At 62.4% G+C, this 57,671-nt stretch carries 50 protein-coding genes (1 of these 50 only partly in view); 23 read left to right on the top strand and 27 right to left on the bottom strand.

Translation table 11 applies throughout. The annotated features are described in order from the left end of the window. From ligD (SSPSH_RS09075) to SSPSH_RS09085, 3 genes are all read left to right on the top strand, one after another. On the top strand, positions 1-335 hold the 3' end of the coding sequence (ligD, locus tag SSPSH_RS09075; protein ID WP_021031625.1) for a DNA ligase D. Its footprint begins 2,206 nt before the window's first position; 335 of the gene's 2,541 nt are visible here — the last part of the coding sequence; its start codon lies beyond the left edge, outside the window; it ends in the stop codon at positions 333-335. Positions 336-636: 301 nt separating this feature from the next. Continuing rightward, positions 637-882, top strand: coding sequence for a type II toxin-antitoxin system Phd/YefM family antitoxin (locus SSPSH_RS09080; protein WP_006912673.1), 246 nt, complete (start codon positions 637-639; stop codon positions 880-882). After that, the gene (locus tag SSPSH_RS09085) at positions 879-1,265 is read left to right on the top strand and encodes a type II toxin-antitoxin system VapC family toxin (protein WP_006912674.1); all 387 of its coding nucleotides are present in this window, start codon (positions 879-881) and stop codon (positions 1,263-1,265) included. Before SSPSH_RS09080 ends, SSPSH_RS09085 begins: the two co-directional genes overlap by 4 nt. A gap of 75 nt (positions 1,266-1,340) precedes the next feature. On the opposite strand, the gene SSPSH_RS09090 is transcribed toward SSPSH_RS09085, so the two are convergent. Further along, positions 1,341-2,018 (bottom strand): hypothetical protein, encoded by a 678-nt coding sequence (locus SSPSH_RS09090; RefSeq protein WP_152522776.1) that lies wholly within the window; start codon positions 2,016-2,018, stop codon positions 1,341-1,343. A 328-nt stretch (positions 2,019-2,346) separates the two neighbouring features. Between SSPSH_RS09090 and ku (SSPSH_RS09095) the strand changes: the two genes are divergently transcribed. From ku (SSPSH_RS09095) to SSPSH_RS09105, 3 genes are all read left to right on the top strand, one after another. Then, complete coding sequence (gene ku, locus SSPSH_RS09095) at positions 2,347-3,123, top strand: non-homologous end joining protein Ku (protein ID WP_021031626.1); 777 nt, start codon at positions 2,347-2,349, stop codon at positions 3,121-3,123. After that, a complete protein-coding gene (ku, locus tag SSPSH_RS09100) occupies positions 3,116-4,183 on the top strand; it encodes a non-homologous end joining protein Ku (RefSeq protein ID WP_006912677.1) in 1,068 nt (355 codons plus the stop codon). The genes ku (SSPSH_RS09095) and ku (SSPSH_RS09100) overlap by 8 nt, the downstream gene beginning before the upstream one ends. A gap of 244 nt (positions 4,184-4,427) precedes the next feature. Next, the gene (locus tag SSPSH_RS09105) at positions 4,428-5,858 is read left to right on the top strand and encodes a sodium/glutamate symporter (RefSeq protein WP_006912678.1); all 1,431 of its coding nucleotides are present in this window, start codon (positions 4,428-4,430) and stop codon (positions 5,856-5,858) included. 222 nt (positions 5,859-6,080) lie between these two features. Here SSPSH_RS09105 and ligD (SSPSH_RS09110) read toward each other — a convergent pair whose 3' ends face one another. From ligD (SSPSH_RS09110) to SSPSH_RS09120, 3 genes are read right to left on the bottom strand one after another with little or no spacing between them, the layout of a single operon-like run. Beyond that, the gene (gene ligD / locus SSPSH_RS09110) at positions 6,081-6,953 is read right to left on the bottom strand and encodes a non-homologous end-joining DNA ligase (RefSeq protein ID WP_006912679.1); all 873 of its coding nucleotides are present in this window, start codon (positions 6,951-6,953) and stop codon (positions 6,081-6,083) included. Beyond that, positions 6,950-7,966, bottom strand: coding sequence for a non-homologous end-joining DNA ligase (gene ligD, locus SSPSH_RS09115; protein ID WP_006912680.1), 1,017 nt, complete (start codon positions 7,964-7,966; stop codon positions 6,950-6,952). Before ligD (SSPSH_RS09115) ends, ligD (SSPSH_RS09110) begins: the two co-directional genes overlap by 4 nt. Then, positions 7,959-8,582 carry a DNA polymerase ligase N-terminal domain-containing protein gene (locus SSPSH_RS09120; RefSeq protein WP_006912681.1) on the bottom strand — a complete coding sequence of 208 codons (624 nt, stop codon included), beginning with the start codon at positions 8,580-8,582 and terminating at the stop codon, positions 7,959-7,961. Before SSPSH_RS09120 ends, ligD (SSPSH_RS09115) begins: the two co-directional genes overlap by 8 nt. A gap of 154 nt (positions 8,583-8,736) precedes the next feature. Here SSPSH_RS09120 and SSPSH_RS09125 point away from each other — a divergent pair, with 154 nt between their 5' ends. Further along, positions 8,737-9,180 (top strand): nucleoside deaminase, encoded by a 444-nt coding sequence (locus SSPSH_RS09125; protein ID WP_006912682.1) that lies wholly within the window; start codon positions 8,737-8,739, stop codon positions 9,178-9,180. Positions 9,181-9,186: 6 nt separating this feature from the next. On the opposite strand, the gene SSPSH_RS09130 is transcribed toward SSPSH_RS09125, so the two are convergent. Further along, positions 9,187-11,301, bottom strand: coding sequence for an ATP-dependent helicase (locus SSPSH_RS09130; protein WP_202962147.1), 2,115 nt, complete (start codon positions 11,299-11,301; stop codon positions 9,187-9,189). 131 nt (positions 11,302-11,432) lie between these two features. Here SSPSH_RS09130 and SSPSH_RS09135 point away from each other — a divergent pair, with 131 nt between their 5' ends. After that, entirely contained in the window at positions 11,433-12,623 is a 1,191-nt protein-coding gene (locus tag SSPSH_RS09135; RefSeq protein ID WP_006912684.1) for an amino acid aminotransferase, read from the top strand. A 98-nt stretch (positions 12,624-12,721) separates the two neighbouring features. Next, positions 12,722-13,636 (top strand): DMT family transporter, encoded by a 915-nt coding sequence (locus SSPSH_RS09140; RefSeq protein ID WP_006912685.1) that lies wholly within the window; start codon positions 12,722-12,724, stop codon positions 13,634-13,636. A gap of 3 nt (positions 13,637-13,639) precedes the next feature. Here the strand turns inward: SSPSH_RS09140 and SSPSH_RS09145 are convergent, their stop codons facing one another. The 4 genes from SSPSH_RS09145 to SSPSH_RS09160 form a co-directional block, all read right to left on the bottom strand. After that, positions 13,640-15,130, bottom strand: coding sequence for a flavin-containing monooxygenase (locus SSPSH_RS09145; protein WP_006912686.1), 1,491 nt, complete (start codon positions 15,128-15,130; stop codon positions 13,640-13,642). A 61-nt stretch (positions 15,131-15,191) separates the two neighbouring features. Further along, on the bottom strand, positions 15,192-16,457 hold the full coding sequence (locus SSPSH_RS09150; protein ID WP_006912687.1) for a uracil-xanthine permease family protein: 1,266 nt from the start codon (positions 16,455-16,457) through the stop codon (positions 15,192-15,194). 63 nt (positions 16,458-16,520) lie between these two features. Next, positions 16,521-17,153, bottom strand: coding sequence for a uracil phosphoribosyltransferase (upp, locus tag SSPSH_RS09155; RefSeq protein ID WP_006912689.1), 633 nt, complete (start codon positions 17,151-17,153; stop codon positions 16,521-16,523). Positions 17,154-17,295: 142 nt separating this feature from the next. Continuing rightward, positions 17,296-18,231, bottom strand: a complete 936-nt coding sequence (locus tag SSPSH_RS09160; RefSeq protein WP_006912690.1) for a LysR substrate-binding domain-containing protein — start codon at positions 18,229-18,231, stop codon at positions 17,296-17,298. Between the two features lie 100 nt (positions 18,232-18,331). On the opposite strand from SSPSH_RS09160, the gene SSPSH_RS09165 reads away from it, so the two are divergent. Beyond that, positions 18,332-19,285: a DMT family transporter gene (locus tag SSPSH_RS09165; RefSeq protein ID WP_006912691.1), complete on the top strand. Its 954-nt coding sequence runs from the start codon at positions 18,332-18,334 to the stop codon at positions 19,283-19,285. A gap of 39 nt (positions 19,286-19,324) precedes the next feature. On the opposite strand, the gene SSPSH_RS09170 is transcribed toward SSPSH_RS09165, so the two are convergent. From SSPSH_RS09170 to fdhD, 6 genes are all read right to left on the bottom strand, one after another. Continuing rightward, positions 19,325-20,218, bottom strand: a complete 894-nt coding sequence (locus SSPSH_RS09170; RefSeq protein ID WP_021031627.1) for a metal-dependent hydrolase — start codon at positions 20,216-20,218, stop codon at positions 19,325-19,327. Between the two features lie 222 nt (positions 20,219-20,440). Beyond that, positions 20,441-20,641 (bottom strand): hypothetical protein, encoded by a 201-nt coding sequence (locus tag SSPSH_RS09175; RefSeq protein ID WP_006912694.1) that lies wholly within the window; start codon positions 20,639-20,641, stop codon positions 20,441-20,443. 91 nt (positions 20,642-20,732) lie between these two features. After that, complete coding sequence (locus SSPSH_RS09180) at positions 20,733-22,925, bottom strand: TRAP transporter permease (protein WP_006912695.1); 2,193 nt, start codon at positions 22,923-22,925, stop codon at positions 20,733-20,735. Beyond that, positions 22,922-23,350 carry a DUF1850 domain-containing protein gene (locus tag SSPSH_RS09185; protein ID WP_202962148.1) on the bottom strand — a complete coding sequence of 143 codons (429 nt, stop codon included), beginning with the start codon at positions 23,348-23,350 and terminating at the stop codon, positions 22,922-22,924. Before SSPSH_RS09185 ends, SSPSH_RS09180 begins: the two co-directional genes overlap by 4 nt. Before the next feature lie 108 nt (positions 23,351-23,458). Further along, positions 23,459-24,556: a TAXI family TRAP transporter solute-binding subunit gene (locus SSPSH_RS09190; protein ID WP_006912697.1), complete on the bottom strand. Its 1,098-nt coding sequence runs from the start codon at positions 24,554-24,556 to the stop codon at positions 23,459-23,461. A 137-nt stretch (positions 24,557-24,693) separates the two neighbouring features. After that, the gene (gene fdhD / locus SSPSH_RS09195) at positions 24,694-25,542 is read right to left on the bottom strand and encodes a formate dehydrogenase accessory sulfurtransferase FdhD (RefSeq protein ID WP_006912698.1); all 849 of its coding nucleotides are present in this window, start codon (positions 25,540-25,542) and stop codon (positions 24,694-24,696) included. A 162-nt stretch (positions 25,543-25,704) separates the two neighbouring features. Between fdhD and SSPSH_RS09200 the strand changes: the two genes are divergently transcribed. Further along, positions 25,705-26,661 carry an AEC family transporter gene (locus tag SSPSH_RS09200; protein WP_006912699.1) on the top strand — a complete coding sequence of 319 codons (957 nt, stop codon included), beginning with the start codon at positions 25,705-25,707 and terminating at the stop codon, positions 26,659-26,661. 9 nt (positions 26,662-26,670) lie between these two features. Here SSPSH_RS09200 and SSPSH_RS09205 read toward each other — a convergent pair whose 3' ends face one another. From SSPSH_RS09205 to mobA, 6 genes are all read right to left on the bottom strand, one after another. After that, complete coding sequence (locus tag SSPSH_RS09205) at positions 26,671-27,180, bottom strand: helical membrane plugin domain-containing protein (RefSeq protein ID WP_006912700.1); 510 nt, start codon at positions 27,178-27,180, stop codon at positions 26,671-26,673. A gap of 48 nt (positions 27,181-27,228) precedes the next feature. Continuing rightward, complete coding sequence (gene fdhF, locus SSPSH_RS09210) at positions 27,229-30,225, bottom strand: formate dehydrogenase subunit alpha (protein WP_006912701.1); 2,997 nt, start codon at positions 30,223-30,225, stop codon at positions 27,229-27,231. A 139-nt stretch (positions 30,226-30,364) separates the two neighbouring features. Continuing rightward, on the bottom strand, positions 30,365-30,502 hold the full coding sequence (locus SSPSH_RS18715; protein WP_193788460.1) for an MFS transporter small subunit: 138 nt from the start codon (positions 30,500-30,502) through the stop codon (positions 30,365-30,367). 65 nt (positions 30,503-30,567) lie between these two features. Then, on the bottom strand, positions 30,568-31,929 hold the full coding sequence (locus tag SSPSH_RS09215; protein ID WP_006912703.1) for an L-lactate MFS transporter: 1,362 nt from the start codon (positions 31,927-31,929) through the stop codon (positions 30,568-30,570). A 138-nt stretch (positions 31,930-32,067) separates the two neighbouring features. Further along, a complete protein-coding gene (gene moeA / locus SSPSH_RS09220; protein WP_021031629.1) occupies positions 32,068-33,342 on the bottom strand; it encodes a molybdopterin molybdotransferase MoeA in 1,275 nt (424 codons plus the stop codon). A gap of 36 nt (positions 33,343-33,378) precedes the next feature. Further along, on the bottom strand, positions 33,379-33,966 hold the full coding sequence (mobA, locus tag SSPSH_RS09225; protein ID WP_006912705.1) for a molybdenum cofactor guanylyltransferase MobA: 588 nt from the start codon (positions 33,964-33,966) through the stop codon (positions 33,379-33,381). A 113-nt stretch (positions 33,967-34,079) separates the two neighbouring features. Between mobA and SSPSH_RS09230 the strand changes: the two genes are divergently transcribed. Further along, positions 34,080-34,832 (top strand): DUF4197 domain-containing protein, encoded by a 753-nt coding sequence (locus SSPSH_RS09230; protein ID WP_021031630.1) that lies wholly within the window; start codon positions 34,080-34,082, stop codon positions 34,830-34,832. Positions 34,833-34,834: 2 nt separating this feature from the next. On the opposite strand, the gene SSPSH_RS09235 is transcribed toward SSPSH_RS09230, so the two are convergent. Beyond that, positions 34,835-35,410, bottom strand: coding sequence for an HNH endonuclease (locus SSPSH_RS09235; RefSeq protein WP_006912707.1), 576 nt, complete (start codon positions 35,408-35,410; stop codon positions 34,835-34,837). 223 nt (positions 35,411-35,633) lie between these two features. Here SSPSH_RS09235 and SSPSH_RS09240 point away from each other — a divergent pair, with 223 nt between their 5' ends. From SSPSH_RS09240 to SSPSH_RS09255, 4 genes are all read left to right on the top strand, one after another. After that, positions 35,634-36,827, top strand: coding sequence for an efflux RND transporter periplasmic adaptor subunit (locus tag SSPSH_RS09240; protein ID WP_021031631.1), 1,194 nt, complete (start codon positions 35,634-35,636; stop codon positions 36,825-36,827). Beyond that, complete coding sequence (locus SSPSH_RS09245) at positions 36,824-39,916, top strand: efflux RND transporter permease subunit (protein ID WP_021031632.1); 3,093 nt, start codon at positions 36,824-36,826, stop codon at positions 39,914-39,916. Before SSPSH_RS09240 ends, SSPSH_RS09245 begins: the two co-directional genes overlap by 4 nt. Further along, complete coding sequence (locus SSPSH_RS09250; RefSeq protein WP_006912711.1) at positions 39,913-41,547, top strand: TolC family protein; 1,635 nt, start codon at positions 39,913-39,915, stop codon at positions 41,545-41,547. Before SSPSH_RS09245 ends, SSPSH_RS09250 begins: the two co-directional genes overlap by 4 nt. A gap of 128 nt (positions 41,548-41,675) precedes the next feature. Then, entirely contained in the window at positions 41,676-43,382 is a 1,707-nt protein-coding gene (locus SSPSH_RS09255; protein ID WP_006912712.1) for a methyl-accepting chemotaxis protein, read from the top strand. Between the two features lie 291 nt (positions 43,383-43,673). On the opposite strand, the gene SSPSH_RS09260 is transcribed toward SSPSH_RS09255, so the two are convergent. Together SSPSH_RS09260 and acs are read right to left on the bottom strand one after the other, a co-directional pair. Further along, positions 43,674-44,855 (bottom strand): acetyl-CoA C-acetyltransferase, encoded by a 1,182-nt coding sequence (locus tag SSPSH_RS09260; RefSeq protein ID WP_006912713.1) that lies wholly within the window; start codon positions 44,853-44,855, stop codon positions 43,674-43,676. Positions 44,856-45,136: 281 nt separating this feature from the next. Then, a complete protein-coding gene (gene acs / locus SSPSH_RS09270) occupies positions 45,137-47,092 on the bottom strand; it encodes an acetate--CoA ligase (protein WP_006912715.1) in 1,956 nt (651 codons plus the stop codon). Between the two features lie 237 nt (positions 47,093-47,329). Between acs and SSPSH_RS09275 the strand changes: the two genes are divergently transcribed. The 4 genes from SSPSH_RS09275 to SSPSH_RS18860 are packed head-to-tail and all read left to right on the top strand — an operon-like array spanning position 47,330 to position 49,762. Continuing rightward, entirely contained in the window at positions 47,330-48,055 is a 726-nt protein-coding gene (locus tag SSPSH_RS09275) for a MotA/TolQ/ExbB proton channel family protein (protein WP_006912716.1), read from the top strand. A gap of 5 nt (positions 48,056-48,060) precedes the next feature. Continuing rightward, a complete protein-coding gene (locus SSPSH_RS09280) occupies positions 48,061-48,471 on the top strand; it encodes an ExbD/TolR family protein (protein ID WP_006912717.1) in 411 nt (136 codons plus the stop codon). After that, positions 48,468-48,869, top strand: a complete 402-nt coding sequence (locus tag SSPSH_RS09285) for an ExbD/TolR family protein (protein WP_006912718.1) — start codon at positions 48,468-48,470, stop codon at positions 48,867-48,869. The genes SSPSH_RS09280 and SSPSH_RS09285 overlap by 4 nt, the downstream gene beginning before the upstream one ends. After that, entirely contained in the window at positions 48,866-49,762 is an 897-nt protein-coding gene (locus tag SSPSH_RS18860) for an energy transducer TonB (RefSeq protein ID WP_006912719.1), read from the top strand. Before SSPSH_RS09285 ends, SSPSH_RS18860 begins: the two co-directional genes overlap by 4 nt. A gap of 35 nt (positions 49,763-49,797) precedes the next feature. On the opposite strand, the gene SSPSH_RS17930 is transcribed toward SSPSH_RS18860, so the two are convergent. Beyond that, positions 49,798-50,298, bottom strand: coding sequence for a CC0125/CC1285 family lipoprotein (locus SSPSH_RS17930; RefSeq protein ID WP_006912720.1), 501 nt, complete (start codon positions 50,296-50,298; stop codon positions 49,798-49,800). A 290-nt stretch (positions 50,299-50,588) separates the two neighbouring features. On the opposite strand from SSPSH_RS17930, the gene SSPSH_RS09300 reads away from it, so the two are divergent. The 3 genes from SSPSH_RS09300 to SSPSH_RS09310 all read left to right on the top strand — a co-directional run bounded on the left by SSPSH_RS09300 (position 50,589) and on the right by SSPSH_RS09310 (position 55,528). Further along, positions 50,589-53,348 carry a penicillin acylase family protein gene (locus SSPSH_RS09300; RefSeq protein ID WP_021031633.1) on the top strand — a complete coding sequence of 920 codons (2,760 nt, stop codon included), beginning with the start codon at positions 50,589-50,591 and terminating at the stop codon, positions 53,346-53,348. A 193-nt stretch (positions 53,349-53,541) separates the two neighbouring features. Next, positions 53,542-54,114: a TRAP transporter small permease subunit gene (locus SSPSH_RS09305; protein ID WP_006912722.1), complete on the top strand. Its 573-nt coding sequence runs from the start codon at positions 53,542-53,544 to the stop codon at positions 54,112-54,114. Between the two features lie 37 nt (positions 54,115-54,151). After that, positions 54,152-55,528 (top strand): TRAP transporter large permease, encoded by a 1,377-nt coding sequence (locus tag SSPSH_RS09310; RefSeq protein WP_040607881.1) that lies wholly within the window; start codon positions 54,152-54,154, stop codon positions 55,526-55,528. Positions 55,529-55,679: 151 nt separating this feature from the next. Here SSPSH_RS09310 and SSPSH_RS09315 read toward each other — a convergent pair whose 3' ends face one another. Both SSPSH_RS09315 and SSPSH_RS09320 read right to left on the bottom strand, forming a co-directional pair. Further along, positions 55,680-56,771 (bottom strand): TRAP transporter substrate-binding protein, encoded by a 1,092-nt coding sequence (locus SSPSH_RS09315; protein WP_006912724.1) that lies wholly within the window; start codon positions 56,769-56,771, stop codon positions 55,680-55,682. A gap of 204 nt (positions 56,772-56,975) precedes the next feature. After that, the gene (locus SSPSH_RS09320; protein ID WP_006912725.1) at positions 56,976-57,632 is read right to left on the bottom strand and encodes a rhomboid family intramembrane serine protease; all 657 of its coding nucleotides are present in this window, start codon (positions 57,630-57,632) and stop codon (positions 56,976-56,978) included. Between the last annotated feature and the right edge of the window lie 39 nt (positions 57,633-57,671).

Consider the following 57,671-nt stretch of genomic DNA (forward strand, 5'->3'; position numbering starts at 1 on the left):
TCGCCCGCGCCGTCTGCCAAACCTTCGCCGCCCGCGAACCCAAACGCCTGACCACGAACATGGCCAAACACAAACGCCGCGGCAAGATATTCCTCGACTACCTGCGTAACGGCCGCGGCGCGACCGCCATCGCCAGCTACTCGCCCCGCGCCCACGCCACGCCGACCATTGCCGTGCCGATTCGTTGGGACGAGCTGGCCGACCTAAACAGCCCGGATCACTACGATATTCAGCGCGTACTGCAGCGGCTGCAGAACCTGGAGAAAGATCCCTGGCTTCACCTCGGCGAGGCTAGCAAGCGGATCACCAAAGCGATGCAGGATGCGGTCAGTTAAAGAGGCTAACGACGGCTTCGGCGGCCAGTCCTTGCTGGAAATTATCCGCAAATGAACGCGAATTAACGCGAATTAACGCGAATTGGTTCCAGCGTTCGGAAGGGCTCCGTAGCAAGGTTCGAACTCTGAGGCTGTATCTGTATCGCGACGATCGGACGGTGCCAAACGCACCGTCGACGTCGAGACAGATAAATCGAGCCACCGAACACGGATGACCAGACCGTTACCGGACTTCCCAGCGCCTTGTCTACCGCACCACCCGGGATTAAACTAACTTAACTTAGTTCAACCGGAGCACGGCATGAACACCTTCAATATCCACGAAGCCAAAACCCATCTCTCACGCCTTATCGAAGACGCTGCAAACGGTGAGCCCTTCATTATTGCCAAGGCCGGCAAGCCGCTGGTGAAAGTCAGCGCCCTAACAGCCTTCGACGATAAAACGCCTTCGCGCATCGGCTTCATGGCCGGCGAGTTCGACGTGCCCGATGACTTCAACGAGCTGGGTAAGGAAGCTATCGAAGACACGTTCTACGACCAATCGTGATCTTCCTGCTGGATACACACCTGCTGCTCTGGGCCGCCGCCGGTTCTAACCGGCTACCGCCAAGAGCGGCCGACCTCATTCAGGATGAAGCAAACCAGCTGCTATTCAGCGCTGCCAGCATATGGGAAGTAGCGATCAAGGCCGGACTCAATCGGCCCGACTTCAAGGTTTCCGCTGGACGGCTCCGCCGCGCCCTGTTCGAGAACGGCTACGACGAACTGCCAATCAGCGGCCGCCATGCCGCCGCCATCGCTAATCTGCCCGATATTCACAAAGATCCGTTCGATCGAATCCTGGTGGCACAGGCGCAGGTCGAAGACCTGACGCTGTGTACCAGTGATAGTGTCTTGACGAGCTATCCGGGCAGTATCGAGCTGTTTTAGCCATACCTATTAGAGAATTGCTCAATTGCTCGAGGGAAGGGAGAAGTGTCTGTCCCCTTTAGGTCCCAAGAAAAGTCACAGGCTTGACGCTAAATCGCTAACGAGTTGACTAGCAAGCAAGATAAGACCTAGAGAACCGGGTATCACTGCGGCTATCCAAAAGCCGAATCGTGTGTTGGCGATCGCACGTGAATTGGTGAATCTTTCAAACCACCCGCTCTTCCGGGAGTCGACGAACTCTTCTACTGTCGAAAAACTCATTTTCGCATGCTTTCTCAATGCGAACGACAATGCAGTTGCACGCGCAGACTCCCATGTGATGAACGCCACCGCTGAGATAAGCATAGATAGTGCAGCAAGCGTGGCTAGTACATGATGAGCCGAGGTCGTCAAGTTCCAAAGACCAAAGAATGCGGCGTAGCCCGCAAGCTGAACACCGCGGAAATAGTGGTCTGCATTCTTGAACGTCTGTTCAACAAATTTCTTGTGTGCATCTAGGTTGCGCTGTTCTGTTTCGCGCTCCTTCGCTTGGTCGGCACGTTCACGCTCTATTGCTTTTATACGAGATTGCTCTTGAGCTGCGGCGACGAACAAGTTCGGTTTTGCTAGCGCGCCAGCGATGAAGTTGTAACTATCCTCGAGAATGTTCGAGAGTCGGCGTTTCTCGCTCGAGGTTAACTCGGCTCCATCGTTGAGGGCCTGGAGAAAAGGATAGATCGCGCGTTGTAGTTCTTCGCCGGAAAGCTCGCTCATGAACTGGCCCCAAAAAAGTTTGCCACCTATCGTAGGTGCAATCGACTCTCCAAGAGTCCGCAATATGGAGAAAATCCAAGTCTCGCATAGCATGCGACGCCATAGCTGACCCCGGTTACAAATAATACTAACGTGCAGATACAGCCCAACAAACGCGAGTTCCGCATCTCATGGGCGCCACCGCCCCCTCCCCCACAACGTCCCTTCAGCACCCCAACCTAGTCTCAAATAAATTCGCGTCCATCTGCGTTCATTTGCGGACTGTGTCTTCCCCGGTTTTCCGTCATAGTCAGTTGAAAGCCTTCCCGGCCAACAGCGAGACGAGCCCATGACCGCCCGAGCGATGTGGAAAGGTGCGATTCATTTCGGCGGCATGCGCGTGCCGGTGAAGTTCTATGCGGCGGTGGCCGACAAGAGCGTGCATTTCCGGCTGCTGCATGAGAAAGACCAGGTGCCGGTGAAGCAGGCGATGGTGAATCCGGAAACGGATGACGTGGTCGCCCAGTCCGAGGCGCAGTATGCGTATGTGACCGAGGATCATGACTGGGTGGTGCTCGACGAAGAGGACTTCGACGCGATCGAGCCGGAGGCCTCTCGCGAGATCGATATCCTGCATTTTCTGCCGGCGGGGGTGATCGACCATCGTTGGTATCTGCGCCCCTACTATCTCGGCCCGGACGGGGACGAGGCGAGCTATGGCGCGCTCATCAAAGCGCTCGAACAGACCGGCCGCGAAGGCGTGGCCCGCTGGGTGATGCGCAAGAAGACCTACGTGGGCGCACTGCGGCTGTACCACGGCTATCCGGTGATGGTGTCGTTGCGCCATGACGGCGAAGTCGTGTCCATCGACGAGTTGAAGGCGCCGAGCGGGCGCAAGCTCGATGACAAGGAACAGGACATGGCGGCGCAGCTCATCGACATGCTCGCCGAGGATTTCGACCCGGCGGACTACGAGAACAGCCACCGCGAACGCATTCTCGATCTCATCGAGACCAAACGACGCGGCGAGAGCGTCAAGCTCACGCCGATCAAGCAGCGCGAGCCGTCGGACAACGTGGCCGAGGCCCTGGAAGCCAGCCTGAAGCGCGAGCGCAAGAGTGCCTAAGCAAAAGCAGGACGACAAAGACGACAAGGACTACCACGAGGCCGAGCACCACGGCCCGCGCCCGTTCTGGTCCGGCACGATCACCTTCGGGCTGGTGAGCCTGCCGGTGAGCCTGTACGTGGCCACGCGCTCCAAGCGCGTGAAGCTGCGTATGGTTGATCACGACGGCGAGCCGCTGGCCAAGCGCTATTTCTGCCCGGCCGAGGAGATCGCGCTGGAATCCGACGAGATCGTGCGCGGCTACGAGGTCGAGAAAGACCAGTTCGTGGTGGTGGAAAACGAGGAGCTCGACGCCATTGCCCCGGAGAAATCGCAGGAGATCGACCTGCGCCGTTTCGTGCCGGTGGACCAGATCGATCCGATGTTCTTCCAGCGCGCCTACTTCCTGGCGCCGAACCAGGGCGCGATCAAGCCCTACCGGCTTCTGGCCCAGAGCATGGAAGACAGCGAGCGGGCGGGCATTGCCACCTGCGTGATCCGCGGCAAGGAATACCTGCTGGCGATTTTGTCGCACCAGGGCATTCTGCGGGCCGAGATTCTGCGGTTTGCCGAGGAGCTGCGCACCCCGGCCGATATCGGCCTGCCCGAGTCGATCGATGCCGATAACGACCTCACGAAGAAGATGGTCAAGTCGATCGAGGCGAACGGGCGCAAGACTCTGGATCGCGACGCACTCACCGATGTGCGCTCGGAACGTATTCGCGAGCGCGTGGACGACAAGCTCGAAGCCGACGAGGACGTGATCCACGAGGCCGAAGACGACGATATCGAGGATGCCGACAGCGACGAAGAGCCGGTCGATCTCATGGCCGTGCTCAAGCAGAGCCTGGAACAAAAGAGCGGCGACTCGGGCAGCGACAAGCACAAGAAAAATAACGGGAAGAAGCGCAAGAGCAAGCCGCGGAAATCGAAGAAGAAAGCGCAGAAAAAGAGCGGCGGCGACCAACCAAGCACCGATATGACGCGCGATGAGCTCTACGATCGCGCCCAGCAGCTGGATATCCCGGGACGTAGCCGTATGACTAAAGAAGAACTCGCTGCCGCGATCAACGACGCCTGAAAAAGCAAGAAGAAAACCCTTGTATTTTTATCGAGTTACGGACGCATAAAATCGGCGCCCATAGTCACCCAGTATCAATCGGCCCCATCGGCACGAAAACTGCGTTTGCCTGCGCCCTGGAACGGACTACGCTGGTAGCCAGGGGGCGCCCGCACCGACGACGGCTTGCGGGCCGAGCCGTTGGCAGGCCGGATTCCAACGCAATCAAGACAACAACAAGTACATCGATAAAACAGGGGGCTTCATGACGGCCGATCAGATTGGTTTTTCCTTACTCATGCTGGCGATTTTGCTATACGCCGGCAAATGGGTACGTATGCACTGGGGGCCGGCCCAGAAGCTGTTTCTGCCGGCCTCGATTCTGGCCGGCGCCATCGGGCTGATTCTCGGGCCCGGCGTACTCGGCGCCATCGCGGCTGCGGTAGGCGGCGAAGACGCGGCCATGGCACAGGGCGTGATTCCCGAATCAATGCTCTCGATCTGGAGTGACCTGCCGGGACTTTTGATCAACGTGGTGTTCGCCACGCTGCTGCTCGGCGTGCCGCTCCCCAACTTCAACCGGGTGTGGAGCCTGGCGGGGCCGCAGCTCGCGTTCGGCATTACGCTTGGCGCGGGTCAATACGTGATCGGCATTCTCATCGCCGCGCTCGTTCTGGCTCCGTTTTTCGGCGTGCCGATCATGGCCGGCGCGCTCATCGAAATCGGCTTCGAAGGCGGCCACGGTACGGCGGCCGGCCTGCAAGGCACGTTCGCAGAACTCGGTTTCGCCGACGGCGCCGACCTGGCCGTTGGCATGGCGACGGTCGGCGTGGTCTCGGGCATCGTGTTCGGCATCATCCTGATCAACTGGGGCGTACGTAGCGGCAAGAGCGCGGTGCTCGACAAAAGCGTCGACAGCATTCCGCACGACCAGCGCCGCGGTCTGGTCGCCCATGATGATCGCCCGGTATCGGCCGGCAACATGACGGTGCGCTCGGAGTCGATCGAACCGCTGACGCTGCATTTCAGCTTCGTCGCCATGGCCATTCTGGTGGGCCTGGGCATTCTCGAGGCCATGAGCTGGGTCGAAAGCGTGACCTGGGGTGCGGGTGAAAACGGCGTCGAACTATTGAGCGCGGTGCCGCTGTTCCCCTTGGCCATGATCGGTGGCCTGGTCGTACAGCAATTGCTCACCCGCTTCGACAAGCACAACCTGCTCGATCGCGACCTGATGGTGCGTATCCAGGGGTTCGCGCTGGATCTGCTCATTGCGGCGGCCATCGCCAGCCTGTCGCTGACCGTGATCGCCGATCATTGGGCGGCTTTCCTGATGCTCGGCCTGGCCGGCATCGCCTGGAACGTGGGCATGTTCCTGTGGCTCGCACCGCGGGTCATCCCGAAGTACTGGTTCGAGCGCGGCATTGGCGATATCGGCCAGTCCATGGGTGTGACCGCCACCGGCCTGATCCTCATGAAGATCGCCGATCCGGACAACAAAACGCCCGCCTACGAGGCCTTCGGCTACAAGCAGATGGTGTTCGAGCCGTTCTTCGGCGGCGGCCTCGTCACCGGCCTGGCCTTGCCCATCATCTACAACTTCGGCCCCTGGCCGTTCTTTGGGGTGATGCTGGCGCTGGTGGTGTTGGGCATCGGCTCCGGGCTGCTCTACTTCGGGCGCTTGAAGCAGGACTACTAGCTCAGCGCTCTATGGCGCGATATTCGGCCAAGACGGCTGGATATCGCGCTTTTGTTCTCGGTCGCCGAGCAAGTTGTCGTCAAGACTCGCAGCTCACACTGTTTGTTTCCTAAACCAACCATAAAGGTGAATTTGGCCTTCGGGTTTCGCACTGCAGCGCGAAACAAAAGGTCCAACAAACTCGTGAGTACCGACACCCTCGTGAACCGTTCGAGTTCTTGCTCAGTCGTCGAACTGACGAATAGCCGCCGACAAACTCTGCCGATGCCGGTCGATCTCCGCCCAGGGACAATCCCGCTGGCCAAGTCGACGAAAGATATTCCCCAGATGAAACCGCTGTGGCCCGATTTCGGCGTCGCTCAGCTCGTCCCAGTCCAGCGGCGTGGCGATCGGCGCGCCGGGTTTGGCGCGTAGCGAATACGGCGCGATGCCGGTCTGGGCATAGGCATTGCGCCGAATATCAAGATACAGCCGCCCGTGACGTTTGTCCTTGCGGTGGGCGGTGGTGAAATTATCCGGGTGTTCGTCGGCAAGTTGCTCAGCCACACGCTCAGCGAAATCCCGCACCGTGTCGAAATCGGCGCTGCGATCCAGCGGGACCACGACATGCAGGCCAGAGGAACCGGTCGTCATCACGAACGCCTGTAGCCCGAGCCCGTCGAGACGCTCGCGCACGCAACGCGCCGCCTTCACCACGAGATCGAAGTCGTCGCCCGGCGGATCCAGATCGAAGATCAGCCGGTCCGGATAGTGCGGCTTGTCGGCGCGGGACAGCCAGACATGGAATGCGATCGTGCCCTGATCGACCAACCAGGCTAGCGTGTCGGCATCGCCCGCAAGGGCGTGGGTGATCTCGCCGTCTTCCTTGTCGACGGTCACCCGCTTTATCCAGTCCGGATAGTGATCCTGAACGCTTTTCTGGATGAAATTCACCCCCGCGATACCGTCTGGGAAACGATGCAGCGTCAACGGCCGGTTCTCGATATGGCGCAACATCTCGGCCGAGATACGCTGGTAGTAATCGGCGAGATCGCCTTTCGTGTAACCCGCATCGGGGAAAAACACCTTGTCGGCGTTATCGATTTCGATACTCATGGCGCATTTTCGGGTTGTTCGCGCACGACTTCGCGTGCGTCCTTGTCGTCACGCTCGCCGAGATAGCTGGGATGACGCAAGCGGCCGTCGTCGGTCCATTCGGTGAAGGCGAATTCCGCGACGCGCTCGGGCGTAACCCAGTGCACGCCGGCCTGATCGGCAGGCGGATCGATAAAAGGCGACGTCTTACGCTCGATTCTGTCGAGTGCGCTGCGCAGCCGGCGCAGTTCGTTTTCATCGAAACCGGTACCGACACGGCCCGCGTAGCGCAGCGCTTCATCCTCGTCGTAGTAGCCGACCAGCAACGCCCCCAGCCCGCTGCGGCTGCCCTGTGGATTGGTGAAGCCGCCGATGACCAATTCCTGGCCGTGGCTGCACTTGAGCTTAAGCCAGCGCTTGGAACGACCGCGCCGATACGGGCTGTCGGCCTGTTTGGCGACAATCCCTTCCCAGCCCTTGGCGCGTGCTTCGGCCAGATAATCTTCGCCGCTGGCGTTGCGATGGGCGGTGTAGCGCAGCGCCTTGCCGAAGTCGAACTGGCTGCGCAGCAACTGCTTGCGATCGCGCAGGGCGACACGGCGCAGGTCGAGACCGTCCAGCCACGGGCAGTCGAACGCATAGAAATAGACCGCAACATCGCTTGCGCGCGCCGCGTCCGGGTCGCTGATACCGGAACGCTGTTGCAGCCGCGAAAAGCTCGTGACTTTGCCGTCGAAGGCAACAACCTCTCCGTCGAGCACGAAGCGCCGATGCGGCTGCGCGGCAAAGCACGCCACCAGCTCCGGAAAATGGTCGGTGCGCGACTTGCCGTTGCGGGTGAGCAGTTCGACATGATCGCCGTCGCGAAATACCAAAAGACGGATACCATCGAGCTTGCGTTCGAAGATCCATTCGTCGTGCGAAAACGGCGTGTCGGACAACGTTGCCAGCATCGGTTCGAAATGACGCGGCATGGCAAGCCGACGCGCGCTGTCGAGCACGTGCTCGGGCAGTTCGTCGCGCCAGTCAGCCATCGTCGTTCGACTGCGCCTGCGCGGCGATGTCGTCGATAGTGCGGTCGCTGAGTACCGAGCCAGGCTCGCTGTTCACCGGCTTGCGACGCGCATCCGCCTGGTCGTCGTCCATTTTCACGAGCAACCACTGGCGCTTGCCGTTCTCACTGCGAAAGTGGGTCAATGAATAGCCGCCGCTGAGTTTTTCGCCGTGCAGCACCACAGTGAGATGACCGTCTTCGAAACAATCGGCCAGGCTTTTTACGATACGGCCCTCGTCGTCGCGCTTGGCGTTTTCAAAGGCGCCGGTATCCCACACCAGAACGGTGCCACCGCCGTATTGATCGTCCGGGATCGTGCCTTCGAAGTCGGCATAGTCGAGCGGGTGATCCTCGGTCTCCACAGCGAGGCGTTTTTCGCGTGGGTCGGTGGAGGGCCCTTTCGGTACCGCCCACGATTTCAGCACGCCGTCGATCTCGAGGCGGAAATCATAATGCAGCGTCGAAGCATCGTGCTTCTGAATCACGAAGATCGGCGTATCGCCGCGCTGGCCAGCGGCGGCCGTGCCCGCGGGCTCGGGGCTGCGCGAAGAATCGCGGCGATCACGATAGCGGGCAAGCGTGTCTTGTCTGGCCATGTCGACTCCTCGCGTGTTACCTGATTTTTAGCCTGTCGCGCCTGTGCTGCCTATTCGCAGTTTTACCCATGCGCGCGCGGGCGGCGCAACCAGACCGGGCGACTCGCCTGCCAACGTTTGAACGCCTAAACTCTCGCTTTTGCGGATCTTTTGTATGAACCACAGCGATTACATGGCCCAGGCACTGGCCCAGGCCCAGCTCGGCCTGGATGAAGGCGGCGTGCCTATCGGCTGCGTACTGGTACGCGATGGCGAAGTGGTCGGCGTCGGCCACAACCGCCGCGTACAGCGCGATAGCGCCATCCTGCATGCCGAAATGGACGCGCTTGAAGCTACCGGGCGCCGCCCCGGCGCGTTCTACAAGGACGTCACGCTCTACACCACGCTCTCGCCCTGTGCCATGTGTACCGGCGCGATTCTGCTCTACGGCATTCCGCGCGTGGTGATCGGCGAAAACGAAAGCTTCATGGGCGAAGAAACCCTGCTGGCCGAACGCGGCGTCGACGTCGAGGTACTCGGCGATGCCGGCTGTCGCCAGTTGATGGTCGATTTCATGCGCGACCGCCCGGATCTGTGGAACGAGGATATCGGCGTCTAGCCACGCTTACTGCCACAGCGCCCGTGCGCCCGCGGCGATATCTATCTGCGGCGGGCTCGGGCTATGCGGTGTCGATGCGGCGCGCGCTTCGACACCGCCATCGGTGACCGCTTCGAAATACCGCATGACGCGCGGGGTGAGAAAGCGACTGGTCGCGCCATAGACATGGCGATCGCCGTGGCGATGCTGTTCGGTGACGTAGTAGCGCAGCGGCGACACGATCTCCAGCGTGTTCTTGGCCCGCGTGAAAGCGACATACATCAACCGGCGTTCTTCATCGAGCGCCGCATCGCTGGATGTCGAGTACTCGTTCGGAAAGGTGCCGTCCGCCACGTGCAACAGATAGACGCTGTCGAACTCCCGCCCTTTCGCGCTGTGCACGGTCGATAGCACCAGATAATCCTCGTCGAGGTGGGCATCGTCGTTGTGATCCCCGGTCGCCGACGGCGGATCGAGCGTGAGATCGGTCAGAAACGTGGCTCGATCGGCATGTTGGCCGGCCATACGCACCAGATCGTCGATATCGCCCGCCCGGGCCGTGGTCGGGGGCTCGAAGCGTTCGTCTAGGGTGCGCTTGTACCAGGCGGCCAGCGGTTCGACGCCGCCCGGCCAGTCGGCATGCACCGCGTCGGCAAGCTGGCCCGCCAGCGCCTGCCATACGCCACGATCGCCGCGCGGCAGGCGAAAGCCGGCCAGGGCCGCGAGCGAGTCGTTATGCGATTGCACATGCTCGAACGCTTGGCGGGCGGTGCCAGGGCCCACGCCCGGCACGAGCTGGAATACCCGATAGGCAGCGATCTCGTCGCGCGGGTTTTCGGCGAGGCGCAGCAGCGCGAGCAGATCCTTCACATGCGCGGCTTCAAGAAACTTCAGCCCACCGTACTTGCGAAACGGAATATCGCGCCGGATCAGCTCCACTTCCACATCGTTGGCGTGGTGCGAATTACGAAACAGCACGGCCTGTTGTGTGAGTGCGACCCCGGTTTCCCGCCATTCGAGCACCCGATCGACCACATAACGGGCTTCATCCACGCTATCACGCACGGTGACATGACGCGGCTTCATGCCGGCCCCGCGATGGCTGTACAGGGTCTTGTGATAGCCCGCGCTGGCCTCGCCAATCAACGCATTGGATGCATCGAGAATCGCACCGGTGGAGCGATAGTTACGCTCCAGGCGTACGGTCATACACCCCGGGTAATCGTTGGCAAAGCCGAGAATATTGGCGACCTCGGCGGCGCGAAAGCCATAGATTGCCTGGGCATCGTCACCCACCACGCACAGCCCGCGGCCGTCCGGGCACAGGCGCTTCAAAATCGCCGCCTGGAGGATGTTCGTATCCTGGTATTCGTCGACAAGCACGTGGTCGAAGCGCGCGGCCACGGATTCAGCCAGGCCGTCGTGGCCCATCATCATCGCCCAGTAGAGCAGCAGATCGTCGTAGTCGAGCGTGGCCTGTGCGAGCTTGCGTTCGGTATAGGCCGCGAACAGGGCTTTGAGCCCGTCGTGGTGATCCACGCACCAGGGATAGCGCGTAGCCAGCACATCCGCGAGCGTGGCCTGGCGATTGACCACCTGCGAATAGATGCCCAGGCAGGTGTCCTTGCGCGGGAACCGCGTCTTGCCCGCCCCCAGATCGAGACGCTGGCGACAAACATCGAGCAGATCGGCGGCGTCGCCACGATCGAGTATCGAAAACTGTTCGTCCAGACCCAGCGCGCCGGCCTCTTCGCGCAACAGCCGGGCGCCGATGGCATGAAACGTCCCGGCCCACGGCAGCTTCAAACCGGCGCCTTTACGCCCGCGCGCGGCGAATGCGGCCTCGACCACGGCATGCGCACGCCGTGTCATTTCGTCGGCGGCACGGCGCGAGAACGTCAGCAAAAGAATACGCCGCGGATCCACGCCAGACAGGATCAGATGCGCCGCCCGGTGCGACAGCGCCTGGGTCTTGCCACTGCCTGCGCCGGCGATCACCAGCAGCGGGTCGGAATCGAAACGCCCATCGACACGCACACCGTGGGTCACGGCCTCGCGCTGGGCGTCGTTGAGATCGTCGAGATAAGCCGTATCGGACATCTGACGAGCTTGACCCAGCCAGTGGGTCAGATCGTGACCCACCGCTTAAGCAGATCACGTCCCAGAGCCACAGTGTTCGCAGGCGCATTCGGCAGCAGCCGGCCGAGACGTTAAACTACGGGCCGCAACCCGCGCGCGCGTTTTGTGTCGCGCAGCGAAACACGAGGAAAACGATGTTCGAATCGATTGAGCGAGTGCCTGGCGATGCCATTCTTGGGCTGATCGAGGCCTTCAAGAGCGACAAAAACCCGAACAAAGTCGACCTGGGTGTCGGCGTCTATCGCGACGAGCAGGGCACCACGCCGATCATGCGCGCGGTCAAGGAAGCCGAAAAGCTGCTCATCGATAATGAGAAAACGAAGGCCTATATCGGCTCGCACGGCGATCCGGAATACGGCGCGGACATTCTCAAGACCGTGTTCGGCGCCGAAAGCGACGTGCTGGCCGCCAATCGCGCGAGCGCGACCCAGTCGCCCGGCGGTACCGGCGCCCTGCGTCTGGCCGCGGGTTTCATCAAGACCAATCTGCCGGGCAAGTCGATCTGGCTGTCCGACCCGACCTGGCCGAACCATCTGGGCGTGTTCGGCGCGGCCGGTCTGAATATCGAAAAATATCCCTATGTCGACGCCGACAACCGGCTCGATTTCGACGGCATGCTCGCCGCCCTCAAGCAGATCCCGCAGGGCGACGTGGTGCTGCTGCATGCCTGCTGCCACAACCCCACCGGCTTCGACCTGTCGCAGGACCAGTGGCAACAGGTGCTGGCCGTTCTGCAGGAGCGCGAGCTGCTGCCGCTGGTCGACTTTGCCTATCAGGGCTTCGGCGATGGCATGGATGAAGACGCCTACGGCGTGCGCCTACTGGCGAACACGCTCGACGAAATGCTCATCACCCAGTCCTGTTCGAAGAACTTCGGCATTTATCGCGAGCGCACCGGCTGCTTCATTGCCGTGGCCAAGGACGCCGACGACATGGCCGACGTACGCTCGCAGCTGGCGATCACCGCGCGTGAGAACTATTCCAACCCGCCCGGTCATGGCAGCGCCATCGTAGCCACCATCTTCAACTCCGACGAGCTGACCACGATGTGGCGCGAGGAACTCGACGAAATGCGCGGGCGCATCAACGGCCTGCGCAACGATTTCGTGAAAGGCCTCGCCCCGCATGGTCTCGACCAGCGCTTTGCCCATGTCGCCGAACAGCGCGGCATGTTCTCGTTCACCGGGCTCACGCCGGCGCACGTGGAGAAACTGCGCGACGAGCACAGCATCTATATGGTGAAGTCGGGCCGTGCCAACGTGGCCGGTTTGAACAGCGCCAATCTCGAGTATGTCTGCAACGCGATTGCCGACGTCGTGAAATAGACTCGTTGCCGCCCGCGCGGGCGGCGATCGACCTAGCGCATCACGAAGCCCGCCATCCAGCGGGCTTTGTCGTTTCAGGCAACCGTTGGCTCACCGCAATGGCCGAGAAACCCGCCTCCGAACAATCACGCTGGACAATCCCGTTCGCACTGTTCGTTGCCGTGCTGGGCGTGTCGTCCTCGGCGCCGCTGGTCAAACTCGCCGATGCGCCGGCACCAGCTGTCGCCGCTTATCGCATGCTCTTCTCGGCGCTCATGCTGCTGCCCGTTGTGGCCTGGCGCCATCGCGCCGAGCTGGCGGCCATGCGGCGCAGCGATCTGCTGCGCTGTATCGCGGCCGGTGTACTGCTGGGCTTTCATTTTCTGAGCTGGTTCACATCGCTGGACTACACCACCGTGGCCAGTGCGGTCACGCTCACCACCCTGCAGCCGCTGTTCGCGTTCGTGCTGGCCTATGTCATGTTCGGCGAGCGTCTGCGCTTCAAGGCGTTTCTCGGTGCGGCCCTGTCGATCGCCGGCGCCATGATCATCGGCTGGGGCGATATCGCCGTGTCCGGTATGGCCCTGTTTGGCGATGCGCTGGCCCTGCTCGGCGCGGCGCTGGCCACCGGTTATTTCTTCGTGGGGTTTCGTGCCCGCCAGCACCTGTCGCTCAACGCCTACACCTTCCTGATCTATTCGGCCGCGGCCGTGGTGCTGTTCGCCTACTGCCTGACGCTGGACGTGCCCCTGGGCGGCTATGCCCATAGCGACTGGGCCGTGTTCGTGGGGCTGGCGATATTCCCTACCCTGCTCGGCCACTCGGTGTTCAACTGGAGCATGCGCTGGGTGAGTGCGACCGTGATTTCCGTGGTCGTGCTCTGCGAGCCGATCGGCGCCTCCGCGCTGGCCTGGCTGATCTTCGGCACGCTGCCTCAGATCAGCCACTATATCGGCGGCGCAGGCGTGCTCGTGGGCGTGCTGATCTTCATGCGCTATCGTAATCCGCCACCCTCGGTAAGCGGCGCGGGTTAGCGCTTAGCCCACGCGATCGTATTCGCGGAGCTTGAAACGGCGCATCGACAGCGCGTATTCCGTGGCCAGCCCGGGAAACAGCGTATGGTTCTCGCCGTGTTCGTCGAGATACCAGCTCTGGCAGCCCGAGGTCCAGGAGGTATAGCGCATGCGGTTCTGCAGCCGTTCGTGATAGCGGCGCATGACCTTGGGCTTGACCGCAATCGCGGTCAGGTCGCGTTCGAGAAGCGTCGAGATCGCTTCGGTGATATAGCGCGCCTGCGCTTCGGTATAAATAAGCACCGACGTATGGCCCGGGCCGGTATTCGGCCCGAGCATGAAAAACCAGTTCGGCACGCCGGCCGTAGCCACGCCCTTGTAAGCCTTGCCGCCCGGCCCGCGCCAGATATCGGCCAGCGATACGCCGTTTTCGCCGATGATCGGGAACGGCGGGCTGGCGATATTGATCTTGAAACCGGTGGCGGTAACGATCACGTCGGCCTCGATCTCACGCCCGTCGCTCAGCCGCAGGCCGTTCTCGGTAAAGCGCTCGACGCCGGCAGTCTCGAGATCGACGTTGTCGCGCGTGAACGCCGGATAATAGTTGCTGGCAAACAGCACCCGCTTGCAGCCAATTTCGTAGTCCGGCGTGAGTTTGTCGCGCAAAACCGGATCCTTCACCGCCGAGCGCATATTCCATAGCGCGAGTTTTTTCATGCCCGTCGCCAGGGGCGAATCCAGAATGACCGCCGGGCCGACCAGGCCTTCGGTGATGGCGAGGATTGCGCGCCGAAACGCGGTCTGGGCGAACGGCAACCGCCGGAACGTGGCCTTCATCAGCTCCGGCAGCGCCTTGTCGAGCTTGGGCAGCACATAAGGCGCGCTACGCTGAATGACGGTCAGGCGTTCGACATCCGGGGCGATCGACGGGATCACCTGAATAGCGCTGGCGCCGGTGCCGATAATCGCCACCTTCTTGCCGGCCAGCGATATATCGTGGTTCCAGCGCGCGGTATGCATGATGTCGCCGGCGAAATCGTCCATGCCGGCAAAATTCGGCGTGGATGGCTCCACGAGACCGCCCACCGCCGAAATCACGGCGCGAGCGGTGTAGCGCGTCCCGTCTTCGCTGGTGAGATGCCAGACGCCACGCGCGTTGTCGAACTCGGCCTTCGCAATGCCCACACCGAAGTGCAGGTGGGCCTGCAGGCCGTATTTCTCGGCACAGCGCTGGATATAGGCATGGATCTCGGCCGAACCCGAATAGGTGGTCGACCAGTCCGGGTTCTGTTCGAACGAGTAGGAGTACAGATGCGACGGCACATCACAGGCACAGCCGGGATAGGTATTGTCGCGCCAGGTGCCGCCCACATCGGCGGCACGCTCGAGAATCACGAAATCCTCGATGCCTTCCTGCTTGAGACGAATACCGGCATTGATGCCGGAAAAACCGGCACCGATGACGATCACGTCATGGGCGATCGCGGTGCGTTCACGTTCTGGGGCCTGGGGCATGATGCATTTCCGTGCCAATCCGACACGGCAGTAGATAACGTGACATTACACGCTGTCAACATCAACGCCCCATCCGCCCCCAGGGCAAGACCAGATTAAGCAGTACACCCAGCACACCGGCCAGGGCGATGCCTTCGAGCGCGAATTCGCCCGCCGAGAAGCTCAAACCACCCACGCCGGTGACCAGAATGATGCCAACGATCGACAAATTGCGCGGCTCGGTGAGTTCTTCACCGGATTTGGCCAGGCTGTTCATGCCCACGACAATAATCGCGCCGAATAGCAGGACGATGATGCCACCCATAACCGGCGTCGGAATACTCGCCAGCAGCGCGCCGAGCTTGCCGACGAAGGCGAATACGATGGCGAAACCCGCAGCCCAGGTCATCAGGGCCGGGTTGTATGCCTTGGTTAGCGTGACAGCGCCGGTCACTTCGGAATAGGTCGTATTGGGCGGCCCGCCGAGGGCGGCCGCCAACGACGTGGCCAGGCCGTCGCCGAGCATGGTGCGATCGATGCCGGGGTCTTTGAGATAATCGCGCCCGGTGACCGACCGAATGGCCACGATATCGCCAAAATGCTCGATCGCCGGCGCGATGGCCACCGGCACCATGAACAGCACCGCCTGCCAGTTCCATTCCGGGGCCACAAAATTCGGCATCGCAAACCAGGGCGCGGCCGCGATCGGGGCGAAATCCACCAGCCCGAACGGCAGGCTCACCAGATAACCGGCGACCACGCCACACAGAATGGGCACCAGCGAGAGAAAGCCGCGCGCGAACAGCGATACCGCCACCGTCACCGCCAGCGACACGAACGAGACGATCATCGCGGCGGAAGGATCGACCAGCTCGGTATTGCCGTTGCCATCGAGGCCCATGGCCAGATTGACCGCCACCGGCGCGAGCACCAGTCCAATGACCATGATCACCGGCCCGGTCACAATCGTCGGCAACAAGCGCGTGATCACGCCCACGCCGCGCAGCCGGATGAATAGCGACAACAGCATGTATACGCCGCCAGCCGCCATGAGCCCGCACAGCGTGCCCGGTATACCCCAGGTCTCCACGCCGTAGATGATCGGCGCGATGAAAGCGAAGGACGAGGCCAGAAATACCGGCACACGACCGCGCGTGACGATCTGAAAGACCAGCGTACCGAGCCCGGCCGTGAACAGCGCCACGTTCGGGTCGAGCCCGGTAAGCAGCGGCACCAGCACCAGCGAGCCAAAAGCCACGAACAGCATCTGTGCACCGAGCAGGCCGTCGCGTGCACGGAATCGATACGCGCTCGCCGCGCTATCGCTTTGTTCTGGCTCTACCGACATGACCCCGCCCCTTGCTCATCGGCCCAATCGCGCGCATCTGCGGCAGCGCGCCGCTACCGTGCGTTATTTCGTGCCGTACATCCGGTCGCCGGCATCGCCCAGGCCCGGCCGGATATAGCCGTGGTCGTCGAGCCGCTCGTCGATGGCCGCCGTGAAGATCGGCACGTCCGGATGAGCTTCGCGCAGGGCCGCCACGCCTTCGGGTGCGGCCAGCAGGCACAGGAACTTCATGTTCTGCGCGCCCTGCTTTTTTAGATGCGTGATCGAGGCGATGGCCGAGTTGCCGGTGGCCAGCATCGGGTCGACCACGATTACACGGCGCTCGCCGATATCCTGCGGCACCTTGCAGTAGTACTCGACCGCTTCCAGCGATTCCGGGTCGCGGAACATGCCGATATGGCCGACGCGCGCTGAGGGCATGAGTTCCACCATACCTTCCAGCAGACCGTTACCGGCACGCAGGATCGACACAAAGCACAGCTTCTTACCGGCCAGCGTGGGCGCTTCCATCTCCTGCATCGGCGTTTCGATCACCTCGGTGGTGAGCTCGAGATCGCGGGTAATTTCGTAGGTGAGCAGGTGGGCGACTTCACGCAGCAGGCTACGAAATTTCTGCGTGGACGAGTTCTTGCGCCGCATCAGCGTGAGCTTGTGCGCGATCAGCGGATGATTGATGACGGTAACGTTCTCGTCCATGGGCAGCTTCCTTCTTCGAAGACGGTTTCGCGGGCGAACGCGCGCATTAGACCTGATCCGGCGCCCGATCGGAAACCCCGGTCGCGCCGCGCGCATCCATACTACGTACTGACGGCCCCGAATCGGCGCTGCAAGATTCGTGCTATGACGAATCGCGGCGAAAGCGCGCGGCCTGATCGATCAACCAGTGCGCGAACGCGCTGGCCGCAGCAGGCACATCACCGCCAGCTGGCATGATCAAATCGTAGGAAAACGGCGAATCCATCACATGGCGCGTACCGAACGGCGCGACGAGCACACCGCTGGCGAGCCGGTCGGCCGCCAGCACACTGGTTGCGAGCGCCACACCGTGCCCGGCGATGGCCTGATCCAGTGCCAGGCCGAACAACGAATAGCGCCGATGTACGTCGATGGTCACCTCGTGGGCACCGGCGGCCTGCAGCCATTCGCGCCAGCCCGGGAACAGCTCGGCCTGGTTCGACAGCCACTTCACATGCAGCAACGTGTGGCCGGCCAGATCGGCCGGCGTGTCGAGTGCCGGCCCGTGCGCCAGCAGCGAGGGCGCACAGACGGGGAACAGCGTTTCCAGCATCAACGGCTGGCTGCGTACGCCCGTCCACGGCCCCTGCCCGTAGCGGATGGCGAGCTGGGCACGATCCTCGTGCCAGCCCGGCTCGACCAGCTGGGCGCTGGCCTCCAGCGCCAGGGCGATATCCGGGTGGCGGGATTCGAAATCGGCCAGCCGTGGCAGAAGCCAGTGCTGGATGAGCGACGGCGAGGCGCTGACGGTGAGCTGGGCGCCGCCGCTGCTCGTCTTGCGTGCGGCTTCGACGCTGCGCGCCAGCCGTGAGAACGCCTCGCCGGACTCGTCGGCCAGCCGCGCGCCGCGTTCGGTCAGACTTACGCCCTGGGCATGGCGCACGAACAGATCCGCGCCGAGCAGGGTTTCCAGCTGCTTGACGTGGCGGCTGACCGCGCCGGGGGTGACATGCAGATCGAGTGCCGCGGCCTTGAAGCTTTCATGGCGTGCAGCAAACACGAAGGCACGCAGCGCGTTCAACGGCAGTCGATCAATCATCGCAATTGAGTTTTCCTGAGCCTGACAGCCCAGTTTAATGGTTTGCGCGCACTGTTCGCCGATGCTCTCCTAGGCGCCTCGTTTTCCCACCGGCAAGCCGATGAGTACAGGCGCAAACAAGCTCTCGAACACGCAACCGGCGCCCAGCCGACGCGCGCTCGACATGCAGGGCAGCCTGCTCATGCTCGTATTCTGCCTAGCGCTCGGGTTGCAGCAGGTTGCGATCAAGTGGGTCGCGGTTGATATCGCGCCGATTGCCCAGATCGCGATTCGCTCGCTGCTCGCCGCGGTACTCGTGATCGGCGTCGCCTATGCCCGCGGCGTGCGCCTCGCCGATGCCCGGGCAGTGTTCTGGCCGGGCGTGGCCGTGGGCATCGGCTTCACGGCAGAATTCTGCTTCGTTGCCCTCGGGCTCGAGTACACCACCGCATCGCATATGTCGGTGTTTCTCTACACCGCACCGGTATTCGCCGCGCTTGGACTACATTTTCTCGTGCCCGGCGAGCAATTGAGCCTGCGCCACTGGACCGGGATTGGCATCGCCTTCGGCGGCATCGTGCTCGCCATGGCACCCACGGGCGGCGCTACCGACGGCCCGGATGTGGCCTCGCTGATCATCGGCGACATTCTGGGCACGATGGCCGGCATGGGATGGGCGGCCACGACCGTGGTGATTCGCACGACCGCGCTATCCGAGCAGCGGCCGACCCTGACGCTGTCTTTTCAGCTGGTCATCGCCGGCGTGTCGTTGTTCGCGCTCGCCGCGGCGCTCGGCCATATCGGCGACATTCGTGTCACCGCGCCAGTGCTGGTGAGCATGAGCTTTCAAACCTTCGGTATCGCCTTCGGCGTGCTGCTGCTCTGGTTTGCCCTGCTGCGCCGCTATCTCGCGTCGCGCCTGGGTGTGTTCTCGTTCCTTTCGCCCGTGTTCGGCGTACTTTTCGGGGCGCTGCTACTGGGCGAAGCGCTGACCTGGAACTTCGTCGTCGGCGGTGTCGCCATCATCGCGGGCGTAATCATCGTCAGCGCGCCCACACGGCGTACGACGCGCTAGGGGCAGGCCGTGAACGGCCGCACCCACCCGTTTCGCGGTCTAGTGCTTGGTCGCATAGGCCGCGTCGGTCTTTTCCACCAGGTCGTCGATGAGCTTCAAGTGGTGGCTGTTGTTCTGCTGCCAGGGGTGGAAGCCGTAGCGGAAATACGCCGCCCATTCGGGAATCTGACGACGCAGCACGCCGGGTGAAGAACCAAACAACGTGTTGAACACTTTCAGATGCCCGCGCCAACCCTCTTTCCTGCATTCGACGCTGGCCCGACTCATTCGATAATAGAAGTAGGCGACCAGGGGCCAGAAAATCGCTGTCGCCACGACCATACCGGTCGCACGTTCCGCATAGGCACGCGGGCCACGGCCGATGCACCGATCATAGACGTCGAAGGCCACCGACTTGTGCTCGATCTCTTCGAGCGCATGCCATTGCCACATGCGTTTGTAGTCTTCCTGTGAGCCCTCCATCGTTTCCGGGTAGTCAAGAATCGAGTTGCCCATGAGCGCGGTGAAGTGCTCCAGCGCAATCGTGGCCGATAACGGAAAGGAGCGCGGCGTACGCTTCTTGATGAAATCCAGAAACGACCACACGAACGCATCGAGCTGGGCGGCCGGCAGCCCCTGGCGCTCCATGAGATCGTTGTATTCCTTGTGCTCGCGGCTATGAATGGCTTCCTGGCCGATGAAAGCGGTGGCGGCCTTCTTCAAGTCCGGATCCGGAATTTCTTCGCGATAGTCGCGCACGGCATCGATGAACATGCGCTCACCGGCGGGAAAGAACAGGCTCAACGCGTTCATGAACTGGGTCATGTGGGCGCCAAGCACGTGCCAGTCGTGAATGCGGTCCTCTGGTGGCAGAAAGTGCAGATCGCGACGCTCGGGCACGACATCCGGCTTTCCGTCGTCGGTGTGTTCGATAGGTTCTAGAGCTGTGGCCATGACGCCTCCGGGATGAATTTTTCTGCCACCGACGACTGTCATCGATGACAGACTTTAAAAATCCTCCGTTTCAGATCGCGAGTCAATACCGCATTTTTACCAATGCCACCCCGTGGGTGACCATGTATGCGAGCGCGGCCCGTGTGCGAGAGCCGATCTTCAGACATAAAAAAGCCCGACCCTGACCGACATGCCGAGGGCCGGGCTTTTGGCGAAAGCGCGCTAGCCCATCTTGGCCAGTTCACGCCCGGTCTGGATCGCTTCTTCACGGGTCTTGGGCGTGCGATCGGTGGTGCGGGACTCGGTATTGTCGTCGAAGCGCACTTCGATCTCCCAGCCGTTTTCTTTTTCGATGCCGATGGTTTCAAAACCACGGGTGTCGTCGCGTTCCAGGGTTTCCCAGTCGGTCAGGTTCTTGGTCATAGCTTGATTACAGTCGTTTTAAATGAACGGGCGAATCGTAACAGGCCGGCGTGCGTGCTGCGCCCGCTGTTTGACCGCCCTGGCCGCATGCTCAGGCCGAGTGTGCTGCATCTCTTCCCTTTGTACCGCCGACGCCGCCGGTCATGAACAACGCGACCGCGATCAACGCACCGAGACCGTCGCTAATCCAACCCGGATAAATGAGCGCGAGCGCGCCAATCAGCGCAAGCACGCGCCAGGGCGCGGCCAACGGGCGGCGCAGATACCCCTCTACCGCGACGGCGAGCAGGCCCACGCCCACCACGCCGGTCACCGCGACCGTCGCCACATTCATCCAGGTCGCATCGATCATGAGCATGCTGTGGGCAAACACGAACATGTACGGCACCACGAAGCCGGCGATCGCCAGTTTCATTGCCTGTACGCCGGTGGCATTCGGCGAGCCGCCGGAAATTCCGGCACCGGCATAGGCTGCGAGTGCGACCGGCGGGGTGAGATTGGCGAAGATACCGAAATAGAACACGAACATATGGGCGACGAAGATCGCCGTGTCGTTGGATCCGGCCAGTTCCCGAAATAATGGCAGATTGAGCAGAATCGGCGCGGCCATCGTTGAGGTAATGATGTAGCAGGGAATACTGGGCAGGCCCATGCCGAGCACGATCGAGGCGCCCATGGTTAGTGCCAGGGTCACCAGTAGACGCAGCATTTCCGACGGAATCGCCTGACCGAGATTCACCACGGCATCCGCGGCATCGAGAGCAATGCCGGTGAGCGTGGCAATCCCCACGACGATGCCCACCGCCGCACAGGCGATCGCCACCGGGATCGAGTTGCGTACGCCTTCGGTCATCGCATCGCGACAATCGACCAGGTTCATGACTTCCGATTCCAGACCGAGTCGGTTACGGATGGCGTTGATCGCCATCGGGACGGCGATAATGGCGAACAGCCATAGCCGCGAAGCCGGCAAGCCGGGCAATGGTCGGGATTCGATCAACGCCCAGATCTGGGGCTCGAACACGAGGGCGACGAGCACCGCCGCGAGACCCACCACCAGATTGCGCGTACCACAGATCAGAATCGTCGCCGCAATCGACCAGAACGCAGCAAAGAACGGCGCCCGGCCGTCGAAGATCAGCCACAGCAGCACGACCATGGGCAGTAAAAGGTGCCCGCGTTCGAGCAGCACGCTTTTAAGTGGCGTGAGCTCGGAGCGCGGGATACCTTCCAGGTCGTTGCGCATGGCCCTGAGATGCACCTGAAACAGAATACCCAGATAGAACAGCAGCGCCGGGATGATGCCGGCGAGCATCACCTGGGTGTAAGGCACCGCCAACACCTCGGCCATGATGAACGCGGCCGCGCCCATGATCGGCGGCAGAATCTGCCCGCCGACACTGGCCGCCGCTTCCACCGCACCGGCGAAATTGGCGCGATAGCCGGTGCGTTTCATCAGCGGAATAGTGAACGCGCCGGTGGTGACCACGTTGGCAATCGCCGACCCGTTGATGGAGCCCAGAAAACCACTGGCGACCACGGCCACCTTGGCCGGCCCACCGCGGCTCGGCCCGGCCAGCGCCAGGGCGAGATCGTTGAACAGCCGCCCCAGCCCGGATTTGACCAGAAAAGCGCCAAACAGAATGAACAGGATGATATAGCTCGCGGATACGGCGATTGCCGTGCCCAGCAGACCTTCGGTGATATAGACCAGATGCGACACGATCTGGCGCGTGCTCGCCAGCACGATGGATTCGGTGAGCTGCGGATAGAACGAGAGCTTGGCGTAGAAGCCATAGATCAGAAACACGATCGCCAGCCCCGGCAGCCCCCAGCCGGTCACCCGCCGGGCGGCATCGATGACCAGCGCGAGCGCGGCCAACCCCACGATCATATCCAGCGTATTGATACGCCCCGCCGAGGCGATCACCCGATCGGCCGAGAAAACCATATAGATGCCGATCGCAAAGGCGGCTACGGCCAGGATCACATCGCCCACAGCCACGCGATCCCGCGCGCCGCGCATCGCCCACGGGTAAAGCACGAAGGTGAGCCCGAGCAGCACGTACAGATGAATACTGCGCTGGACGACGTCGACAAGCGGCCCGGAAAACGACGTATACAGATGAAACAGCGCCAGCAGCACGCTCAGCGCGATCACGAACTGCATCACCCGTTTGGGCAGCGCGTGGCGCACACGGCTTTCGCGATCGTATTTTTCCAGTGTTTCCGGGTCGGCGACGGCTGGTTCGACCGCGTCGGGTGCTTGCTTGGCTTGATTCATGGCTTTCCTGTATCCGGGGCCCGCCATGCGCCGACGATGCCGGCCCACATCCCGATGACCGTGCCTTGGCGCACGGCAAAACTCATAATTGGCGCTTCGCCATTCTGCGACAAAGCAAACCAGCGACCGCCATAACGCATCCGGTAATGCTCGGCGCTCGCGGCCTGAACGGCCAGCGGGTCCACAACCCGCTCGATGGCATCCATCACCACCCAGCCGTTCTCCAGGCGCGTTTGATGCCCGGCCCGCTCCGGCACACCGGCGCCGAAGGTCTTGAACCGGGTTGATACCAGTACGATCGATCCGTCGTCGATACGAAAGGTTTCGACCCAGTTCTCCTTTTCTACCGAATGCATCCAGGCCAGTGAAAACCGGCTGTCGCCCTGCACCACAAACGCGTAACGCAGCCCCTCGGCGTCGCGCACTGCAAGCCAGGTTCGCGGCCAGCCGACCAACCCGGCAAGCACAATAAGGAGCACCGCGCAGACCCCGTAAAAGCCTGCACGAAAGTGGGCCACGAGCCGGCCGTGGCGCTAGCTGTCACTCCCCTCGGTGTCATCCTCGCCCGTTTCGTCTGCGTCGCCGCTCTGGCCGTTGTCGCTGTCATCGGCGTCGGATTTACCGTTCAGGCTGTCGTAGAACGACTGCGCGCCCGCTGCCAACGGCACGACCACATCGTCGCCCATACGTGAACGGTCGAACTGCTTGAGCGCGCCTACCGATACCTTGTCGGTACCCAGATAATCGTAGAAGCGTTTGGCCAGATCGCGACTGACCTCTTCCGACATCGAGGCGGGTGCGATCAGCAGGTTGCGGATTGCGACCGTATTCACTGCGTTATCGAGGTCGTAGCGCTCGCGCGCGCCGGCCGGGATGTCATAGGTTTCGTAGTAGGGATACTTCTCGAGCAGCTTGTCGGCGGTCTCGCCGTCGACGTTGACGAACGTCACGTCGGTGTTCTGCATCAGCCCGGTAATGCTCGAATTGGGCACGCCGGAGGTGAAGAAGGCGGCATCGAGATTGCCGTTGCTCATTTCAGTCACGCTGTCGGCATAGCCGGTATGGCTCACCCGGGCGAGATCGTCATAGCTCATGCCGGCAGCTTCCAGAACCTTCTGCGCGCTTTGTTCGACGCCGGAGCCGACCTTGCCCACGCCGATGCGCTTGCCTTTCATATCGGCAACGCTCTGAATACCGCTATTGGCGGTGGCCACGACCTGCACCACATTCGGATACAGCCCGGCAATGGTCTTGATATCGGCGGTGCGGCCCTCGAACTGGCCCTGGCCGTTGATGGCGTCATAGGCGACGTCGCTCATCACGATGGCCAGCTGGTTGGTGCCGTCCTCGATGTTGTTGATGTTCTGTACCGATGCGCCGGTCGAGACCACCTGCACCTGCGCCACCTGATCGCTGTCCTCGAACACGCGTTTGAGCGCACCGCCGATCGGGTAATAGCTGCCGGATGTGCCGCCGGTGCCAAAGATCAGACTCACCGGCTCGCTGGACTGGCTATCGGTAGAGCTGTTGGCATCGGTCTGGCCAGCGTCGTCGTCGCCGTTGCCGCAGCCGGCCAGCAATAAACTCATGCAGGCCAGGCCCGCTATCCACAGACCGCTTTTGGTGGCCATATATCGTCCCCTGTTCAATCGTTGTTCCATGGCCGGCCAATGAACGCCAGCCCAAACACCAGAAATACCAGACGCCCACGAGGCGTGGCAATTAGGCCATGGTGGCATCTTCGAACAGCGCGTTCTCTGTGAGTGAATTACGTCGCGCCGGCAACGCGCTCGGCGTGGGTATATACGTTGAAACGATCGCCGCGCAGAAACCCCACCAGGGTCACCCCAAACTGTTCTGCCAAGGTGACTGCATAGCTGCTCGGTGCCGACACCGCGCATACGATCGGCACACCGGCCATCACGCTTTTCTGCAGCAGCTCGTAGCTGGCCCGGCCCGACAGCATGACGATGCAATCCGACAGTGGCAGCCGATCAGCGAGCAGCGCCGCACCAATAAGTTTGTCCAGGGCGTTGTGGCGGCCCACATCTTCACGCACCGACAGCAGCTCGCCTTGCGAATCGAACAAGCCTGCCGCGTGGATTCCGCCGGTGGATTCGAACACGCCCTGTTCGGCGCGTAGCCGGTCCGGCAACGACAACAACAGCGCGGGCGCGACTCGGCCGGGCTCGGCCTGTGTCGGTTGTCGCGCCCCCGGCGTCGGTGGCGAAAAACTGGGTTTGCCACAGACGCCACAGGCGCTGGTCGCCAGCGTATTGCGCTCGACGCGATCGAGCCGCGCCCGCGCTTCGGGCTTGAGCATGAGCCGGATGACGTCCGCCTCGCCCGGGGCGGCACGCAGGTAGACGATATCGTCGCGCGAGCGAATCACGCCTTCGCCGTGCATGAGGCCAGCCGTGAGCTCGGCGTCTGCGCCGGGTGTACGCATGGTGATCAGCGGCTCGGCCCCGGCGACATGAATTTCGAGCGCACGCTCCACGGCGAGCGTATCGTCGCGCGCAGCGAAACCGTCGCGCATATACGCCTGAATACGCACGGACTCGCGCGCGCAACCGGTGTCGCGGGCGCTGGCGGAATCGGCAGGGTTGGCGCTCATTGGCCCACGGTAACCGATCGCTCACGCCTTGGGCAGACGGCGTACCGCGAACGCGGCAGAATCTGTGTATTCTGCACGCGCGCAGTCCCTCTCGGCGTGGTCCAGCCGAATCCGGCACGGCGCATGCAACCGTTCAAACCTCCAGCCGTGCACGATCTCGACATGGATCTTTTCGCTGTATTCGTTCAGACCCTCAACGTCACCCTGCCGGTGTTCTCGATGGTCTTTCTGGGCATTGGCTTGAAACGCATCGGCTGGATCGACGATGCCTTCATCAACACGGCCTCGACCCTGGTGTTCAAGGGCAGCATGCCGACACTGGTGTTCATCAGCATCGTCAAGGCGGATTTGTCACAAGCGTTACTGCCGGGGCTGATGCTGTATTTCACGGCAGCGACGCTGGCGTGTTTCGGTCTGGCCTGGCTATGGGCGATCTGGCGGGTCGAACCCGTGGAGCGCGGTGTGTACGTACAGGGCGCGTTTCGCGGCAACTGCGGCATCGTCGGCCTGGCGCTGGCGGCCAGCATGTACGGCGATTTCGGACTGTCCGCCGGCGGGATCCTGGTCGGTTTGGTGATTCTGCTCTACAACGTATTGTCGGTGGTGATTCTGGCCTGGTATCAGCCCGACCAGAAAGCCGACTGGCGCAGCATCAGCCGCGGCATCATCACCAACCCGCTGATCATCGGCACGCTAGTGGCTATACCGGTCGCCGCCGCTGGCCTGCCGATTCCCGAGTGGGTGATGACCTCGGGCGAATATTTCGCCCGTCTCACCCTGCCGCTGGCGCTGATCTGTATCGGCGGCACGCTGTCGCTGGGCGCGCTTTATGAAGCCCGCGGCATCGCGTTTTCCGCGTCTGTTATCAAGATGGTGGTCTTTCCTGGCGTGGCCACGCTCATTGGCTGGCTGTGCGGCTTCGACGGGCGCGAGCTCGGCCTGCTGTTTCTGTATTTCGCCGCGCCGACCGCGGCGGCCAGCTTCATCATGGTGCAGGCCATGGGCGGCAACGCCCGCCTGGCGGCCAACATCGTGGCCGTGACCACGCTGGCCGCCAGTGCCACGATCACCGCCGGCGTGTTCGTTCTCAGCGCGTTGGGGATGATCGCGACCGCATAACGCGGCGGCTTAATCGGCGGCGTCGTCGCCCTTTTTCGCCTTCTCGCTTGCGTTCTCTCGACGCGCCTCGGAAAAAGCCTTGGCGCCGGCGATCAGCGGCGACAGCGTGGCCCATAGTTCCTTGTCGTGCAGCAGCTTGAACACGCCGGTCACGCCCGGTGGGTTGTAGGGCGTATCGTCGCTGACCGGTTTGGCAGCCTCGGTCATGCCGGCGTTGACGGCTGAAAAGGTGCGTTCCAGCTGGTCGGGGTCGATCTTGCCCAGCTGCTGGGCAACCACCAGCAGATTGCGCATGCCGGCATGGCCCTGCGGCGTGTTCATGCTCTCCACGGCAATGCTCGAAATCTGCGGGAACGCGCCGGCGAAATCCTTGAGCCAGCGAATCAGCCCGGAATCGTAGAGCTCATCGAGCAGACCGTTGATTTCGGCGACCCGCCCTTCCAGGCGCTCGAACTCGGCCAGTGTGTCCTGACGGTATTGTTTGGCCTCGGCGGGCCGGTAATGAATCTGTTCTGCCATGGCGAAGTCCTGAAAAATCGATATGCGAAGACGAATGCGGGGCCCTGATCAGAGCCCGCTATCGGTCGGCCGGGCCTTGGGCGGGCGCTTGTAGTCTTCGCGCTTCCACTTGGCATTGACCTGTACGCCCGAGACCGGGTTCGGCGTGGCATTGCGCTGATTGTTTGCCTTGAGCGGCGCATGCCCGTCGACGCTGAGTATTTCCATCTTCACCGCCAGCTCCTTGTAGGCCGGCGTGTCGGTGTCCTTGTCCGACTCGAAGCTGGTGAGCACGTTGATCGCTTCGATGTTCTTCTTGCCGTGCATGGGCATATACATCTGCTTGCCCGCCACGCGATCGGTGACTTCGACGCTGGCCTTGATCGCGCCGCGACGCGACACGAGCCGTACGATGCTGCCGGGTTTTACGCCGCGCTCGGCCGCGAGCTCGGGTGACACTTCGACAAAGCTGCCCGGAATCTTGAACACGATGCCGGCGGTCTCGTCGGTGAGGTTGCCTTCGTGGAAGTGCTCGAGCAAACGACCGTTGTTCAGGTGCAGATCGTACTCGTCATCGGGCTGGTCGGTCGGCTCGGTCCAGTGCACCGGGTGGAAACGGGCCATCCCGTTCTCGAAATGAAACTGGCCGTTCGAATACAGATTGGCCTGGCTCGTGCCATCGGCCGCGACCGGCCACTGCTGTGAGTTGAAGCCTTCGAGCCGATCGTAGTGGACGCCCGCGAACATATCGGCAATCGAGGCGGCCTCGTGCATGATTTCGCTGGGGTGGCTGTAGTTCCAGTCCGCGCCCATCGCACGCGCCAGCTCGGTATGAATAAGCCAGTCGGGTTTGGAATCGCCCAGCGGCTCGAAGACCTTGTACAGGCGCTGAATACGGCGCTCGGTGTTGGTGAACGTGCCTTCTTTCTCTACCGACGGGCTGGCCGGCAGGACCACATCGGCGAACTCGCAGGTGCGCGAGAAGAACATGTCCTGCACGACCATGAATTCGAGCTTCTCGAAAGCCGACTGCACATGCAGCGCATCGGAATCGACAATGCCCATGTCTTCACCGGCCACATAGAGCGCTTTCAGGTCACCGTCGTGCATATGGGTGACCATCTCGTGGTTGTTCAACCCCTTACGTGTGGTGAGTTCCACACCCCAGGCCTGCTCGTAGCGGGCGCGCACGGTGTCGTCGGTCACGAAATCGTAGCCGGGGAAACGCCCTGGCATGCAGCCGAAGTCGCTCGCGCCCTGCACATTGTTATGGCCGCGCATCGGGTAACCGCCGGTAGCGAAGCCGCCCATGTTGCCGGTGAGCAGCAACAGGTTGCACAGCGCGGTGGCGGTGTCCGACCCCATGGTGTGCTGGGTCACGCCCATGGCCCAGATGCCGCAGATGGTCTTGGCTTCGAGCACCATGTCGACAATACGATCCAGCTCGTCCTGGCTCAGGCCACAGCGCTGCTGGGCGAATTCCATCGTGAACGGCTCGAGGCTTTTGACGTAGTCGTCGTATTCTTCGACAGACTTTTCGATGAAGGCGTCGTCGGCACGCCCCAATTCGACGATGCGCTTGGCCACCGCATTCAGCCAGATCATGTCCGTACCCGGCTCGGGTTTGACGAACATATCGGCACGCTGCGCCATTTCGTTCTTACGCAGGTCGGCGACGATATGCTTCTGGCCGTGCAGCTTCTTGGCGCGCTTGAGCCGGGTCGCGATCACCGGATGGCTTTCAGCCGTGTTCGAACCCACGATGATCAACAGTTCCGAGGCAGCCAGATCGGCAATCGAGCCGGTGTCCGCGCCGTAGCCGACGGTACGCCAGAGGCTCTCGGTCGCGGGCGCCTGGCAGTAGCGCGAGCAGTTGTCGATATTATTCGTGCCCATCACCGCGCGCGCGAACTTCTGCATCAGATAGCCTTCCTCGTTCGTGCATTTCGAGGAGGCGATATAGGCCAGAGCGTCCGGCCCATTGGCCTCGCGGATTTCGTTGAAACGACGTGCGATCAGCGCATAGGCTTCCTCCCATTCGGCTTCGCGGAAGGCGCCGTTTTCACGGATCAGCGGCTTGGTCAGGCGATGTTCGCTGTTGATATGGCCCCAGCCGAACTTGCCCTTGATACAGGTTGAAATGCCGTTGGCCGGTGCTTCCGGCTGCGGCTGCACCTTGAGCAGTTCGCGCCCGCGCGTCCACATCTCGAACGAACAGCCCACACCGCAGTAGGTGCACACGGTCTTGGTGCGTTTGAGCTCGGTTTCGCGCATCGCCGCGTCGACTTCCGAGACGGCAAAGATCGGCCCAAAGCCCGTGGTGTGCTCAGCCGCCTTGACCAGTTCGATCGCCGAGCGGCCCAGCTGCTGGTAACGCCCACGCGCCTGTGGCGACAGCGCGGTCATCGGCCCGACATTGCCGATCATGGTTTTTTCCAAGAGCGCGTTGCAGGGGCAGACCGTCACGCAGTGCCCGCAGGAGACACAGGAGGAATCTTCGATCGGGATATCGTCGTCCCAGATCACGCGCGGGCGGTCGCGGCTCCAGTCGATCGACAGCGTTTCGTTGACCTGCAGGTTCTGGCAGGCCTCGACACAGCGGCCGCACAGGATGCACTGGTCCGGATCGTAGATATAGAACGGGTTCGAGTAGTCCTTTTCGTAGGGCTTGCCGCGAAATTCGTAGTGCTGACCCGGCACTTCCATGTCGCGCACGGTGTTGTGCACTTCACAGTTGCCGTTGTTGTTGTCGCACACCGAGCAGTACAGATCGTGATTGGAGGCGATGCGGTCGATGCCTTCGTGACGCGCTGCATGCGCGGTATCGCTTTCGATCGTGACCTCAAGGCCGGGTTTTACCGCCACGCTGCAACCGCGCACAAGATTGCCGTCGATCTCTACAAAACAGGTATCGCAGGTTTGCAGCGGGCCCAGGCTGGGGTGATAGCAGACATGTGGCAGATAGATGCCGGTGCCATCCAACGCCTCGGGCAGCAGCTGGCCGGGGCGTGCCCATACCGTACGCCCATCAACCGTGATTTCGATCTGTTCGGCGACGTCATCCATGCATAGTCTCCTAAGTCGGCCCTGATACATTGCATCTTCGCACGATCATGTTGCACGCAAGATAAAGGCCATAAAAAAGCCCGTCGTGCGAGGCACGACGAGCTTCAGACGATGGCGGACGCTGCCTACTGGCCAGCGTTCAGCCGGTGAACAGACGTAGCGCCTTCACCAGCGTTTCGCAAAAACCCCAGAGGGCGGGGATCGTGACCAGGGCCCAGAGGGCGGCGATCTGCCATGTCGGCGTCGTGGCCGCAGATGTGGCTTCGGTATTCATCATTGTCTCCTGCATGATGCAGCAAATCAAATCCGTAAATTCATGGAGCGCGCAACGCGGCGTGTGGCCTATTCGGGATTACTGGGGTCGCCTTCGTGGTGGTGCTTGTCGTCCACCGGGCGCACGAGCAGGTTGCAGACCAGTCCCACGGCCAGCAGAGCCACCATGATGTAGAGCGTCGTGGTATAGGCATCCGCGGGCGCCACGCCGGCGTCGATACGCCCTTCGCGCAGCTGGTTGAGCAGCACCGGCCCTGCCACGCCGGCCGCAGCCCAGGCCGTGAGCAGGCGGCCATGAATGGCGCCGACGTGCATGGTGCCGAAGATATCGCGCAGGTAAGCCGGCACGGTGGCAAACCCGCCACCATACATCGACACGATGATGCAGCAGGCCAGCACGAACAGCACGATGTTGCCGCCGGCCGCGATACTCGGCACCGCGGCATAGAGCAGCATGCCGAGCACGAAGAAGATGACGTACGTCATCTTGCGGCCGATGTAGTCCGAGGTGGAGGCCCAGAAGAAGCGCCCGGCCATATTGAAGATCGACAACACGCCCACGAAGCCCGCAGCCGCGGCGGCGCTGGTGCCGACCATTTCCTGGGCCATCGGCGAGGCTTGCTCTAACAGCGCGATACCGGCGGTGACGTTGAGAAACAACACCATCCAGATGAAATAGAACTGTGGCGTTTTCATCGCCTGGTTCACGTGCACATGATTGCGCGTGATCATCTTGTCCTGTTTACCGTCCTGTTCGGGATCGAAGCCCTGCGGCTGCCAGTCCTTGGCGGGGATACGCACAATCAGCGCGCCGATCATCATGAACAGGAAGTAGATGATACCCATGGCCACGAACGTGGAACCCACGCCGACCGTGTCGGGCCCGGAAAACAACCCCATCAGCGATGTCGCCAGCGGCGAGCCGATCATCGCACCGCCACCGAAACCCATGATCGCCATACCGGTGGCGAGTCCGGGCCGGTCGGGAAACCACTTGATCAGCGTGGATACCGGCGAGATATAGCCGATACCCAGGCCGATGCCGCCGATCACGCCGTAGCCCAGATAGACCAGCCAGATCTGATGCCACCACACGCCAAAGGCCGACACGATAAAGCCACCGCCGAAGCAGGCTGCGGATAGCGTCATGGCCTTGCGCGGGCCGACCCGCTCCAGCCACCGGCCGCCAAAGGCTGCGGACAGACCGAGTGCCGCGATGGCCAGTGAAAATATCCAGGCCAACGTCGACTGCGACCAGTCTGCCGGCGCGGATTCGGTTACGCCGACGATCTGTGTCAACGGAATCTTGAATACCGAAAATGCATACACCTGCCCGATACACAAGTGGATACACAGCGCAGCAGGCGGGACCATCCACCGATTGAACCCCGGTTTGGCAACCGTACTGGATTTATCGAAAAAACCGGCCATATCTTCCCCCAGACAAAGACTCGGTGCAGGCAGCACGCATGAGCTTGACCGCACCCTAGCAGCTGCATGCCGTATGCAACCGCTTCTCCGACCAAAGTTGAGTCACGCGCCGATACGGTGGATCCGCCGCGGCCAGGTTCAGTCCACAGGATGGCCCCAGATCGTCTGAGCGAACGGCTCGACCGTCACGATCTCGCCGGCCGGCACGTCGTTCTGCGCAGCAGGCAGCACGATGAAACAGTCCGCCGTGCTCATCGAACGCATCACACCCGAACCCTGGTGATCGATCGGATCAACGGCCAGCCGGCCGCTATCGGTTGTCACCAGCCGTGCGCGCAGGAAGTTCTCGCGGCCCGGGCTTTTGCGCAAATCGGCCAGCGTGGGCAGGTCCAGGCGTACAGGCGCCGCCGGATGCCCGCCTGCCATGCGTACCAACGCCGGGCGCACCAACTGAATGAAGGTGACTGCGGTGGATACCGGATTGCCTGGCAGGCCGAAAAAGCGTGCATTGCCCAGCATACCGAAGGCCAACGGCTTGCCTGGTTTGATGGCGACCCGCCAGAAGTCCACCGATCCTTGTTCACCCAGAACATCCAGCACGAAATCGGCTGCGCCGACCGATACGCCGCCGCTGGTCACGACCGCATCGTAGGCGGCGGCTTTCTCGAATGCCGCCCGCAGCGCCTCGGGCGAATCACCCACCACGCCCAGATCGATGCCTTCCATACCCAGCTCACTGAGTAGCGCGGCCAAACCGTGGCGATTGCTGTCGTAGATTTCGCCCGGCTCGATCGGCCCGTCGATCGGGCGCAGTTCGTCGCCGGTCGAAAAGAAAGCAACCCGCGGCCGGCGCACGACGCAAACCTCACTCACACCGACCGACGCCAGGACCGCGATATCGGACGGGCGCAGATAAGAACCGGCGGCCAGCACCGTGGCGCCCGCGGCAATATCCTCGCCCGCTGCACGAATATTGCTGCCGGGCTTCGGCCGCTGCGCCACCACCAGTCGATCGCCCTCGGCATGCGTGTTTTCCTGCATTACCACCGTGTCCACGCCGGCAGGCACCACGGCGCCGGTCATGATGCGTATACACTGGCCAGTGCCGAGCGAACCGGTATAGGGATGTCCGGCCATACTCTCGCCGACGATCTCCAGCGCGCCGCCGTCTTCCGCCATGTCCGCAGCGGCATAGCCGTAGCCGTCCATCGACGAGTTGTCCGCGCCTGGCACATCGATATCCGAGACGACCTTTTCTGCGAGTACGCGGTGCAAAGCCGTCCGTAACGGCACGCGTTCATGCTCGCGAATCGGCGTCATCGTGTCGACGATCCGCGCGCGTGCCTGTTCGAGCGGCATGGGTTTGTCTTTTGGCGTCGGACGAAAATCCGACGGTTCGGAGGGTTGCGGCATCGAATAAGTCTCGGCAGTAAAACGAAGCGACGGCGCTTAGCGTGTGCTTGACCACGCCTGCACATCACGCGGGGCGTTGATATTGGCAAACGTGCTCGCCTCGGGCCAATCCACTTCGCGAACGGTTAGACCGCCCTGCCAATCGGTCACACGTGCCATGCCGGCCGCAAGCGCTGCCTCGAGCGAGGCCAGAACGCGCGTATGCATCAGCGCATGTAACGGCTGGCGGCGCTGCCCGGCACGCGCGCAGACCAGGTCGATATCGGGCGTCATGGCCGCGGCAAGGCGCACCCCGAGATCACGCGGCAGTGCCGGCGTATCCACCGGCACAACCAGAAGATAAGGCGTTGGCGCCGCGCGCAGAAGACTGGCCAGGCCCATCAACGGGCCGGCATAGCCCGGTTCGCGATCGACAACAACTTCATGACCGAATGTGCGATAGCGCGCCAGCGAACGGTTGGCGCTAATCAGCAGATGACCCACCTGGGGTTGGAGACGCGCTAGGGTGTGCTCGATCAACGCCCGACCATCAACCCGATACCAGCCTTTGTCTAAGCCGCCGAGCCGCCGCGCGGCGCCACCGGCCAGAACGCCGGCCGTAATCTGGCTGCTGTCAATTTCCATCGTCGTGATTCTGGGCCGGCACGCACGACGAGGCAACGAACTGGGCGTTCGCTTGTATACGTGTGTGCCACGGTATGATCGCGAAGGCACCCATCAAAGGACACCTTCTGCCCATGCGACGCAGACTTATCAGCTTCATTGCCAGCGGCGCTCTGGCCGCCGCCGCGACGACCGCCGGCGCGCAGAGCCTGGGCGATCGCTTCAAGCAATTCGTGGGCGGCCTCGACGGCGGCGACGCCAGCGCACAACAACTGCCCGAAAGCGAAGTGGTAAGCGGCCTGCGTTCAGCCCTGGCCGACGGCGCCTCGGCGGCCGTCACGCAGCTCGGCCAGACCGACGGTTTCTGGGGCAACGCCGCCCGGCGCATCCCGCTGCCCGGCTGGATGGGCCAGGCTTCGTCGGCTCTGCGTGGCGCCGGTTTTGGCGATCAGCTGGACAGTTTTCAGCTGTCGATGAACCGAGCCGCCGAACAGGCAACGGCCGAGGCCGGCCCGATCGTGCGCGAAACCATCAACAACATGAGCGTTCGCGATGCCTACGACATCCTTCAAGGGTCGGACACAGCCGCTACCGAGTATCTGCGCAAGCAGGCCGGCGACGATCTCGCCGCCAAGTTCGAGCCGATCATCACCAACACGACGGCGCAGTCACAGGCGGTATCACGCTACGAAGCACTTACCTCGAGAGCCAAGCCCATGCTGGCATTCGTGCCGGGCATGAATCTGGACGTCAACGACTATGTCACCCAGCAGGCCCTGGACGGGCTGTTCGCAGTGATCGGTCAGCAGGAACAAAAGATTCGCGCCAATCCGGCCGCCGCCGGTAGCGCCATCGCCAAGAAAGTGTTTTCGACCGTCTCCCGATAGCGCTAAGCGTCGAAACGCGCGCTGCGCTTGGGCGCTAGGCGTTCGAGAAAGGCTTGCTGATCGGCCAGGATACGGCGGTTCGCAAGAATCAGCCATTCTGCGAGATTGGGCTCATAAGGCAACGCGAGCAGCGTCATGCCGGCTTGTTCCGGGGTGCGGTCGTCCTTGAACCGATTGCAGCCTTCGCAGGTCGACACGACGTTCGTCCAGGCATGTTCGCCGCCCTTGGAACGCGGCATCACATGCTCGATCTGCATCTGCGAGAAACTCAAGCGGGTACCGCAGTACAGGCACAGGCCGCCATCGCGGTGAAACAACTCACGCCGCGTCAGCGCCGGCACCAGATTACGGGCAAAACGATGCGAACGATCGCGGACCGCGATAATGGAATCGATCTCGATCTGGCTGCGCAGGCCGGTCGAACGCGAGCGCCCGCCGCGCAGACAAATCTTTTCGCTGCCCGCCTCCCAGGCGATCTTGTCGGTAAAGTACAGGCTGACCGCTTCGCGCCAGTCCACCCATTCCACGGGCAGGCCGCCGGCATCCAGTTTAAGTATGCGTGGAATCGTTGCTGCCACGACGCCTCATCCTCTATTGCGACCGCGCCATCGGGCCACGGCACCGGCCGGTCGGTTTATCGGCTAGCCTCACACGGCGATATGACCGTATGTTGACGCGCATGAACCTTGTTTTACCGGATATTTATGATAGCGCGCAACGCCCTGCGCGCCCGGCTATTCATAACCATACCGCCGCACTCACAACGCCGATGCGACCCGGCCGCCGCGCATGGCTCGACCGATGAGTCGGCGTAGCGCACTTCTGCTTGCCGGCGTTGTCCTGCTGACCCTGTTGTGGCTGTTTTTCGGCTATCGATCAGGCGGCGACTTGAGGCCAAGCGAAGCCGCGGCCGGGCGGGTAGCGGTCGAAACACGCCCCGCCGAGCGCCGCTCGATCACCGACATACGCGAGTTTTCGGGCACGCTCGAGGCCAGCGCCACGCTGACCGTCGCCCCTAAAGTGGGCGGGCAGATCGCTTCTATTGCGGCCGATATCGGCGACCCCGTGCAAAGCGGCGATGCACTCGTCCGACTCGACGACCAGGAATACCGGCAAGCGCTGGCCGAGGCCGAGGCGCAACTACAGGTGGCGCGCGCCCAGTACGAACAGGCGCGCAGCGATGCCCGCACCGCCGAGCGCACGCTCGGGCGAGTGCGCTCGCTCAACGACAAGGGCATTGCCGCGACCGCCGAACTGGACAGCGCCGAGGCCGATGCCGGCAACGCCAAGGCTGCCGCCACAGTCGCCCGGGCGACGATTGCGCAGGCCGAGGCCCAGGTCGAGACTGCGCGTATCCGGCTGGGCTATACCGATATCCGCGCGCACTGGACGAACGACGAACAGCCGCGCCAGATTGGCGAGCGCATGGTCGAGCCCGGCGATACGGTAGCGGCCAATACGCCCCTGCTGCGTATCGTGGCCGTGCGCCCGCTCACGGCCGTGATTCAGGTACCGGAAGCGCTTTATCCGATACTCGAGGTCGGCCAGTCTGCACAGCTGCGTATTGCCGGCGCGCAAACGGCGAACTTCGAGGCCGAGATCGCGCGCATCGCGCCGGTGTTTGACCCGGAAACCCGGCGGGCACGCGTCGAGCTGACGGTGCCCAACGATGACGGCCGGCTTGCCCCCGGCATGTTCGTGCAGGTCGGCCTGGTCGCCGATCGGATGCCATCGGCACTCGTGGTGCCACGCGCAGCCTTGGTACGCCGCGACGGTCGAGAAGGCGTTTTCGTCGTCGATACGACAGCGAACGTCGCCCATTTTGTTGCCGTGGACGTGGCATTTACGCAGGGTGATGACGCCGCGCTGCGCGCGCCTGACACACTCGACGGGCCGCTGGTCACGCTCGGCCAGGCCCAGCTCGAAGACGGCATCGGCGTGGCCGTGGACGACGACGCGGCCCGTTCCGCCGATAGCGCGACCGACGGCGCATGATGAGCCTGCCGGCATTTTCGGTCGCGCGCCCGGTCGCGACCTCCATGATCATGGCGATCGCGCTGTTGCTCGGCGCGGTCGGCTTGAGCCGGCTGCCGGTCGATCTGCTGCCCAGTATCGAAACACCCTCGCTCACGATCTCGGTCGATTACGAAAACGCCGCGCCCGAGACCATGGAAGAACTGGTCACCCGCCGCGTGGAACAGGCGGTCGCAGCCACGCCGGGCCTGGAAGAGATGGAATCCACCTCGGTGGAAGGCACGGCCGACGTGACCTTGCGTTTCGGCTGGGACGTGGATATCGATGCCGCGGCCAACGATGTGCGCGACCGGTTGTTTTCCGAACTCGACGAATTGCCGGAAAACGCCAGCCGTCCGCGCCTGCGCAAGTTCGATACGGCCGATCTGCCGCTGATGGGCCTCGGCCTGGCCAGCAGTATCGATCCCATCGAACTGCGCCGGCTCATCGACAATCAGCTCTCCTATCGGCTGCAGCAAATTCCAGGGGTGGCCGCCGTCGATATCTGGGGCGAGCCCGAGCGCGAGATTCAGATCAATCTGGATATCGACCGGGTGCGCTCGCTAAATCTATCACTCACCGATATCCGCGATACGCTGGCCGCGGCCAATCGTAATCTGCCGGCCGGTTCGATCGAAATCGGCAACCAGGAACTGGTGCTGCGCACGCCCGGGCGGTTTTCCGATCTCGACGATCTGCGTCGTGCGGTGGTGCTCGTACGGGACGGCACCCCGATCACGCTCGGCGAACTGGCCACCGTACGCGATACCCAGCAGCGCGCCGACCGACTGGTACGGATCGGTGGCGAGCGCGGCGTGCGCATGGGCGTACGCAAGCAATCCGGCGCGAATACGGTCGAAGTGGCCGAGCGCGTGACCCGCGAAGTGGCCGAACTCAATCGTGAGTTCCCGCAGGTACGCATCACCCCATTTTTCAACACGGCCGACTATATCAACCGCTCGATCGCCAACGTGTCGCGCGCGCTTTTATACGGAAGCGTGCTGGCATTCGTGGTGCTGCTCGTTTTTCTGGGCCATTTACGCGCCGCGGCCGCGGTATCGGTCGCCATTCCCGTATCGCTGGTTGCCACGTTCGCGCTCATGTACGGCTTTGGCTACACCATCAATCTGATGACCCTCGGCGGCCTGGCGTTGGGCGTGGGCCTGATGGTGGATTCCGCCATCGTGGTGTTGGAAAACATCCAGCGCCGACGCATGGAGCTGGGCGAATCCGATCATGTGTCGGCAGTGGCCGGCAGTAACGAAATCGTCGGCCCGATCGTGGCCAGCACGTTGACCACGCTGGCGATCTTCATACCGATGCTGTTCGCGCGTGAGCTCACCGGCCAACTGTTTCGAGAGCTGGCCATCGTGGTGGCCCTCGCCCTGGCCTGCTCGCTGGTGGTGGCACTCACCATCATGCCCATGCTCACCGCACGTTTCGTGGGCACACGCCGCGCGCCGCAAGGCGCGACGATGCGCCGTTTAGCGACCACCGGCGCCCAGGTATACGACCGCGTGGATACGAGCTATCGCCGCCTGCTCGAACGCGCACTCGCCGCGCCCCGGCGCGTGATCGCCGCGGCCGTGGTCGCAACGCTGCTGGCGCTGATCGGCTTCACCCAACTGGGAACCGAATTCATGCCGGCCACCGACGAAGGCGAGGTACGCGTGGGCCTGGAAATGCCGCCCGGTACACGGCTGGAACTCATGGATGACCAGGCGCGTAAGGCGGAAGCAGTGGTACGCCGTATCGTGCCGGAGGCCGTGTCCGTGGTCACGACCGTGGGCAGCGGCGGCTATCGCGCCGATGCGGGCGCGGAAGCGGATATTCGTATCGAACTGCCGTCAGCCGGTGCACGAGCGCGCACCAGTCAGCAGGTCGCCGCCGATCTGCGCGCCGCTATCGGCAACCTCGCTGAAACCGAGGTGCGCGTGCGGGTACGCCAGCCGTTCTTTTTCCGCATGCTGGATGTCGGTAGCGCCGACGAAAGCCTGGAAATCGAGATTCGCGGCTATGATTTCGGCGTGCTGCAAGGCTTATCCAAGCGTATTCAGCAACGTATCGCGAGTGTTGACGGCATTACCGATCTGCGCGCCTCGCGCGAAGGCACCGCCCCCCAGCGCGACGTGATCATCGACCGCGCGGCGGCGGCCGATCGCGGTGTGACCGTCGAAGCCATCGGCCAGACCGTGGAAACTGCGATCGCCGGTACCAATGCCGGTTACTTTCTCGACGACGGCGACGAGGTGCGCGTACGCGTGCAACTGGACAACCCCAGGCAAGTCACACCCGATCAGATACTGGACCTGCCCGTGCCCGCCGGCGACGATCGACGCGTGCGCCTGGGTGATGTCGCCCGGATTGTGCAAGCCACGGGGCCGATCGAAATCGATCGCCGCAACCAGCAACGCCTGGTGAGCGTGAACGCCAATATCGCCGGCCGCGACCTCGGCTCTGTGGTCGAAGACGTACAGGCCACGCTCGACGATATCGCCATTCCGGCGAACTACGACGTGCAGCTCGTGGGCGAATACGAAGCCCAACAGGCCGCGTTTCGCGAGATCGGCGTGAACGTCGCGCTCGCCCTGCTGCTGGTCTATATGGTCATGGCCTGTCTGTACGAATCGCTGATCGATCCGCTGATCGTGATGGTCACCGTGCCGCTGGCGCTGATCGGCGTGGTCGCCACGCTCATACTCACGGATACCACGCTGAATTCGCAGTCGTTGCTGGGTTGTCTGATGCTTATCGGTATCGTGGTCAACAATGCGATTCTTATCGTCGATCAGGCCAATTTGCTTCAGCACGAAGGCATGAGCGCCACCGATGCCGTACGCGAGGCCGGGCGACGCCGGCTGCGTCCGATTCTGATGACCGCCGCGACTACTATATTCGCGCTCGTGCCGCTGGCGATCGGCCTGGGCGAAGGCTCGGAATCGCAGGCGCCGCTGGCGCGCGCAGTCGTCGGCGGCATGACCACGGCCACGCTGATCACGCTGATCGTGATTCCGGTGGTCTATACCGGCGTGCATCGGGCCTGGCCAAACCGTGGCGGCACACCGGCATGATCAAGACACGGCGATCGCGATGGACGGCCCTCGCACTGCTGGCCTGTACCGCGCCGGCCAGCGCCTTGCTCAACCCACAAGCGCTTGTGTGGCCGGAAAAACCGCTACCCGGTCAGGCTAACGCCGAGCACAGCACGCCGGCGCAACCCGTGCGGACCAACGACGATCTCGCCGCGCTCGGCGCGCTCGGCGCGCGCAACCGGCTCGAACTAAGCGTGGAAGAGGCCGTGGCGATGGCGGTCGAACACAATCCGTCACTGAGCGCACAACGTCTGCAACCCTTGATCGCCGGTACGTTCGCGGCGGTCGAACGCGCCGTGTTCGATCCAAGCGTGTTCGCGCGTATCGAAACGTCGCGCGAAGTCGCCCAGCGCGTGTCCGAGGATATTCAACAGAACTTCGATGTACGCAATGACGGCGAAGCGGCCCGCGCCGGTATCCGCCAAACCCTGCCGACCGGCACCGAACTCGAACTCAGCCTCGAACAGGACCTGAGCGAATCCAACCGCTCGCCGCGCCAGGCGAGCACGCGCGTCGGCCTCACGCTCACTCAGGCTCTGCTCAGCGGTTTTGGTATGTCCAGCAACCTCGTGGCGCTGCGCCAAGCGCGTGCGGATACGCTGGCCTCGGCCTACGAACTGCGGGGCTTCATCATCTCGCTCGTGGCCGATGTCGAAACCACCTACTGGGATTATCTCGGCGCACGCCGACGTATCGAAATTCTCGAAAACGCGCTCGACGTGGCCGAACGACAATCCGATGAAGCCCGACTGCGTATCGAAGCGGGCACGGTCGCGCGTGTCGAACAGGCCGCATTCGCTGCCGAAGCCGCACGGCGCCGCCAGGACCTGATTGACGGCCGCGCCGAAGCAGCGCGTTTGCGTATTCGGCTGCTGCAATTGATCAGCGCGCCCGATACGTTGCATTACGAGCGCGCCATCGAGCCCTCGACCGAGGTCGTCACCGATGCCACGCCGCTCGATCTTCCGGCCGACTACGCAGCCCTCGCCGAACAACGCCGGCCGGAGCTCAACCAGGCCCGCCTCGATGTCGCACGTAACGAACTGGAAGTGGTCGCGACACGCAACGGTCTGTTGCCGCGCCTGGATCTGTTCGTCACCCTCGGCCAGACCGGTTTCGCCCGCAATTATGGCGGCGCCTATGAAAATCTGGACGGCGGCGACACCTACGATCTATCCGGCGCGCTGGAATTCGAATATCCGCTGGGCAATCGCGCCGGTCGTGCGCTCGAGCAGCGCGCCAAGGCAAGCGTACGCCAGGCCCGTGCCAGTCTCGACAATCTGGAACGCGTGATCGAGGCCGAGGTGCGCTATGCACTCATCGAGGCCGAACGCGCATCAGCGCAGATCGAAGCCAGTGCCGCCACGGTACGCCTGCAACGCGAAACCCTGGAAGCCGAACAGGCGCGCTTCGACGTCGGGCGCTCGACCGGGCTGCTCGTCGCGCAGGCACAACGCGACCTGCTCGCCGCCGAGCTCGATCGTATTGATTCCTTCATCGCCTATCGCCAGGCCTTGATCGACTTGCATGTGGCCGACGGCAGTCTGCTCACGCGCCGGCTATTGGACGCGCCCGGCGAGCTGCCGCCGACCCTGCCCTGGCGCGACTGACCCGCGCGTCGGCTTTGTTCGTGTAACGGACCGGAAAGGCAAAAGAAAAAGCGCTGGCGACCGATAGTAGTCAAACACTAGGATTCGCCGCTCACCCGCGGCGATGGTTTGATCTTCGCGAGCGTGTGATGAAGCTACTGGACAACATGAGCGTCAAGACCAGCTGGGCACTGGTACTGGCGAGCTTTACCGGCCTCATACTTCTGGTCGGCGCGATTGGCGGTTACACCATCTGGTACAGCCAGGGCGCGCTTGCGAAGGTGCGCGATATCCAGGTCGAACAGAAATCGCAACTCAACCAGGCCAATAGTGCCCTGCTCAACCTGCGCCTGCATATCCAGGACAGCTACGAAGCGAGTCTCGCGCCGGGGACGACGCGTGCCGCACGCGGCGATCTGGCCAGCGAAGCTGCGGCCGTCGACGCCCTCTTCCAAGGCTTTTTCGCCATGGACTTCGCGCCGCGCTACCAGGCGCCGGTAGCGCAAATCCAACAGGCTTATCGGGCGCTCGTCGACAATGCCATCACGCCTCGCATTCGCGCCCTCGCCGACGGCGATCGAAGCGCCTATCTTGCCCTCAGTGATGAAGCCGAACGTCTGACCCAGCGCTTTTCCACCCTGGCCGTGGGTTATTTCGTGCTGGTAGAGGAACAGGGCGGCGCGCTTTACGACACGTTCCAGAACACCGCCATTGGACTCGAATTCGCCATGGGCGGCGCGTTCATTGTCACGGTGCTATTGATCGTAGTGGTGGTCTGGGGCATTACCGTGAACGTAACCCGTCCGATGAGCCGCCTTGTCGACCACGTTGAGCGTATTGCCCAGGGCAACCTGCATGGCCGGATCGAGCGCCGCGGCGACAACGAAATCGGCCGCCTTTTCGCGGGCCTTACACACATGCAGAAAGCGTTGGCCGATACCGTGGGCCAGGTCCGTGAAAGCAGCGACGCGATTCATTCGGATTCGCAAACGATCGCGCGCGGCAACAGCGATCTGTCGGCGCGTACCGAGCAACAGGCGGCGTCACTGGTCCAGACCGCTTCCAGCATGGAAGAACTGACCTCCACGGTCGATCAGAATACCGAGAATGCCCGCGAGGCCCGCCAACTCACACACGAGGCGTCCGCCACGGCCGAACGCGGCGGAAAAATCGTCGACGAAGTCGTGGAAACGATGCACGGCATCAGCCGTAGTTCGCACGAGGTCAGCCAGATCATCGACATGATCGAGTCGATCGCGTTCCAGACCAATCTGCTCGCACTCAACGCCGCGGTGGAAGCCGCCCGTGCCGGCGAACAGGGCCGCGGCTTTGCAGTCGTCGCCGGCGAGGTACGCAGCCTCGCGACCCGTTCGGCCAAGGCCGCAGAAGAGATTCGCGGACTTATCGACGTTTCGGTTACTCGCGTCGACGCCGGGTCGAAGCTGGTGGATCAAGCAGGTAGCGCGATCAGCGACGTGGTATCAGCAGTCAAACGGGTCGATCAGATCATGACTGAAATCGCCACCGCCTCCGAAGAACAGGGTCGCGGTATCGGCCAGGTGAATCAGGCCGTCACCGAACTCGATCAGGTCACCCAGCACAATGTGCGCCTGGTGTCTGAAGCCTCCAGCGCCGCCAACGCGCTCGAAGCCGAGGCTCGCACGCTGCGCGAGGCGGTGGCGGTGTTCCAACTCGATCTTACCGGGCCAACGCTCGCGTCCAGCGCGCCATCCGAACCGGCGCCGGCCAGCGCCCAGCCCATTCGCACGGCAGCCGCGAGCGCAAAGCCGCCAACCGCCAAGACGAACGTATCGTCGCCCGCCGACAATTCCGATCTGGAATGGCAGACCTTTTAACCCGGTTAATCGGTCCTTTGAAAGACCCGCACAGCACATAGAAAACCGGCCGGCGCTTGGCGCCGGCCGGAAGCCGCGATCGTACAGCGATTCAGTAGAAAACTTGGGCGCAGGCGCATTGGAGGAGAACAACACGGCGCGAAAATCACTGTACGCAAGTAGTAATGCAAAACCGATGCCAGCCTATCCGGCATGCGCCGCCTGGCTGTTAATCAAAGGCCAGACGAACCACTTAAAAAACTGACGAAACAGCAGGTTGCCACTCTTACCGGCAACCCGCCTGACTCGGGCTCAGCGCTCGATCGCCAGCGCGACGCCCTGCCCGCCACCAATGCATAGCGTAGCCAGACCTTTCTGCACGTCGCGGCGCATCATTTCGTGGATCAGCGTGACCAGAACACGACCGCCCGATGCACCAATCGGGTGCCCCAGGGCGATCGCGCCGCCGTTGACGTTGACCTTGTCGCTGTCCCACTCCAGCTGGCGGCCCACCGCGACCGACTGGGCGGCGAAGGCTTCGTTGGCTTCGATTAGATCCAGATCGGCGACCTGCCAACCCACGCGCTTGAGACAACGCTGCGTAGCCGACACCGGCGCGATGCCCATGAGCGCCGGATCGACGCCGGCATTGGCATAGCCGGCGATACGACAAAGCGGCGTCAGCCCGAGGGCTTCGCATTTTTCCCGCGTGGTGACGACCACAGCGGCTGCGCCATCGTTCAGGCCCGAGGCATTGCCCGCGGTGACGGTGCCGTCTCGCGTGAAGGCCGGTTTGAGACCACTCAGGCCTTCTGCCGTGACCCCCGGACGCGGGCCTTCATCGCGTGCGAACGAAATCGCATCGCCTTTCTTCTGTGGTACTTCGATAGGCAGCACTTCGTCCTCGAAGCGGCCATGCTTGAGGGCTTCTTCAGCGCGTTGTTGGGAACGGGCGGCAAACTCATCCTGTTCCTGTCGGGACACACGATATTTTTCGGCCACGTTTTCGGCGGTCTGGCCCATGTGATAACCGTTGAAGGCATCCCAGAGACCGTCTCGGATCATGGTATCGACCAGTTCCCAGTCGCCCATGCGCTTGCCGTTACGGGAATTCGGCAACACATGCGGTGCCGAGCTCATGTTCTCCTGGCCGCCGGCAACGATCAATTCAGCATCGCCGAGTGCCACCGCCTGGGCGGCCAGCATGACCGCCTTCAGGCCACTGCCACAGACCTTGTTGATCGTCATCGCCGGGGTGACATCGCCGAGCCCGGCGCGGATCGACGACTGGCGGGCCGGATTCTGGCCGGCACCGGCGGCAAGCACCTGGCCCATGATCACTTCGTCGACCTGATCGACCGGAATATCGTGACGGGCGAGCAGCGCACGGATGGTATGTGCGCCCAGTTCGGTGGCACCGATACCGGCCAGGGTGCCGCCGAAGCGGCCGATCGCGGTGCGGCCAGCGGCAGCAATAACGATGTTGTCTTTCACTTGGCGATACTCCTGAACTTAAATTTGATCACCGCATAGCGGCGCGATGGCCGCCATGTTACGAAAAATCGGGGCGATAGGTGACCCATAGCAGAACATCACGCCGGTTGGCGGAGACACACGGGTCGGCCAAGCGCCGACCAAACCGCCCAGCGCCTCGACCGAGCAGACATAAAAAAGGCCGGCACCGGCGCGCGTCATGCGCAACACCGGGCCAGCCACCCCCTGCGATCGTCAGCGACGGCGCCCGTTCGGCACCGCCACTTCAAACAGCCTCGACGTTAGCTGCCCTTGGCCTGCAGCTGATCGATGATTTGCGGATTTTCCAGCGTCGACACGTCCGATGTGATCTCCTCATCGCGCGCCACGGTACGCAGCAAACGACGCATGATCTTGCCGGAACGGGTCTTGGGCAGGCCGTCCGCGAAACGGATTTCCTCGGGCTTGGCAATCGCACCAAGCTGTTCGGTTACCCAATCACGCAGCTCTTTTGCCAACTCGTCGCTGCCGCCGTCTTCCTTGAGGATGACGAAGGCCACGATGCACTCGCCCTTGACCTCATGCGGGCGGCTGACCACCGCCGCTTCGGCGACCGCCTTGTGCGCCACGAGTGCCGATTCGACCTCCATGGTGCCCATGCGATGGCCGGAGATATTCACGACGTCGTCGATACGACCGAGGATACGGAAGTTGCCCTGTTCGTCGCGCTGGGCCGAGTCGCCCGCGACATAGGTATGCTCGTCGAACATACCGAAATAGGTTTCGCGGTAGCGCTCCGGATCGCCCCAGATCGTACGCAGCATATAGGGCCACGGCTTGTTGATCACCAGAATGCCGCCGGCGTTGGCATCACTGACCCGTTCACCGGATTCATCGATGATATCGGCGGCGATGCCCGGCAGCGCCTTGGCGACCGAGCCCGGTTTGGTGGGCGTGGTCGCCGGGATGGGCGTGATCATGTGGCCACCGGTCTCGGTCTGCCACCAGGTATCCACGATCGGGCAACGTTCCTTGCCGATCATTTCGCGATACCACATCCAGGCTTCGGGGTTGATCGGCTCGCCGACCGTGCCCAGCAAACGCAGACTGTCCAGCGCATGGCGCTGCGGATACTCGTCGCCCTGCTTCATGAGCGCACGAATCGCGGTGGGTGCGGTATAGAAGATGGTGACCTGGTGGGTATCGACCATTTTCCAGAAGCGATCGGCTTCCGGATAGGTCGGCACGCCTTCGAACATCACCTGGGTCGCACCGCAGGCGGTCGGCCCGTAGGTGATATAGGTATGCCCGGTGACCCAGCCGACATCGGCCGTGCACCAGAACACGTCGCTGTCGTTGAGATCGAAAACCCAGCGACAGGTACAGATTGCGCCGAGCAGATAACCACCGGTGGAATGCTGGATGCCTTTCGGTTTACCGGTGGAGCCGGACGTATACAGAATGAACAGCGGATGCTCGGCATCCACCCATTCGGGATCGCATTCGTCAGCCTGACCGTCGACGGCATCGTGCCACCACAGATCGCGGCCGTCGGCCATGGTCACATCGGCGCCAGAGCGCTTGTAGACGATGACCTTCTCGATGCTCTGGCAACCTTCCGATAGCGCCTTGTCGGCTGTTTCCTTGAGCGGGATCAGCTTGCCGCCGCGGTAATTACCATCGGCCGTGATGAGCATTTTCGCTTCGGCATCATCGATACGATCGCGCAGCGACACGGCCGAAAAGCCGCCGAACACCACGGAATGAATCGCGCCGATACGGGCACAGGCCAGCATGGCCACCGCCGCCTGCGGGATATTGGGCAGATAGATGACCGCACGATCGCCCTTGCCCAGGCCATTGGCCTTGAGCGCATTGGCAAAGCGACATACACGCGCATACAGCTCGCGATAGCTGATGTGCTCGACCTCACCATCGTCGCCTTCAAAGATGATGGCGGTCTTGTCGCCCTTGCTGTCCAGATGCCGGTCGAGGCAGTTGTAGGAGACATTGAGCTCGCCGTCGGCGAACCATTTGAAGAATGGGGCGTCAGATTCATCCAGAGCCTGATTGAACGGCTTGTGCCAATCGATCTTGTCGCGTGCCTGATCGGCCCAGAAACTTTCGTGGTCGGCTTCGGCCGACTTGTAGAGAGCCTCGACATCGGCCGCCTTCAGCGTTGCTTTGTCGAGGAACGCCTGTGGCGGATCGAACTGTCGATCCTCTTTCAGAACCGATTCGATCTTGTTGTCACCCATAGAGTCTCCCGATGCGGATTTTGCAAACACGAATCAGCATACGCACTTGCAAAGCCTGTCTGCATAAGACGAAAGGCGCATGAGGCCGATCCGCTCCGGTTGGCCGCAGCGATTGCGCCGGAACAGCACGCGAGGCCTCTCGGTAATAATAATCGTTCGCATTTGGCGGCGGTTTGGTTCATACTCCCGCGCCTTATCGCGCAATGCCTTAAACGTCCCACAGTCGAGAAAACTGTCATGACATCCGATAGTTCCGCGGTCTTCGATCTGGCCGGTCTGGTCGATCTTTTACGCCTGGGCGGCCCCGTGGTGGCCGTGCTGGTGGCCATGTCGGTCATCGCCCTGGCGATCGTGCTGCTCAAATGCTGGCAATATGCGAGCGCTCGTGTGGGCAAGCGTCGCTTCATCAAGCCGGCACTGGATCAATGGCACAGCGGCGACCGGCAAGGCGCGATCGCCACCCTGGCCGACGAACGCAACCCGATTGCCGATACCTTGGCTGTGGCCATGCGTGGCATCAATGCCGGGGCGAACGTCTCGGTCGTACGTGAAGAAGCTGCCCGCGTCGGCGCCCGCCATCTGAGCCAGATGCGCAGCTATTTCCGGCCGCTCGAAGTGATCGGCTCGCTCGCGCCACTACTCGGTCTGCTGGGTACGGTCATGGGCATGATCACGGCATTCCAACAGCTCGCCAACGCCGGTAGCCAGGTTGATCCTTCGGTGCTGTCCAACGGTATCTGGGAAGCGCTGCTTACCACCGCAGTCGGCCTGGTTGTGGCGATCCCGGCCGTTGTCGCACTCAACTGGTGCGAGCGCATGATCGAACGCCTGCATGAAGATATGCAAGACGCGCTGACCCGCTTTTTCACGCGCCACGAAGCGGGCGCACTCAACACGGCCGAGAAAGTGCCAGCTGCCTCGCAAACGCCACCGGCCGCACAGACCTCCACCGCGCACGCCTGATCGACGTGCATATCGAGACGTTCGAGCGGCGAAAACACTCGATCAGCCTCACACCGCTGATCGATGTCGTCTTCATACTGCTCGTATTCTTCATGCTGGCCACGAGCTTTACCGACTGGCGCCCCATCACCTTGGCGACCGGCACAAGCGAAGCCGCGCCGAGCGATACGCCGCCCGCCGTGGTGCGCGTGGATGCAGATGGCACGTTGCGCTATGACGGCAATGACACCCGCGACACCCGCGCTCTCGCGCGGCGCTTGAACGCCTCGATTGAAAGCGGTGACATTTCGGCTGTCATCGTCCAACCCGACGCAGAAGCCACGCTTGATGTAACCGTCGGCGCGCTCGACGCGCTGTCCGGCGCAGGCGTCGCCCCGATGTCGCTGGCCACCGGCTCGAAGGGTGATCGGCCATGATCGTCGCCCCGCCCAAACGACCACGCTCCACCGAAGAGAACGTGCTTCCGCTGATCAACATCGTCTTTCTGTTGTTGATCTTTTTCATGCTGGCCGGCGTTCTGGCGCAAAACCCACCATTCGAACTCACACCGCCGGCCACTGCCGACACCGAACAGTCAACCCAGCTCGAAAACAAGGTGTTGGCCATGGCCGCCGACGGCCGTCTGGCCTTCGGCGGCGAACCGATCGAGCGCGAGGCGTTGCCCGAGGCACTGGCCGACTGGCCGGATGACAAGCCGCTTCAGATTCGTGCCGATGGCGGCCTCAAGGCGGACGCCCTCGGCGAGCTGTTCGCCACGCTGCGCGGTGCCGGCATCGCTGAAGTCAACCTGCTGACCCAGCACAAAGATCCATGAAACGCATCGGCCTGCACCACTGGGTGATCGTGCTCGCGATCGCTATCGCTGCCCATGCCGCGCTGCTGATCCGCTTCCAGGTAGAGGACACGATCACCACGGCAGATACCGGCGCGGCCGGCGTGCGCATCGCACTCGCGCCCACTCAGGGCGAGCCACAGCCTGAGCAGGTCGCCGCGGATACGGCAGAACCCGACGACGCGCCCGAAGAAGAACCAACCCCGGAGCCAGAACCGGAACCGGAACCGGAACCTGAGCCAGAGCCAGAGCCCGCGCCGGAACCGGAACCCGCACCAGTGCCCGAGCCTGAGCCCACACCGGAGCCAGAACCCGAGCCGACGCCGGTACCCGAACCGAAACCCAAGCCACAGCCAAAACCGGAGCCTAAACCGCAGCCGAAGCCTGAGCCAAAACCCGAACCCAAGCCCAAACCGCGCCCGAAGCCCGAGCGCCCGAGCGAGCCTGAGACGACCACGGCCAGCCGCAGCGCGCGTCGCGACAAAAACGCAAAACCGGCCGGCGGCCAGGACCGGACCAACGCGCCTGCCAAGGCACCCCAGACCGCGCAGACAACGCAGCAAGGCACGACCGGCAGCGTGTCCGATACGCCACCCGACTATCGCAGCGAGCTAGGCGCCTGGCTACAGCGCTACAAGGACTATCCGCGGCGCGCCCGGCGCCTGCGCCAGGAAGGCACGGTGTTGCTCTATTTCGTCATGGATCGAAACGGGCACGTGCTGAGCTGGGAAATTCGCCAAAGCTCGGGCCATGAACTTCTCGATGAAGCCGTACGCGACATGATCCGCAAAGCGGACCCCTTGCCGGCGCTGCCGGATAGCGTCTCCATGCAAAGACTGGCATTGACCGTACCGGTGCGTTTTCAGCTGCGCTGATGCCCCCGCAGCGCACCGCCAGCGGTCGAAAACCGCTAGCGCTGTTCGCCAGCGGCGACAGCCGCCGATAGATTGCGTTTGAGTTCGTTCGCGTCGTAGACCTCGGCGCCCTGATCCGGCACCTCGTCGCCAATCTGTATCTCGAGCACGGTTTCGTAACGCGTACGGCTCGACCCACCCGTCGAGTAGCCGATACTCGTGCCCCAGAACGGGTAGCCCCAACCGTAGCCGATGCTCGTACTCGGACCACCACCGTAAGTGCTGGTCACCGGCGAAGTCTCGCGCGAGTTAATACGAAAACGCTCGGCACCATGATTGATGGCGACATCCGCTGCCCGGAACAAAGCGAAATTCTCGACCGTTTCCCGCGCCGTACCGTAGTCGCCGGCAAAGCTCACCCGATAACGATCGGCCGTGAGCTGGGTATCGCGGTAGCCATAATCATCGGCTTCGGGCGCGGCACGATAGGCCGGGCCACTGGCGCATGCCCCTAACAGCAAGCTGGAAAGTACGACGAACCATAATTTCGTGTTCATAGCACTAATATAGCGCTGAATCGCCCTAGCGGATGCAAACGCTCAAAAGTATTTCTACCCGCCTTTCGCGGGCGTCATGCGAAAGCGCTATCGCGGCCCGTGTTTTTAGGTGCAAACCGGGGTACGTACCGCTATTATCCATGGGCAATCGAACAGCCGAACATCGCGCTGTTTCTGTACGCCTTTGAACATTGAAGCCGGCACCTGCACGGCCTTTCTTTTCAAGGGTTTCGCGGCCTATATCCGCGACCGACGTGCGACTTGGGCACTTTATAATTCGAGGGGAGAACATGAAAACATTCAATTGGAAGCGACCATTGCTCGCGGCCAGCGTTTCGTTATGCCTGACGACCGGCCTGATCGGCTGCTCATCCGGCGGCGGGGATGACGATGTGGATAGCGGCAATGACCGCGGTACCGGCCCGGCGGCACTGCGTGCCAGCCAGATCAACGCGCCGGACGGCAAACTGTCTGCACGTATCCAGACCACGACCGGCGGCGTACCGCATATCACCGCCGACAACCTCCAATCCGTGGCCTTCGGCTCGGGCTATGTCCAGGCACGCGACAATATCTGCATCATCGCGGATTCCATCGTGCGTGCGCGCGGCGAGCGGGCGATGTACTACGGGCCGGGCACGCCGATCAATCCGGATGCGCCGCCGCGGGGTCAACTGGGCATCAACATCGTTACGGATTTCAGCTACAAAGCTCTTGGCCTGCTCGAAAAAGCCCAGGACGAATTCGACGAACTTTCGGCCCCGTCTCAGGCCATGCTGCGCGGTTTCGCTGCCGGCTATAACAAATACTTCGATGAAACCGGCAAGGCGAGCCTGCCCGCCAAATGCAAAAACGGCGACTGGGTACGGCCGATCACGGCGACCGACGTCTATGCCTATTATCAGCTGGTAGCACTCTATGCGAGCGGCGATCAGTTCACCGGCGGGCCCATTTTCCTGGCCGTGCCCCCCAACACCAGCCCGGCGCCGGTACCTGCCGCACGGGTCGGCACAGCTTCACAGACCTCGTCGCCGTTCGCGAGCGCCGAGCCGGCCGCGATCAACGCCTTCAATGCCGAGTCACTGGCCCGGTTCGCGCGTGCCGCCACGCCGGAATCCATTGGCGCCAAGACCGATTTCAACGATCGCGGCATGGCCAGCAACGGCTGGGGCATCGGCTCGGAGATGACCGAAAACGGCAAAGGCGCGCTGCTGTCGAACCCGCATTTCCCCTATACGGGCAATCGCCGCCTGTATCAGATGCAGATCAACGTACCCGGCGTTTATAACGTCAACGGCGCGGGGTTGATCGGCGTCGTTGTACCGCTGATCGGCTTCAACGAAAACGTCGCCTGGACCCATACCGTGTCCAAGGCACAGCATTTCACGCTCTACGATCTGGAACTGAGCCCGAGCGATCCGCTCGTCTATATCAAGGACGGCGAGCCCAAGCAGATCGAACAGCGCGAACTCGCAATTAACGTGCTGCTTGATCCAGCCCAACCGCCAGTGCCGTTCACGCGTACGTTCTATTTCTCGGAGTACGGCCCGATGCTCGCCGGCAACGTGATCAACGAAAACCTGCCGGCCTGGGGCGGCGATTTCGCCGGACGTGAATCAGCGCTGACCTATCGTGACGCCAATACCGAAACCGCCCGCCAAGTCGTCGACCAGTGGCTGAACATGGGCCGGGCATCCAATCTCGCCCAGTTCAAGAAGCCGTTCGAGGCCTGCGGCAGCGTGCTGTGGGTGAATACCATGTATGCCGACGATTCCGGTCAGGCGTTTTATATCGATGGCACCTCGGTCCCGCAACTCTCGCCCGGCGCGCTGCAGGCGTTTCAGGCGCGGGTGAACTTCAACCCCGTGGTGGCCGGGCTGTTCGACGCCGGCGTGACCCTGCTCGACGGCAGTCGCTCGCTCAACGATTGGATTGAGGGCGACTGCGACGGACGCGTGCCCTATGCCAACGCGCCCAAACTCGAACGTCGCGACTATGTCCAGAACTCCAACGACAGCTATTGGGCGACCAATCCGGACGCGTTCCTGACCGGCTATTCGCCGCTTTACGGCAAGACCAACAGCATTCTCTCGCCGCGTACGCGCATGGGCCTGAAAATGCTGGAGAACCCGACCGACCCCGGTCTGTCGACGGTGGCACCCGCCGGCAGTGACGGCAAGTTCACGGGCGAGGAGATCATCAACGCGCTCTATTCCAACCGTGCCTACTACGCCGAGACCCTGCTCGACGAACTACTCGAGCGCTGCCGCAACGCCGGCGATACCGCCATTAATACCGGTGCGGGCAGCCGCTCGGTGGCCCAGGGCTGTGCCGCACTCGCGGGCTGGGACGGCGTCTACGATGTAGACAGCACCGGTGCCCACGTTTTCCGCGTCTTCATGGCGAACTACAACCCGACCTACCCGGCTCAGTTCTCGGTGGACTTCGATCCGGCCAATCCGGAAACCACGCCGAGCACGCCCAATGCCGCACCCAGCGATCCGGCCCAGGATCCCATGCTGGCCTCGCTAGCCCGCGGCCTGAACCGGCTCGATCAGGTGGATATTGCCTACGACGCCCGCCTGGGCGATGTTCAGCGCCAGCAGCAAACGGCGGGCACACCGCCCAACGGCATGCCGGAGCCCTCTGGCAGCCGGATCGAATGGCACGGCAACCAGAACCTGGAAGGCGGCTTTAATATCGTGCTGCCCAGCGTGAGCCCCGTGGAAGACGGTACCCGCTATCCGCGCGTCGCGCCGGCAGGCACGCTCGACAATACGGGTGATCTGTCGAGCACGAATAACGAAGGCTGGTTGATCGCTTACGGCACGAGCTGGCACTTCGGCCTGAGCTTTGGTGACAACGGTCCCGAAGGCTATGGCCTGGTCAGCTACGGCCAGTCCGATGATGCCGAGTCGGACCATTTCGACGACCAGGATCAGCGGTATTCGAACAAGAACTACCGCACGCTGCTTTATCGTCAGGCCGATATCGACAACGATCCCAATCTGGAAACGGAAACCATCGAAGCCACCGCCGACGCGCAATAGATCGGCGCCAGCCCTATGGCCCGGTGCGCAACAGCGCGCCGGGCTTCTTTATGGGGCTTTTGCCGTATCGGCTCAGCACCCAGCCTGGCACGGCACCCGGCTTGGGCTTTGCGCATGGGGTCGGCTAGAATCGCTGCCCTGCCCGCTTGCGCTTGACGCGGGTCTTTTTTCGAATGCCCGGTAAGGAGACAAAGTGAACATTCTGCTGGGTGTATCGCGCGCTATCGACGGCTTCTCCACGTTCGTCGGCCGTATGATGTGGTGGCTGACCGTCGCCATGGTGCTGATTGGCGCCTATAACGTGATCACCCGCTATCTGGGCCAGTATCTCGGTGTGCAGCTGTCGGCCAACGTGTATCTCGAGCTGCAGACCTATGCCTTCGATCTGATCTTTCTGTTGGGCGCAGCCTATCTGCTGCGTGAAGACGGCCATGTGCGTGTCGATATCGTCTACAGCCGCTTGGGTCCGCGTGCCCGGGCGTGGATCGATATCTTCGGCACGCTGTTCTTCCTGGTGCCGTTCTGCATTTTTGGACTCTATTTCTGCCTCGGCTATGTCGAACGCTCCTGGGCGGTAATGGAACAAAGCCCAAACCCGGGCGGACTGGCCCGCTACCCGATCAAGACCGTGATGCTGGTGGCGTTCGCGATGCTCATCCTTCAGGGCATTAGCGAGCTGATCAAGAATATCGCCTATCTGGCGCGACAACCGGGCTTTGCGGAGAACGAAGCCCACCGGGCGACCCAGGAAACCGAGGGCCTCTAGGCCAGCCGTACATGCGCGCATACCCCGACAACAGGCCCTGACCGTGGATTATCTTGCGCTCTGGATGTTCGCGACCGCGATCGGACTGCTGCTGATCGGCTACCCCGTGGCATTCACGCTCGGCGGCACCGCCGTGCTGTTCACCCTCATCGGCAGCGACATGCTCCCGGATATGGGTGTGGCCCTGCCGTGGGAACCCGCGTTCCGCATGGCCCGGCTCAATATCCTGCCGGGGCGTATCTTCGGCAACATCATGGACAACTACGAACTGGTCGCCGTGCCGTTCTTCGTGTTCATGGGCGTGATGCTGGAAAAATCACGGCTGGCCTCCGACCTGCTGCAGACAATGGGCCTGTTGTTCGGGCGTGTACGCGGTGGGCTGGCCATCTCGGTCGTGGTGGTCGGCACATTGCTGGCCGCCTCGACCGGCGTCGTGGGTGCCTCAGTGGTCACCATGGGCGTGCTCGCCCTGCCGGTGATGCTCAAGTACAACTACGACAAAGGCCTTGCATCCGGCACCGTCGCTGCATCCGGCACGCTCGGCCAGATCGTACCGCCGAGCATCGTGCTGATCATTCTCGGCGATCAGATGCAGGTATCGATCGGCGACCTGTTCCTGGGCGCGCTCGTCCCCGGCATCCTGCTATCCGGGCTGTTCGTGCTCTGGATCGTCTACGTGGCCCTGCGCCATCCCGAACGTGCACCGGCGCTGCCGGCCAGCGAACGCGCGATTAGCCGCGGCCATCTTCTTGCACGCGTGCTGGTCATGATGGCACCGCCGCTGGCGCTGATACTTATCGTGCTGGGTACGATCTTCGCTGGCATCGCCACGCCGACCGAAGCCGGCGCCATGGGTGCACTGGGCGCGACTCTGCTGGCCCTGATCAACCGCCGCCTGAACTGGCAGAGCCTGAGCGCGGTGATGGACCAGACGGTCAAACTCACGGCGATGGTATTCATCATCCTGCTCGGCGCGACCGCATTCACTATGGTGTTTGCATCGCTGGGCGGGCCGCAGCTGGTCGAAGAGATCCTGCTCGACCTGCCGGGCGGTGCGCTGGCTTTCCTGTTCTTCACGATGCTCACGATCTTCGTGCTCGGCTTCTTTGTCGACTTCATCGAGATCAGCTTCATCGTGGTGCCAGTGATCACCCCGATCGCCATCCAGCTGGGCATCGACCCGCTGTGGTTTGCCGTGCTCATAGCGGTCAATCTGCAGGCGTCCTTCCTGACCCCGCCGTTCGGTTTCGCGCTGTTCTATCTGAAAGGCGTGGCGCCGCCTGAAATCCGCACGGTCGACATCTATCGTGGCGTGGTGCCGTTCATCTGCCTGCAGCTGTTCGCGCTCGTGCTGCTCTGGGTTTTCCCGCAGCTGGTGCTCTGGCTGCCGCAGTTGAGTAACGCGGTTCAGTAGTCAGCTCGGGGCATCCGCAAAGCGGAGCAGCCGCGCGACGCGCTAGCCAATACGGGCGTTGTACACCCCTGATACGACAAGCACAAAAAAGCCGCGCTGCTCAGTCAAGCAGCGCGGCTTTGGTTGCATACCCCTGACGCCGTAGCAACCGTTAGGCGAGATCGCCGTTGATATAGCGCAGGAAGTTGTATTCGCTGACGTCGGTCCAGGCCCGCACTTCGTCGCGAAAGCCCTGCCACTGGTCGTAGACCTTGGCATAGAGCTTGTTCTTGTCGGCGTGCTCTTGCTGGATCTCGTCGGTATAACCCTTGAGCACGTCGAGCACTTCGGACGGGAACGTGCGCACCTGCGCACCGCCGGCGATCAGGCGCTTGAGTGCCGGCCCGTTGCGCGCCATGTACTGGGCAAACATGCGCTCGTTGGCGGCCTCGGCGGCCACCGGGATTGTCTCGCGAATATCCTTGGGTAGATCCTTGAAGATATCGTTGTTCACATACAGACCGAGCGTCGCACCGGGTTCTGCCCAGCTGGGCATATAGTAGTACTTGGCGGCCTTGTGCAGCTGCAGGATCTCATCGTCGTAGGGGCTGACCCAGTCCGCGGCGTCGATCACGCCGCGCTCGAGCGCGAAATAGACCTGCCCGCCCGGCAGGTTCTGAATATTGACGCCGGCACGCGCCATTACCTGCCCGCCGACGCCAGGGAAGCGCATCTTCAAGCCTTTGAGATCGTCGGGCGAGTTGATTTCCTTATTGAACCAGCCGCCGGTCTGGCCGCCGGTATTGCCGGCCAGAAAAGCGACCAGGTTGCTGCGCGCGTTGAGCTCGTTCCAGAGATCACCACCGCCGCCTTCCTCGATCCAGGCGTTCTGCTGCTGACCGGTCAGCCCGAACGGCATGGACGTGAAGAAGGCGTGGGTCGGATCCTGACCGATATAATAATAGGAGGCCGTATGGCCCATCGCGAAGGCGCCGCTGGAAACACTGTCGTACACCTCCAGGCCGCCAACCTGCTCGCCGGCCGCAAAGACTTCCACCTCGACATCGCCATCGGTCGCATATTCGATGGCACGGCCGATGTACTCGGCAGTGCCGAACAGCGTGTCGATGGACGAGGGCCAGGACGTGACCATGCCCAGACGATATTTCTTGTTTCGCGCGATCGTCATCGGCGAAAACACGGTACTCGCGGCTGCGACCGCACCGGCCGCTCCGGTCAGAAACTGACGACGTTTGATGCTCATGGCTCCCCTTCGCTCAGCCGCCGCTCGCGCCGCGAGTCGGCTGCATAGCCTGCTTGTCGGTTATTTATAGTTCGGTCGGCGTCATTCACTACAACACGCGCGCCGCCAATGCGTCAGATTGCCGCAAAATGGCGGCTACGAAAAGTCGACCAATGATTGAGCCCGGTGTGAGACCGGCCGCCTGCGTATGGGCGCTTCAAACGGCTAAGGGTAAATCCGCGGGCCGCCCTGTTTGCGCCAGTACATCATCAACCCGAAGCCGAACGCCATGCCGCCGAGATGCGCGAAATGCGCCACGCCGGCCTGCGTGCCTGTCACACCGAAAAACAGCTCCATCGCCCCGTAACCGATGACCAGCCACTTGGCCGTCATCGGAATCGGCGGAATGAGCAACATCACACGAGCGTTCGGAAACATCATCCCGAACGCCAACAGCACGCCGAACAGGCCACCGGACGCGCCGACCGTGGGTACCGGTTGACCCGGCGAAAGCAGCGCCAGCGTCAGCACCTGCGTCAAACCGGCACCGACGACGCATACCAGGTAATAAAGCAGAAAACGCTGACCACCCCACACTTGCTCGACCACACGGCCGAACATCCACAAGCCAAACATGTTGAAGAACAGATGGCCGAAGCCGCCGTGCAGGAACCCATAGGACAGCAGTTGCCAGATTTCGAACCCGACACTGCCGACACCTGCGGACGTCCGTACGGGATACTCGCCCAGCGGCCATAGCGCGAAATACTGCATGACCGGTTCCTGCGCATACATCAGGAACAAAAACCCCAGCCCGTTCGCGATCAGTAGCCACTTGATCATCGGTGGAACGCTGGAAACGGCAAAAGGATCCTGTCGCATCGGCAGGTAGACTCGGCTCGGGAATGAAATCCCGCCAAG

The sequence above is a fragment of the Salinisphaera shabanensis E1L3A genome (assembly GCF_000215955.2).
In the GTDB taxonomy this organism is placed as follows: Bacteria; Pseudomonadota; Gammaproteobacteria; order Nevskiales; family Salinisphaeraceae; genus Salinisphaera; species Salinisphaera shabanensis.

What these genes read in the sequence shown, in the direction of transcription:
- SSPSH_RS09080 (WP_006912673.1), top strand. Translation starts at nt 637, where the DNA reads ATGAACACCTTCAATATCCACGAAGCCAAAACCCATCTCTCACGCCTT.
- SSPSH_RS09090 (WP_152522776.1), bottom strand. Translation starts at nt 2,018, where the DNA reads ATGAGCGAGCTTTCCGGCGAAGAACTACAACGCGCGATCTATCCTTTT.
- ku (WP_021031626.1), top strand. Translation starts at nt 2,347, where the DNA reads ATGACCGCCCGAGCGATGTGGAAAGGTGCGATTCATTTCGGCGGCATG.
- SSPSH_RS09105 (WP_006912678.1), top strand. Translation starts at nt 4,428, where the DNA reads ATGACGGCCGATCAGATTGGTTTTTCCTTACTCATGCTGGCGATTTTG.
- ligD (WP_006912679.1), bottom strand. Translation starts at nt 6,953, where the DNA reads ATGAGTATCGAAATCGATAACGCCGACAAGGTGTTTTTCCCCGATGCG.
- ligD (WP_006912680.1), bottom strand. Translation starts at nt 7,966, where the DNA reads ATGGCTGACTGGCGCGACGAACTGCCCGAGCACGTGCTCGACAGCGCG.
- SSPSH_RS09120 (WP_006912681.1), bottom strand. Translation starts at nt 8,582, where the DNA reads ATGGCCAGACAAGACACGCTTGCCCGCTATCGTGATCGCCGCGATTCT.
- SSPSH_RS09125 (WP_006912682.1), top strand. Translation starts at nt 8,737, where the DNA reads ATGAACCACAGCGATTACATGGCCCAGGCACTGGCCCAGGCCCAGCTC.
- SSPSH_RS09135 (WP_006912684.1), top strand. Translation starts at nt 11,433, where the DNA reads ATGTTCGAATCGATTGAGCGAGTGCCTGGCGATGCCATTCTTGGGCTG.
- SSPSH_RS09140 (WP_006912685.1), top strand. Translation starts at nt 12,722, where the DNA reads ATGGCCGAGAAACCCGCCTCCGAACAATCACGCTGGACAATCCCGTTC.
- SSPSH_RS09145 (WP_006912686.1), bottom strand. Translation starts at nt 15,130, where the DNA reads ATGCCCCAGGCCCCAGAACGTGAACGCACCGCGATCGCCCATGACGTG.
- SSPSH_RS09150 (WP_006912687.1), bottom strand. Translation starts at nt 16,457, where the DNA reads ATGTCGGTAGAGCCAGAACAAAGCGATAGCGCGGCGAGCGCGTATCGA.
- upp (WP_006912689.1), bottom strand. Translation starts at nt 17,153, where the DNA reads ATGGACGAGAACGTTACCGTCATCAATCATCCGCTGATCGCGCACAAG.
- SSPSH_RS09160 (WP_006912690.1), bottom strand. Translation starts at nt 18,231, where the DNA reads ATGATTGATCGACTGCCGTTGAACGCGCTGCGTGCCTTCGTGTTTGCT.
- SSPSH_RS09165 (WP_006912691.1), top strand. Translation starts at nt 18,332, where the DNA reads ATGAGTACAGGCGCAAACAAGCTCTCGAACACGCAACCGGCGCCCAGC.
- SSPSH_RS09170 (WP_021031627.1), bottom strand. Translation starts at nt 20,218, where the DNA reads ATGGCCACAGCTCTAGAACCTATCGAACACACCGACGACGGAAAGCCG.
- SSPSH_RS09175 (WP_006912694.1), bottom strand. Translation starts at nt 20,641, where the DNA reads ATGACCAAGAACCTGACCGACTGGGAAACCCTGGAACGCGACGACACC.
- SSPSH_RS09180 (WP_006912695.1), bottom strand. Translation starts at nt 22,925, where the DNA reads ATGAATCAAGCCAAGCAAGCACCCGACGCGGTCGAACCAGCCGTCGCC.
- SSPSH_RS09190 (WP_006912697.1), bottom strand. Translation starts at nt 24,556, where the DNA reads ATGGCCACCAAAAGCGGTCTGTGGATAGCGGGCCTGGCCTGCATGAGT.
- fdhD (WP_006912698.1), bottom strand. Translation starts at nt 25,542, where the DNA reads ATGAGCGCCAACCCTGCCGATTCCGCCAGCGCCCGCGACACCGGTTGC.
- SSPSH_RS09200 (WP_006912699.1), top strand. Translation starts at nt 25,705, where the DNA reads ATGGATCTTTTCGCTGTATTCGTTCAGACCCTCAACGTCACCCTGCCG.
- SSPSH_RS09205 (WP_006912700.1), bottom strand. Translation starts at nt 27,180, where the DNA reads ATGGCAGAACAGATTCATTACCGGCCCGCCGAGGCCAAACAATACCGT.
- fdhF (WP_006912701.1), bottom strand. Translation starts at nt 30,225, where the DNA reads ATGGATGACGTCGCCGAACAGATCGAAATCACGGTTGATGGGCGTACG.
- SSPSH_RS18715 (WP_193788460.1), bottom strand. Translation starts at nt 30,502, where the DNA reads ATGATGAATACCGAAGCCACATCTGCGGCCACGACGCCGACATGGCAG.
- SSPSH_RS09215 (WP_006912703.1), bottom strand. Translation starts at nt 31,929, where the DNA reads ATGGCCGGTTTTTTCGATAAATCCAGTACGGTTGCCAAACCGGGGTTC.
- moeA (WP_021031629.1), bottom strand. Translation starts at nt 33,342, where the DNA reads ATGCCGCAACCCTCCGAACCGTCGGATTTTCGTCCGACGCCAAAAGAC.
- mobA (WP_006912705.1), bottom strand. Translation starts at nt 33,966, where the DNA reads ATGGAAATTGACAGCAGCCAGATTACGGCCGGCGTTCTGGCCGGTGGC.
- SSPSH_RS09230 (WP_021031630.1), top strand. Translation starts at nt 34,080, where the DNA reads ATGCGACGCAGACTTATCAGCTTCATTGCCAGCGGCGCTCTGGCCGCC.
- SSPSH_RS09240 (WP_021031631.1), top strand. Translation starts at nt 35,634, where the DNA reads ATGAGTCGGCGTAGCGCACTTCTGCTTGCCGGCGTTGTCCTGCTGACC.
- SSPSH_RS09245 (WP_021031632.1), top strand. Translation starts at nt 36,824, where the DNA reads ATGATGAGCCTGCCGGCATTTTCGGTCGCGCGCCCGGTCGCGACCTCC.
- SSPSH_RS09250 (WP_006912711.1), top strand. Translation starts at nt 39,913, where the DNA reads ATGATCAAGACACGGCGATCGCGATGGACGGCCCTCGCACTGCTGGCC.
- SSPSH_RS09255 (WP_006912712.1), top strand. Translation starts at nt 41,676, where the DNA reads ATGAAGCTACTGGACAACATGAGCGTCAAGACCAGCTGGGCACTGGTA.
- acs (WP_006912715.1), bottom strand. Translation starts at nt 47,092, where the DNA reads ATGGGTGACAACAAGATCGAATCGGTTCTGAAAGAGGATCGACAGTTC.
- SSPSH_RS09275 (WP_006912716.1), top strand. Translation starts at nt 47,330, where the DNA reads ATGACATCCGATAGTTCCGCGGTCTTCGATCTGGCCGGTCTGGTCGAT.
- SSPSH_RS09285 (WP_006912718.1), top strand. Translation starts at nt 48,468, where the DNA reads ATGATCGTCGCCCCGCCCAAACGACCACGCTCCACCGAAGAGAACGTG.
- SSPSH_RS18860 (WP_006912719.1), top strand. Translation starts at nt 48,866, where the DNA reads ATGAAACGCATCGGCCTGCACCACTGGGTGATCGTGCTCGCGATCGCT.
- SSPSH_RS17930 (WP_006912720.1), bottom strand. Translation starts at nt 50,298, where the DNA reads ATGAACACGAAATTATGGTTCGTCGTACTTTCCAGCTTGCTGTTAGGG.
- SSPSH_RS09300 (WP_021031633.1), top strand. Translation starts at nt 50,589, where the DNA reads ATGAAAACATTCAATTGGAAGCGACCATTGCTCGCGGCCAGCGTTTCG.
- SSPSH_RS09315 (WP_006912724.1), bottom strand. Translation starts at nt 56,771, where the DNA reads ATGAGCATCAAACGTCGTCAGTTTCTGACCGGAGCGGCCGGTGCGGTC.
- SSPSH_RS09320 (WP_006912725.1), bottom strand. Translation starts at nt 57,632, where the DNA reads ATGCGACAGGATCCTTTTGCCGTTTCCAGCGTTCCACCGATGATCAAG.